Source organism: Kitasatospora sp. NPDC058406 (genome assembly GCF_042722765.1).
In the GTDB taxonomy this organism is placed as follows: domain Bacteria; phylum Actinomycetota; class Actinomycetes; order Streptomycetales; family Streptomycetaceae; genus Kitasatospora.
Genome location: NZ_JBHXKE010000037.1, coordinates 1 through 46,993 on the forward strand (window position 1 = coordinate 1; position 46,993 = coordinate 46,993).

The 46,993-nt window shown below is 71.4% G+C and carries 37 protein-coding genes and 1 pseudogene; 8 read left to right on the forward strand and 30 right to left on the reverse strand.

Going from position 1 to position 46,993, the window contains the following annotated elements:
* The first annotated feature begins 93 nt into the window (after nucleotides 1-93).
* Nucleotides 94-1,803, forward strand: coding sequence for an ABC transporter family substrate-binding protein (locus tag ACFWOG_RS10255; protein ID WP_380356680.1), 1,710 nt, complete (start codon nucleotides 94-96; stop codon nucleotides 1,801-1,803).
* 85 nt (nucleotides 1,804-1,888) lie between these two features.
* Here the strand turns inward: ACFWOG_RS10255 and ACFWOG_RS10260 are convergent, their stop codons facing one another.
* From ACFWOG_RS10260 to ACFWOG_RS10380, 25 genes are all read right to left on the reverse strand, one after another.
* The gene (locus tag ACFWOG_RS10260; RefSeq protein ID WP_380356684.1) at nucleotides 1,889-2,908 is read right to left on the reverse strand and encodes an ABC transporter ATP-binding protein; all 1,020 of its coding nucleotides are present in this window, start codon (nucleotides 2,906-2,908) and stop codon (nucleotides 1,889-1,891) included.
* Nucleotides 2,901-3,995, reverse strand: a complete 1,095-nt coding sequence (locus tag ACFWOG_RS10265; RefSeq protein WP_329874621.1) for an ABC transporter ATP-binding protein — start codon at nucleotides 3,993-3,995, stop codon at nucleotides 2,901-2,903. Before ACFWOG_RS10265 ends, ACFWOG_RS10260 begins: the two co-directional genes overlap by 8 nt.
* A 15-nt stretch (nucleotides 3,996-4,010) precedes the next feature.
* A complete protein-coding gene (locus ACFWOG_RS10270; RefSeq protein ID WP_329874623.1) occupies nucleotides 4,011-5,039 on the reverse strand; it encodes an ABC transporter permease in 1,029 nt (342 codons plus the stop codon).
* Nucleotides 5,032-5,976: an ABC transporter permease gene (locus ACFWOG_RS10275; RefSeq protein WP_329874625.1), complete on the reverse strand. Its 945-nt coding sequence runs from the start codon at nucleotides 5,974-5,976 to the stop codon at nucleotides 5,032-5,034. Before ACFWOG_RS10275 ends, ACFWOG_RS10270 begins: the two co-directional genes overlap by 8 nt.
* A gap of 92 nt (nucleotides 5,977-6,068) precedes the next feature.
* Nucleotides 6,069-7,715, reverse strand: a complete 1,647-nt coding sequence (locus ACFWOG_RS10280; RefSeq protein WP_329874627.1) for an ABC transporter substrate-binding protein — start codon at nucleotides 7,713-7,715, stop codon at nucleotides 6,069-6,071.
* Nucleotides 7,716-8,147: 432 nt separating this feature from the next.
* Entirely contained in the window at nucleotides 8,148-9,281 is a 1,134-nt protein-coding gene (locus ACFWOG_RS10285; protein WP_380356729.1) for an ABC transporter ATP-binding protein, read from the reverse strand.
* Nucleotides 9,282-9,366: 85 nt separating this feature from the next.
* Nucleotides 9,367-10,419, reverse strand: coding sequence for an ABC transporter ATP-binding protein (locus tag ACFWOG_RS10290; RefSeq protein ID WP_329949328.1), 1,053 nt, complete (start codon nucleotides 10,417-10,419; stop codon nucleotides 9,367-9,369).
* A 15-nt stretch (nucleotides 10,420-10,434) separates the two neighbouring features.
* Nucleotides 10,435-11,349 (reverse strand): ABC transporter permease, encoded by a 915-nt coding sequence (locus ACFWOG_RS10295; RefSeq protein WP_329874638.1) that lies wholly within the window; start codon nucleotides 11,347-11,349, stop codon nucleotides 10,435-10,437.
* Nucleotides 11,350-11,425: 76 nt separating this feature from the next.
* Nucleotides 11,426-12,352, reverse strand: a complete 927-nt coding sequence (locus ACFWOG_RS10300) for an ABC transporter permease (protein WP_329874632.1) — start codon at nucleotides 12,350-12,352, stop codon at nucleotides 11,426-11,428.
* An 84-nt stretch (nucleotides 12,353-12,436) separates the two neighbouring features.
* A complete protein-coding gene (locus tag ACFWOG_RS10305) occupies nucleotides 12,437-14,059 on the reverse strand; it encodes an ABC transporter substrate-binding protein (protein ID WP_329874634.1) in 1,623 nt (540 codons plus the stop codon).
* 173 nt (nucleotides 14,060-14,232) lie between these two features.
* A complete protein-coding gene (locus ACFWOG_RS10310) occupies nucleotides 14,233-15,249 on the reverse strand; it encodes a dipeptide ABC transporter ATP-binding protein (protein ID WP_329949329.1) in 1,017 nt (338 codons plus the stop codon).
* Nucleotides 15,242-16,291: an ABC transporter ATP-binding protein gene (locus tag ACFWOG_RS10315; protein WP_329876241.1), complete on the reverse strand. Its 1,050-nt coding sequence runs from the start codon at nucleotides 16,289-16,291 to the stop codon at nucleotides 15,242-15,244. The genes ACFWOG_RS10310 and ACFWOG_RS10315 overlap by 8 nt, the downstream gene beginning before the upstream one ends.
* Before the next feature lie 19 nt (nucleotides 16,292-16,310).
* On the reverse strand, nucleotides 16,311-17,252 hold the full coding sequence (locus ACFWOG_RS10320; RefSeq protein WP_329876239.1) for an ABC transporter permease: 942 nt from the start codon (nucleotides 17,250-17,252) through the stop codon (nucleotides 16,311-16,313).
* Complete coding sequence (locus tag ACFWOG_RS10325; RefSeq protein ID WP_329876237.1) at nucleotides 17,245-18,189, reverse strand: ABC transporter permease; 945 nt, start codon at nucleotides 18,187-18,189, stop codon at nucleotides 17,245-17,247. Before ACFWOG_RS10325 ends, ACFWOG_RS10320 begins: the two co-directional genes overlap by 8 nt.
* Before the next feature lie 90 nt (nucleotides 18,190-18,279).
* Nucleotides 18,280-19,914: an ABC transporter substrate-binding protein gene (locus ACFWOG_RS10330; RefSeq protein WP_329876235.1), complete on the reverse strand. Its 1,635-nt coding sequence runs from the start codon at nucleotides 19,912-19,914 to the stop codon at nucleotides 18,280-18,282.
* 442 nt (nucleotides 19,915-20,356) lie between these two features.
* Entirely contained in the window at nucleotides 20,357-22,261 is a 1,905-nt protein-coding gene (gene typA / locus ACFWOG_RS10335) for a translational GTPase TypA (RefSeq protein ID WP_329876233.1), read from the reverse strand.
* A gap of 495 nt (nucleotides 22,262-22,756) precedes the next feature.
* Nucleotides 22,757-24,523 (reverse strand): ABC transporter family substrate-binding protein, encoded by a 1,767-nt coding sequence (locus ACFWOG_RS10340; protein ID WP_380356696.1) that lies wholly within the window; start codon nucleotides 24,521-24,523, stop codon nucleotides 22,757-22,759.
* A 187-nt stretch (nucleotides 24,524-24,710) separates the two neighbouring features.
* Nucleotides 24,711-27,392 carry a SpoIIE family protein phosphatase gene (locus tag ACFWOG_RS10345; RefSeq protein ID WP_380356733.1) on the reverse strand — a complete coding sequence of 894 codons (2,682 nt, stop codon included), beginning with the start codon at nucleotides 27,390-27,392 and terminating at the stop codon, nucleotides 24,711-24,713.
* 185 nt (nucleotides 27,393-27,577) lie between these two features.
* The gene (locus ACFWOG_RS10350) at nucleotides 27,578-30,028 is read right to left on the reverse strand and encodes a SpoIIE family protein phosphatase (RefSeq protein WP_329876229.1); all 2,451 of its coding nucleotides are present in this window, start codon (nucleotides 30,026-30,028) and stop codon (nucleotides 27,578-27,580) included.
* A gap of 828 nt (nucleotides 30,029-30,856) precedes the next feature.
* Nucleotides 30,857-31,288: a (deoxy)nucleoside triphosphate pyrophosphohydrolase gene (locus tag ACFWOG_RS10355; protein ID WP_355403460.1), complete on the reverse strand. Its 432-nt coding sequence runs from the start codon at nucleotides 31,286-31,288 to the stop codon at nucleotides 30,857-30,859.
* A 32-nt stretch (nucleotides 31,289-31,320) separates the two neighbouring features.
* Nucleotides 31,321-31,503 (reverse strand): SPOR domain-containing protein, encoded by a 183-nt coding sequence (locus tag ACFWOG_RS10360; protein ID WP_355403458.1) that lies wholly within the window; start codon nucleotides 31,501-31,503, stop codon nucleotides 31,321-31,323.
* A 184-nt stretch (nucleotides 31,504-31,687) separates the two neighbouring features.
* Entirely contained in the window at nucleotides 31,688-33,028 is a 1,341-nt protein-coding gene (locus ACFWOG_RS10365; protein ID WP_380356700.1) for a DUF4190 domain-containing protein, read from the reverse strand.
* 60 nt (nucleotides 33,029-33,088) lie between these two features.
* The gene (locus ACFWOG_RS10370; RefSeq protein ID WP_380356703.1) at nucleotides 33,089-33,349 is read right to left on the reverse strand and encodes a hypothetical protein; all 261 of its coding nucleotides are present in this window, start codon (nucleotides 33,347-33,349) and stop codon (nucleotides 33,089-33,091) included.
* A gap of 206 nt (nucleotides 33,350-33,555) precedes the next feature.
* Nucleotides 33,556-34,371, reverse strand: a complete 816-nt coding sequence (locus ACFWOG_RS10375) for a methyltransferase domain-containing protein (protein ID WP_380356708.1) — start codon at nucleotides 34,369-34,371, stop codon at nucleotides 33,556-33,558.
* A gap of 161 nt (nucleotides 34,372-34,532) precedes the next feature.
* Nucleotides 34,533-35,864 (reverse strand): hypothetical protein, encoded by a 1,332-nt coding sequence (locus ACFWOG_RS10380; protein WP_380356736.1) that lies wholly within the window; start codon nucleotides 35,862-35,864, stop codon nucleotides 34,533-34,535.
* A 247-nt stretch (nucleotides 35,865-36,111) separates the two neighbouring features.
* On the opposite strand from ACFWOG_RS10380, the pseudogene ACFWOG_RS10385 reads away from it, so the two are divergent.
* Both ACFWOG_RS10385 and ACFWOG_RS10390 read left to right on the forward strand, forming a co-directional pair.
* Nucleotides 36,112-37,256, forward strand: a pseudogene (locus tag ACFWOG_RS10385) (dihydrofolate reductase family protein).
* A gap of 74 nt (nucleotides 37,257-37,330) precedes the next feature.
* Complete coding sequence (locus tag ACFWOG_RS10390; protein WP_380356716.1) at nucleotides 37,331-37,993, forward strand: HAD-IA family hydrolase; 663 nt, start codon at nucleotides 37,331-37,333, stop codon at nucleotides 37,991-37,993.
* Nucleotides 37,994-38,324: 331 nt separating this feature from the next.
* Here ACFWOG_RS10390 and ACFWOG_RS10395 read toward each other — a convergent pair whose 3' ends face one another.
* The 3 genes from ACFWOG_RS10395 to ychF all read right to left on the reverse strand — a co-directional run bounded on the left by ACFWOG_RS10395 (nucleotide 38,325) and on the right by ychF (nucleotide 40,104).
* Entirely contained in the window at nucleotides 38,325-38,579 is a 255-nt protein-coding gene (locus tag ACFWOG_RS10395) for a Txe/YoeB family addiction module toxin (protein ID WP_355403450.1), read from the reverse strand.
* Nucleotides 38,576-38,857, reverse strand: a complete 282-nt coding sequence (locus ACFWOG_RS10400) for a type II toxin-antitoxin system Phd/YefM family antitoxin (protein WP_380356719.1) — start codon at nucleotides 38,855-38,857, stop codon at nucleotides 38,576-38,578. The genes ACFWOG_RS10395 and ACFWOG_RS10400 overlap by 4 nt, the downstream gene beginning before the upstream one ends.
* 173 nt (nucleotides 38,858-39,030) lie before the next feature.
* On the reverse strand, nucleotides 39,031-40,104 hold the full coding sequence (ychF, locus tag ACFWOG_RS10405; RefSeq protein ID WP_329876211.1) for a redox-regulated ATPase YchF: 1,074 nt from the start codon (nucleotides 40,102-40,104) through the stop codon (nucleotides 39,031-39,033).
* Nucleotides 40,105-40,382: 278 nt separating this feature from the next.
* On the opposite strand from ychF, the gene ACFWOG_RS10410 reads away from it, so the two are divergent.
* On the forward strand, nucleotides 40,383-41,033 hold the full coding sequence (locus tag ACFWOG_RS10410) for a DUF6542 domain-containing protein (RefSeq protein WP_380356723.1): 651 nt from the start codon (nucleotides 40,383-40,385) through the stop codon (nucleotides 41,031-41,033).
* 152 nt (nucleotides 41,034-41,185) lie between these two features.
* Here the strand turns inward: ACFWOG_RS10410 and ppgK are convergent, their stop codons facing one another.
* The gene (gene ppgK / locus ACFWOG_RS10415) at nucleotides 41,186-41,932 is read right to left on the reverse strand and encodes a polyphosphate--glucose phosphotransferase (protein ID WP_329876207.1); all 747 of its coding nucleotides are present in this window, start codon (nucleotides 41,930-41,932) and stop codon (nucleotides 41,186-41,188) included.
* A gap of 137 nt (nucleotides 41,933-42,069) precedes the next feature.
* Entirely contained in the window at nucleotides 42,070-43,047 is a 978-nt protein-coding gene (locus tag ACFWOG_RS10420; protein WP_329949337.1) for a 4-hydroxy-3-methylbut-2-enyl diphosphate reductase, read from the reverse strand.
* Between the two features lie 87 nt (nucleotides 43,048-43,134).
* Between ACFWOG_RS10420 and ACFWOG_RS10425 the strand changes: the two genes are divergently transcribed.
* From ACFWOG_RS10425 to ACFWOG_RS10440, 4 genes are all read left to right on the forward strand, one after another.
* On the forward strand, nucleotides 43,135-44,478 hold the full coding sequence (locus ACFWOG_RS10425; protein ID WP_329876203.1) for an APC family permease: 1,344 nt from the start codon (nucleotides 43,135-43,137) through the stop codon (nucleotides 44,476-44,478).
* Nucleotides 44,479-44,608: 130 nt separating this feature from the next.
* A complete protein-coding gene (gene xseA / locus ACFWOG_RS10430) occupies nucleotides 44,609-45,829 on the forward strand; it encodes an exodeoxyribonuclease VII large subunit (protein ID WP_329949339.1) in 1,221 nt (406 codons plus the stop codon).
* A gap of 70 nt (nucleotides 45,830-45,899) precedes the next feature.
* Complete coding sequence (locus ACFWOG_RS10435) at nucleotides 45,900-46,175, forward strand: exodeoxyribonuclease VII small subunit (protein WP_329949340.1); 276 nt, start codon at nucleotides 45,900-45,902, stop codon at nucleotides 46,173-46,175.
* A gap of 122 nt (nucleotides 46,176-46,297) precedes the next feature.
* A complete protein-coding gene (locus ACFWOG_RS10440; RefSeq protein ID WP_329876198.1) occupies nucleotides 46,298-46,900 on the forward strand; it encodes a malonic semialdehyde reductase in 603 nt (200 codons plus the stop codon).
* Nucleotides 46,901-46,993: the final 93 nt, after the last annotated feature.

A 46,993-nucleotide genomic window follows, 5' to 3' on the forward strand; every position in this document is an offset into this window, starting at 1 on the left:
CGGTCCGGTGGGCGGCCCCCTCGACAACTCCGCTCCCGGGTCAGCAAGATGTGACGCCGTACCGTCCGCCGCATCCGCCCCGGGAGAACCACCATGGGCCGCCCTCTGCCCCACCGCACGGCCCTGCTCGCCGGCCTCACCGCCGTCTCGCTCTCGCTGACGCTCTGTTCGTGCAGCTCCGGCTCCGGCGGCGCCCTGGCCGTACCGAGCTCGGTCGAGACCCCCAAGCTCACCGCCGTCGACATCAACCCGCACGAACGCGCCGAACTCCGCCAGGGCGGCACCCTGCACGTCGCGGTGGCCCAGTACTCCACCCAGTGGTCGCCGATCCAGACCGACGGCAGCGAGTCCTCCACCATCACGGTCACCAAGCCCCTGCTGCCGACCTTCTTCCGGTCCGACGCGGCCGGCACCCAGACCCCCAACCCGGCCTACCTCCAGGACGCGCACGCCGAGCAGCGGGACGGCCGCCAGGTCGTCGTCTGGACGCTCAACCCCAAGGCCCGCTGGTCCGACGGCACGCCGATCACCTGGCGCGACATCGAGGCCAACTGGCGGGCGCTGAACGGCCGGGACCAGGCCTACAAGTCCGCCAGCAGCACCGGATTCGAGCTGGTCTCCGCCGTCGAGCGGGGCAAGGACGAGTACCAGGCCGTGATGACCTTCGAGCGGCCGTTCTCCGAGTGGCAGTCGATGTTCAACGGCGCCGCCAACGCACCGCTCCTCCCGGCCAGCCGGACCGGCACGCCCGACCTGTTCAACACCGCCTACCTGGACGCGATCCCGGTCACCGCGGGCCCGTTCAAGGTGGAGAAGCTGGACCGGGCGGCCCAGACCGTCACCGTGGTCGCCGACCCCGCCTGGTGGGGCGAGAAGCCGCTGCTGGACCGGATCGTCTTCCACGCCATGCTCCCCAACACCATGGCCGCCGCCTTCGCCAAGGGCGAGATCGACTTCTTCAGCAACGGCCCGGACGTGGCCGGCTACCAGCTGATCCGGGGCATCCGGGGCGCCGCCGTCCGGCGCGCCGGCGGGCCCGACTTCCGCCAGTTCACGCTGAACAGCAGGAGTCCCGCCCTCTCCGACCCGTCGGTCCGCCAGGCCCTGTTCCAGGCGATCAACCGGGACACCATCGCCCGGACCGACCTCGCCGGCCTCGACTGGCCCACCGTCGTCCTCAACAACCACCTGCTGGTGGCCAACCAGAACGCCTACCGGGACAACTCGCTCGGCCTCAGCCGGTACGACCCGGCCGAGGCGGTCCGCAAGCTCGACGCCGCCGGGTGGAAGCTGGACGGCGACGTCCGCAGGAAGGACGGCAAGGAGCTCAACCTGCGGATGGTCATCCCGGCCGGCGTCACCCAGGCCCAGAACGAGGCCGCGGTCACCACCCGGATGCTCAAGGACGTCGGGGTCAAGGTCACCACCGTCACCGCCAACGCCAACGAGTTCTTCGACAAGTACGTCAACCGGCGGGACTTCGACATCGCCGCCTACTCGCTGCTCGGCACGCCGTTCCCGGCCAGCGGCAACCGGGCCAACTTCGTCCAGAACGGCGGCACCAACCACTCCCAGGCCGGCAGCCAGGCGGTCGACGGCGCGCTCGACCGGGCCGCCGCGGCGGGCGACGCGGCCGTCGCCTTCGAGGCGATCAACCAGGCCGACGCGGAGCTGTGGAAGGTGGCCGGCGTGCTGCCCCTCTACCAGCGCCCGCAGCTGTACGGCGCCCGCGTCGACCTGGCCAACATCGGCGCCCAGGGCCTCTCGGACATCGTCTGGGAGAACGTCGGCTTCCAGAAGTGACGCCCGGGCGCGCCCTCCGGTGGCGCGTCCCGCACGCACGGGGCCCCGGAGTCCGCGCGACTCCGGGGCCCTTCGGCGGCCGTGCTCAGCCCGCGCCGATCACGTCCCGCACCTCCGCGAAGTGGCAGGCCGACTCGTGCGCGGCCGGCCCCTCCAGGGGCGACGGCACCGCCAGCAGCGGGATCTCGGTGGAGCAGCGCTCCTCCGCCTTCCAGCAGCGGGTGCGGAACCGGCAGCCCGACGGCGGGTTGGCCGGTGAGGGGATGTCCCCGCTGAGCAGGATCCGCTCGCGGGACTCGCGCCCGGTCGGATCGGGCACCGGGACGGCGGAGAGCAGCGCCTGGGTGTACGGGTGCGTCGGGTGGGAGTAGATCTGCTCCTCCGTCCCGATCTCGACCATCTTGCCGAGGTACATCACGCCGACGCGGTCGGAGATGTGCCGGACGATCGAGAGGTCGTGCGCGATGAACATGTACGAGAGCTCGAACTCGCTCTGGAGCTGCTCCAGCAGGTTGATCACCTGCGCCTGCACCGAGACGTCCAGCGCGGAGACCGGCTCGTCGCAGATGATGAGCTCCGGCTTGAGCGCCAGCCCCCGGGCGATGCCGATGCGCTGGCGCTGGCCGCCGGAGAACTGGTGCGGGTACCGGTTGATGTACTCCGGGTTCAGGCCCACCACGTCCAGCAGGTCCTGGACGGCCTTGCGGCGGTCGCCCTTCGGGGCCACCTCGGGGTGGATCTCGTAGGGCTCACCGATGATGTCGCCGACCGTCATGCGCGGGTTCAGCGAGGTGTACGGGTCCTGGAACACCATCTGGATGTTCCGCCGCACCGCCTTCAGCGCGGATCCGGAGAGCCGGGTGATGTCCTCGCCCTTGAACAGCACCTGGCCGGAGGTGGCCCGCTCCAGGTTCATCAGCACCTTGGCCAGCGTCGACTTCCCGCAGCCGGACTCGCCGACGATGCCGAGGGTCTCGCCCCTGAGCAGCTGGAAGGAGATGCCGTCCACGGCCCGGACGGCGCCGACCTGCTTCTTGAGGACGATGCCCTGGGTCAGCGGGTAGTGCTTGACCAGGTCCTTGACCTCCAGGATGGGCTCAGCCACGGAGGGTCTCCTTCCAGAAGTGGCAGGCGCTCCGGCGGCCCGGCAGGTCGGCCCCCTCGGCGTCCAGCACCGGGACCAGCCGCGGGGTTTCGGTGCGGCAGACGTCCTGCGCCCGGTCGCAACGCGGGTTGAAGGCGCAGCCGTCCGGGATCCGCAGCAGGCTCGGCGGCAGGCCCTGGATGGCGTAGAGGTTCTGGCCCTTCTGGTCCAGGCGCGGGATCGAGTTGAGGAGGCCCCTGGTGTACGGGTGGGCCGGGCGCGCGTACAGCTCGTGCACCGGCGCCGTCTCGACGATCCGGCCCGCGTACATCACGGCGATCTTGTCCGCGACGTCGGCGACCACGCCGAGGTCGTGGGTGATCAGGATCAGACCCATGTTGAACTCGGCCTGGAGCTCCGCGAGCAGGTCCATCACCTGCGCCTGGACGGTGACGTCCAGCGCCGTGGTGGGCTCGTCCGCGATGATCAGGTCCGGCTCCAGCGCCATGGCCATGGCGATCATGATGCGCTGGCGCATGCCGCCCGAGAACTGGTGCGGGTAGTCGCCGACCCGTTCCCGGGCGGCGGGGATGCGCACCCGCTCCATCAGCTCGATCGCCCGCTCCTTGGCCTCCTTGCGCGAGGCCCCCTGGTGCACCCGGAACATCTCGCCGAGCTGGTAGCCGACGCTCAGGACCGGGTTGAGCGAGGAGAGCGCGTCCTGGAAGATCATCGCGATCTTCCGGCCGCGCACCGCCCGGCGGGCCCTGGGGCTCATGGTGAGCAGGTCCTCGCCGCGGAACCGGATCGAGCCGGAGGTGATCTTCCCCGGTGGCATGTCGAGGATGCCCATGATCGCCTGGGCGGTCACCGACTTGCCCGAACCGGACTCGCCGAGCACCGCCAGGGTCTCCCCCGCCGACACCGAGTAGCTCACGCCGTTGACGGCCTTGGCGACGCCGTCCCGGGTGTGGAACTCGATGTGCAGGTCGTCGACCTCCAGCAGCGGGGTGCCGGGCACCAGGTTCTCCCGGCCGCCGCCGAGCACCTCCACCGCGTCCCGGCGCGCCGCGCCGTCCTTCGTCGTCGGCTTGGTCAGATCAGTCATGGTCCGCGGCCCTCCTCAGCGCAGCTTCGGGTCGAGGGCGTCGCGCACCGCGTCGCCGAGCATGATGAACGCGAGCACCGTGATGCTCAGCACGGCGGCCGGGAAGAGCAGCACGTGCGGGGCGTTCAGGAAGCGGGCCTGGGCGTCGCTGATCATCAGGCCCCAGGAGATCGCCGGGGACTGGATGCCGATGCCGAGGTAGGAGAGCGCGGCCTCGGCCCCGATGTAGACGCCCAGGTTGATGGTCGAGACCACGATCACCGGCGCGACGGCGTTCGGCAGGATGTGCCGGCTGACGATCCGCCCGGTGCCGGCACCGAGGGCCCGGGCCGCCACCACGTAGTCGTTGTGCTTGTTGGCGAGGACCGCCGAGCGCATCAGCCGGTAGATCTGCGGCCAGCCGAGGACGGCCATCACCGCGGAGACCGTCCAGGCGTTGCCCTCGCCCCAGGTCGACATGATCAGCATCCCGCCGAGCAGCAGCGGGATGGCGAAGAAGATCTCGGTGACCCGGGAGAGCACGCTGTCCGCGAAGCCGCCGATCCAGCCGGCCCAGAGGCCCAGCGTGCCGCCGACGGCGACCACCAGCGTGGTGGTCACCAGCCCGACGATGATCGAGTTGCGGGCGCCCCAGACCGTCCGGGTGTAGATGTCGCAGCCCTGGACGTCGAAGCCGAACCAGTGGTCGGCGCTGGGCCGCTGCAGCGAGTCGGCCAGGTTGCAGAAGCCGCCCGCGCGCGGATCGCCGTCGGTGAACAGCCCGGGGACGATCGCCAGCACCACCATGAACAGCACCAGGAACCCGCCGATCAGGAACAGCGGGTTGCGGCGCAGGTCGTACCAGGCGTCGGTCCAGAGGCTGGCGACGCGCTCCGTGCCGTCCTTGCCCTTCCCGGCGGGGCCCTTGCCGGCCGGGTCCTTCTTGTCGAGCGACGCCCCGGCGAGCGGAGCGGCCTCGGCCGCCGGCCCGCTCGCGGCGGTCCCGGCAGCGGGCTGCCCGGGAATCGCCACCGTCGCGTCCTCGCGCTTCGTCGGCTCACTCATAGCGGATCCTCGGGTCCAGGACGGCGTACAGCAGGTCGACCACCAGGTTGGCGAACAGGTAGACCATCACCAGGGCGCTCACGATGCCCACGACGATGGTCCGTTCCCGCAGGTAGACGGACTGGAAGAGCTGGTGTCCGACGCCGGGGATGTTGAAGATGCCCTCGGTGATCACCGCGCCGCCCATCAGCCCGCCGAGGTCCATGCCGAGGAAGGTGACGATCGGGATCAGCGCGTTGCGCAGTCCGTGCCGGATCACCACCCGCAGCGGGCTGAGGCCCTTGGCCACCGCCGTGCGGACGTAGTCGGCCCGCATGACCTCGATCAGGCTGGTGCGGGTGAGCCGGGCGACGTACGCCAGCGAGGTCGAGGCGAGCACGTAGGCGGGCAGCAGGTAGGACCGGAAGCCCGCCTCCTCGTTGAAGGAGACCGGGAAGAAGTCGATGCCCAGATCGGTGTTGAGCTTCACCCCGAGGAGCAGCTGGAGCACGAAGCCGATCACGAAGACCGGGATCGAGATGACCATCAGGGTGGAGATCAGCACCACGTTGTCGATGAACCGGCCGCGCCGGAGGGCCGCGACCACACCGGCGGTGATGCCCACGACCATCTCGATCACGATCGCGGTGAGCGCCAGGTTGATGGTGTAGGGAAAGGCCGTCTTCATCACGTCCACGACCTGGTTGCCGCGGTAGTCCTCACCGAAGTCGCCCTGGAAGAGGCCGACCAGGTAGTTCCAGTACTGGATGAAGAACGGGTCGTCGAGGTTGTACCGGTCCCGCAGGACCGCCACGACGGCGGGGTCCTGTCGCTTCTCACCGGCCAGTGCCGTGATGGGATCCCCAGGCAGCAGGAAGACCAGTGCGTAGATAAGGAACGTCGCGCCGAGGATCACAGGTATGGCCTGGATGATCCGGCGGACCACATAGCGGCCCATGCGGTCTCCTCATGGTCGGGGGCACGCCTGAGCCGGGCGGCGCGGGGGTTTCCCGCGCCGCCCGCCGTGGCGTACCGGTCAGCTGGGGGGCGTCAGGCCAGTTCGACGTTGGCCAGGTCCATCTGCCCCTGGGCGTTGACGTTCACGTTCTTGACGGTCTTCGTGTAGGCCGCGGAGGACATGTAGGTGTACACCGGGATGTACGGCAGGTCCTTGATGAGGATGTCGTCGGCGGCCTGGTAGAGCTTGAGGCCCTCGGCCTCGCCCTTGGCGGCGTCGGCCTTGGCCAGCGTGGCCTCGAACTCCTCGTTGACGTAGCCGCCGTAGTTGGAGCCGTTCTCGATGGCGACCTTGGAGAAGATCGGGCGCAGGTAGTTCTCGATCGACGGGTAGTCCATCGACCAGGCCATGCGGAAGGCCCCGGAGTACTTCTTGTCGCCCAGCGCGGTGAGGATGGCGCCGAACTTCTCGAACGGCTTGAAGGTGACCTCCAGACCGAGGTTCTTCTTCAGCTGGTTGCCGACCGCCTCGATCCACTCCTTGTGGCCGCCGTCGGCGTTGTACCCGATCTCGATCGTGTTGCCGGGCAGGCCGCCGGCCAGGGTGAAGAGCTCCTTGGCCTTCGCCGGGTCGTACTTGGCGGCGTCGCCGAGCGCGCCCGCGCGGTAGCCCGGGATGATCGGGCTGATGAAGTCGTCGGCCGGCTTGCGGGTGCCCGAGAAAATCGTCTTGGTGATCGCCTCGCGGTCGATCGCCATCGAGATCGCCTTGCGCAGCTCCGGCTTCTGGAACGCCGGGTTCGTGGCGATCGGGAATCCGAGGTAACCGACGCCGGATTCCGGCTTGTAGATGTAGCGGTCGCCGAACTCCTGGGCGACGGTCGCCATCGCCGAGATCGGCAGCTTGTCGGTGATCTGGATGTTGTTCGCGCGCAGGTCGTTGTACGCGGTTTCCAGCTTGTCGTAAACCTTGAACGTGACGGAATCCAGCTTGGCCTTTCCGTCCGACGCCGGGAAGTTCTCGTACCGCTTGACCTTGATCTGCTTGTTGTGCTCCCACTTGCCGTCCATCTGGAAGGCGCCGTTGCCGATCGGCGCCTCCTCGAAGGCCTTGGTGTCGGTGAAGAAGGCCTTCGGGAGCGGGAAGAAGGCGTTGTAGCCGAGCATGGTCTTGAACTGCGAGAACGGCACCTTGAGGGTGACGGTGAAGGTCTTGTCGTCGACGACCGCCAGGCCCTTGAGCTTGTCCGCGGTGGGCGTCTTGTCCTTGCCCGGGGCCAGCTCCTCGGAGCCGAGGATCTTGTCGTAGAACGGCATGGCCTCCTGCGCGTTGGCCTGGTTCGCGCCGTAGTTCCAGGCGTCGACGAACGACTGCGCGGTGACCTTCTCGCCGTTGTGGAAGGTGTAGCCGTCCTTGAGCTTGATCGTCCAGACGGTCGCGTCCGGGCTCTCGATCGACTCGGCGACCCGCAGCCGCGGCGAGTTGTCCTTGATGTCGTAGTCGACCAGGCCGGCGAAGATCGCGTTGAGCACCTCGGAGCCCTCGGACTCCGCGGTGTTCTGCGGCACCAGACCGTGCTGCGGCTCACCCAGCTCGACGCTGATCGAGCCGCCCTTCTTGCCCGACCCCGAGGTGCCCCCGTCCGAGGACTTCTTGTCGCTGCTGGTGCTGCAGGCCGAGATCGCGAGCGCGGTGCAGGCCGCGAGCGCGGTCCAACGCATCGTCTTGGTGAGCCTCATTCAACTGCTCCTCGATTTAAGGGCTTACGAACGAACGGCGCCTCGCCAGTCGGTGTGCCGGGCATGGCGAAGGTCGACATCTCAGGGCCGATCCGCACAGGTGACGAGGTGACCACTGATACGCGCAGAGCAACTATCGATCACCCGACCCCTTCGGTGGAATCGCCGTCACATCTCTTTTCAATTACATGCTCAGACCAACCCGTGACAATACTCGGCAAATTCCTCCATATCGCGCGCGGAGCCGTCAATTCCACTTTCCGAATAACGAACATATATCACCGGTATTCGGCGCATTACGAAGCGTAATGATCATTTCCGAGTGCCCCGGACACCGTTCGGACGGGAATTCCCGCAGGTCGGCGGGCCGCAACGCGAGAGCGCGCCCTCCGAACGGAGGACGCGCTCTGTGAGTGGGGCGTACGCCCGGTGTCAAACGGTTTCCGGGCCGCCCCCTGGCTCTCCCCCGGGCCCCTTCCCGGACTCCCCCGCCGGCGCCCACTCCCCCGGTCCGCGCTCGGCCGCGAAGTGGCACGCCGAGTCGTGCGCCGCGAGCCCGTCCAGCCAGGCCGGGACGGCCAGCAGCGGGGTCTCCAGTGCGCACTTCTCCTGCGCCTTCCAGCAGCGGGTGCGGAACCGGCAGCCGGACGGCGGGTTCGCCGGCGAGGGCACGTCCCCGGTGAGGACGATCCGGTCCCGCGACTCGCGCGCCGTCGGATCCGGTACCGGCACCGCGGAGAGCAGCGCCTGGGTGTACGGGTGCGTGGCGTGGTCGTAGATCTCCCGGTCGCTGCCGATCTCGACCATCCTGCCGAGGTACATCACGCCGACCCGGTCGGAGATGTGCCGGACGATCGAGAGGTCGTGCGCGATGAACATGTACGAGAGGTTGAACTCGCTCTGGAGCTGCTCCAGCAGGTTGATCACCTGCGCCTGCACCGAGACGTCCAGCGCGGAGACCGGCTCGTCGCAGATGATGACCTCCGGCTTGAGCGCCAGCCCCCGGGCGATGCCGATGCGCTGGCGCTGGCCGCCGGAGAACTGGTGCGGGTACCGGTTGATGTACTCCGGGTTCAGGCCCACCACGTCCAGCAGGTCCTGGACGGCCTTGCGGCGGTCGCCCTTCGGGGCCACCTCCGGGTGGATCTCGTAGGGCTCACCGATGATGTCGCCGACCGTCATGCGCGGGTTCAGCGAGGTGTACGGGTCCTGGAACACCATCTGGATGTTCCGCCGCACCGCCTTCAGCCCGGCCCCGGAGAGCCGGGAGATCTCCTCGCCCTTGAACCGGACCGACCCCGCGGTGGCGGGCTCCAGGTTCATCAGCACCTTGGCCAGCGTGGACTTGCCGCAGCCCGACTCGCCGACGATGCCCAGTGTCTCGCCCTGCCGCAGGTCGAAGGAGACCCCGTCGACCGCCTTCACCGCGCCGACCTGCTTCTTGAACAGCACCCCCCTGGTCAGCGGGAAGTGCTTGACCAGGTCGCGGACCTCCAGGATCGGCTCGCCGCGCGCCACCTTCTGGGCGAAGGCGGCCTCCACGGGCGCAGCGCTCACCCCGGTCACCCTCGTCGCCCCGGCCCCCGTCCCACCGGCGCCCGTCGCCCCGGCCCCCGTCGCCCCGGCGCCCGTCCCACCGGCGCCCGTCCCGTCAGCGGTCATGGAGGGTCTCCTTCCAGAAGAAGCAGGCACTGCCCCGCCCGGCCAGCTCGGTGCCGTCGTCCTCGGTGACCGGGAACAGCTCCGGCACCTCCCGCCGGCAGATGTCCTGCGCCCGCGGACAGCGCGGGTTGAACGCGCAACCCGGCGGGATCCGCAGGAGGTTGGGCGGCAGGCCCTTGATCGCGTAGAGCTCCTGGCCCTTCTGGTCCAGGCGCGGGATCGAGTCCAGCAGACCCCTGGTGTACGGGTGGGCCGGGCGCGCGTACAGGTCGTGCACCGGCGCCGTCTCGACGATCCGGCCCGCGTACATCACGGCGATCTTGTCGGCCACGTCGGCGACCACGCCGAGGTCGTGGGTGATCAGGATCAGACCCATGTGGTACTCGGCCTGGAGCTCCGCGAGCAGGTCCATCACCTGCGCCTGGACGGTGACGTCCAGGGCCGTGGTGGGCTCGTCCGCGATGATCAGGTCGGGCTCCAGCGCCAGCGCCATGGCGATCATGATGCGCTGGCGCATGCCGCCCGAGAACTGGTGCGGGTAGTCGCCGACCCGGTCCCTGGCGGCGGGGATGCGCACCCGGTCCATCAGCTCGATGGCCTTCTCCTTGGCCTCCTTGCGCGAGGCGCCGTGGTGGGCGCGGAACATCTCGCCGAGCTGGAAGCCCACCGTGAGCACCGGGTTCAGCGAGGAGAGCGCGTCCTGGAAGATCATCGCGATCTTCTGCCCGCGGATCTTCCGCCGTTCCTCCCTGCCCATGGTCAGCATGTCCTGTCCGCGGAACCGGATCTCGCCGCGGGGGATGCGGGCCGGCGGCATGTCGAGGATGCCCATGATCGCCTGCGCGGTCACCGACTTGCCCGAACCGGACTCGCCGAGCACCGCCAGGGTCTCCCCCGCCCGCACGCTGTAGTTGACCCCGTTGACCGCCTTGGCCACCCCGTCCCGGGTGACGAACTCGACGTGCAGGTCGCGGACGTCGAGCAGCGGCCCCTCGTAGGGCTTCTCGTGCTGGGATTTGCCGGTATCGACTGCTGTGGTCACGATGCGTCCCCTCGCTCAGCGAAGCTTCGGGTCGAGGGCGTCGCGCACCGCGTCGCCCAGCATGATGAAGGCCAGCACGGTGACGGAGAGTGCCGCGGCCGGGAAGAACATCACGTACGGGGCGGTCCGGATCACCTTCTGGGCGGAGGAGATGTCGATGCCCCAGGAGATGGTCGGATCCTGCAGGCCGATGCCGAGGAAGCTCAGCGTCGCCTCGGTGGCGATGTACCCGCCCAGGGCGATGGTGGCCACCACGATCACCGGGGCGACCGCGTTCGGCAGGATGTGCCGGAGCATCAGCCGGCCGGTGCCGGCGCCGAGCGCCCGGCCGGCCACCACGAAGTCGGACTGCTTGACCGTCAGCACCGCACCGCGCATGACGCGCGCGATCTGCGTCCAGCCGAGGAAGGCGAGCGCGATCACCACGCTCCACACCGTGCGGTGGGAGAAGGAGTTCAGCAGGACCAGCGCGCCGAGCAGCAGCGGGATGCCGAAGAAGATGTCGATGATCCGGGAGATCACCGCGTCCACGCCGCCGCCGAAGTAGCCGGCCACCATCCCGGCCAGTCCGCCGAGCACGGTCACCGCGGCGGTCACGCAGATGCCGACGGTGATCGACGCCCGGGCGCCGTACACCACCCGGGCGTAGATGGACCGGCCCTGGCCGTCGTAGCCGAACCAGCCGGCGCCGAAGAAGTCCGTCCAGTCCGGCCGCTTGAGGTAGTCGTTGACCAGGTCGGCCTTGCGCGGGTCGGCGTCGGTGAACGCCCAGGGGAAGATCGCCATCACGACCAGCAGCAGGATCAGCACCGCCGAGATCAGGAAGATCGGCCGCCGCCGGAGGTCCCGCCAGGCATCGCCCCAGAGGCTGCGGGCCTCCTCCCGCTTGACCGGGTCGGGCTCCACCAGGGTCTCCAGCTCGACTGCCATGCCCTGCTCACCGGCGTAGTCCAGGTGGTCCATCCCCGGCTTGGGGTGCGGTTCGTACGAGCTCTCGTCGTGGATGTCAGGCATAGCGGATCCTCGGGTCCAGGACCGCGTAGAGCAGGTCGACGATGAGGGAGGCGACCAGGTAGACGATCACCAGGACGGTCACGATGCCGACCACGGTGGGTCCCTCCTTCTGGTTGATCGCCCGGTACAGGACGTTGCCGATGCCCTGGACGTTGAAGATGCCCTCCGTGACGATCGCGCCGCCCATCAGCGCGCCCAGGTCGGTGCCGAGGAAGGTGACCACCGGGATGAGCGAGTTGCGCAGCAGGTGACGGGAGATGATGGTGCGCCGGGGCAGGCCCTTGGCGACCGCCGTGCGGAGGTAGTCGGCCCGCAGGTTCTCGCCGATCGAGGTCCGGGTGAGCCGCGCGACGAAGGCCAGTGAGAGCGAGCCCAGGACGATCGCCGGCAGGATCAGTTGGGAGAGGTCCGTCGAGTCCTGCACCGTCGGGGTGACCCAGCCCAGATTGGTCGCGAAGATCGTCTGGGCGATGTAGGCCAGCACGAAGACCGGGATCGAGATCACCAGCAGGGTGAGGACCAGCACCAGGGTGTCCTGGAGGCTGCCGCGCTTCAGACCGGAGACCAGGCCCAGGCAGAGGCCGAGGATCATCTCGAAGAGGAAGGCCATCACGGCCAGCCGGATGGTGACCGGGAAGGCGTCCGCCATGATCTCGGTGACCGGCCGGCCGGTGAAACTGGTGCCGAAGTCCCCCTGGAAGAGGTTCCCCATGTAGTGCAGGTACTGCTTCCAGAGCGGCTGGTCCAGGTAGTACTTGTGCTTGAGGTTGGCCACCACGGCGGGGTCGGCGGCCTTGTCGCCGAACAGCGCCGAGACCGGGTCGCCCGGCAGGGTGTAGACCATCAGGAAGATCAGCAGCGTGGTGCCGAAGAACACCGGGATCATCTGCAGTACCCGACGCAGCACATAACTGCCCATCCGAGCCTCCTTCCTAGCTATCTGACCGAGTGCCCGGGCCCCGCCCTCCGTGCGGGGAGGGCGGGGCCGGCGCAGGGGGGCTGATCAGCCCTTGACCTCGACCTGGGTCCAGGCGGGGTTGCCGAAGGAGTCGAACTCGACGTTCTGCACCTTGGTGGAGTAGCCCGAGTTGGTGCGGTAGTACCAGAGCGGGACCGCCGGCATGTCGCCCGCCAGCACGGCCTCGGCCTGCTGGTAGCCGGTCACCGTGTCGGCCACGCTGGGAGCCTGGTCGGCCTGGTTCGCCAACTGGTCGAACTGCGGGCTGCTGTAGCCGAAGTCGTTGGAGGCGGCGCCGGTGCGGTAGACGTCCGCGAGGAAGTTGGCGTTCAGCGGGTAGTCCTGCACCCAGCCGGTACGGAACGCACCGTTGATCTGGTGGCCGGTGATCGCCGCGCGGGCGGTCTTGAAGTCGGGCTTCGGGTCGCCCACGCAGTCCACGCCGGTGCTCTGCCGGATCGAGTTGCAGACCGCGTCGACCCACTCCTTGTGGCCGCCGTCCGCGTTGTAGGTGATCGTCAGCCTGTTGCCGGGCACGCCGCCGCCCTCGGCGATCAGCTGCTTCGCCTTGGCCGGGTCGAACGTGCAGTTGGCACCGCACTGGCCGTCCTTGTAGCCCTCGACGCCCTCGGCGACCCAGGCGGTGGCCGCCTTGCGCGAGCCCTGCAGCACCGTCTTGGTGATGGTCTCGCGGTCGATCGCCATCGACAGGCCCTGGCGGACCTTGGCCTTCTCCGGCGGGGCCCAGTCCGGCTGGTACAGGGTGAAGCCGATGTTCTGGATGGCGCCCTGCGGCGCGTCGATCGCCCGGTCGCCGAGGTCGCTCTTGTAGGTGGCCAGCGCCGACGGGGGCACCTGGTCGATCACGTCCAGGTTGTTGGACTGGAGGTCCGCGTAGGCGGCCTCCGCGGTGCTGTACATCTTGAAGACGATGCCGCCGTTCTTCGGCTTGTCGACGCCCTGGTAGTCCGGGAACGCCTTGGTGACCACCTGCTGGTTGTGGTCCCAGCTGACGAACTGGTAGGCGCCGTTGCCGACCGGCTTCTGGCCGTACCCGGCCGGGTCGTTGAAGAAGGCGTCGGGCAGCGGGGAGAAGGCGATGTAGCCGAGCTTGTACTCGAAGTAGGAGACCTTGCCGTTGAGCTTCACGGTGAAGTGCAGGTCGTCCACGACGGTCAGCCCGGACATCTTGTTCGTGGCGGGCTGGCCGCTCGTCGGGTGGACGTCCTGGTAGCCCTCGATGTCGGAGAACCAGGAGCTGTTGATCTGGTTGTTGCTGGTGGTCGCGGCCCAGTTCCACGCGTCGACGAAGTTCTTGGCGTGGACCGGGGTCCCGTCGTGGAACTTCCAGCCGTCCTTCAGGGTGATGGTGAAGGTCTGGGAGTCGCTCGTCTCGATGGTGTCGGCGACCTGCATCCGGATCTTCGCGTTGGTGGGGTCGTAGTCGACCAGGCCCTTGAACAGGTTCTGCAGGATGCGCCCACCACCCGTCTCGTTGGCGTTCGCCGGCTGCAACGGGTTCTGCGGTTCACTGCTCTGGTAGCTGAAGGTCTTGGTGCTGTCCGACGAACCGCTGCTGCTGCCGCCGCCGCTGCTGCACCCGCTGGCCACCAGGGCCACGGATGTCGCTGCGGCGAGGACCCATCGAGCACGGGTGGCTGCGGGCATGGAGGTCCCTCCTCAAGGTGTGTGACGCATCACACCCCATGAGAAGCGCGCCCGTGCGGCGGCGCGAGTCGGGTACCCCCGGACGGGTGCACCGGGGGCCGGAGGAGTTGACGGAACGCCGGAAGGGCCCGCAGCACGGGGCTGCGGGCCCTTCCGGGCGGAGTGAAGCGGGATCAGGCCGCAGCCGGCTCCCGGACCTCGGCGAAGTGGCACGCCGACTGGTGCTTGGCCGCACCGGTCAGCACCTCGGGGACCGCCAGCAGCGGGACCTCGGTGGAGCAGCGCTCCTCGGCCTTCCAGCAGCGGGTGCGGAACCGGCAGCCCGACGGCGGGTTGGCCGGCGAGGGGATGTCACCGGTCAGGATGATCCGGTCGCGGGACTCGCGCGCCGTCGGGTCCGGTACCGGCACCGCGGAGAGCAGCGCCTGGGTGTACGGGTGCGTGGCGTTCTCGTAGATCTCCTCGTCCGAGCCGATCTCGACCATCTTGCCCAGGTACATCACGCCGACGCGGTCGGAGATGTGCCGGACGATCGAGAGGTCGTGCGCGATGAACATGTACGAGAGCTCGAACTCGCTCTGGAGCTGCTCCAGCAGGTTGATCACCTGCGCCTGGACGGAGACGTCCAGGGCGGAGACCGGCTCGTCGCAGATGATGATCTCGGGCTTGAGCGCGAGGCCGCGGGCGATGCCGATGCGCTGGCGCTGGCCGCCGGAGAACTGGTGCGGGTACCGGTTGATGTACTCCGGGTTCAGGCCCACCACGTCCAGCAGGTCCTGGACGGCCTTGCGGCGGTCGCCCTTCGGGGCCACCTCGGGGTGGATCTCGAACGGCTCACCGATGATGTCGCCGACCGTCATGCGCGGGTTCAGCGAGGTGTACGGGTCCTGGAACACCATCTGGATGTTCCGGCGGACGGCCTTGAGGCCCGCGCCGGACAGCTTGGAGATGTCCTCGCCCTTGAACAGCACCTGACCGGAGGTGGCCCGCTCCAGGTTCATCAGCACCTTGGCCAGCGTGGACTTGCCACAGCCGGACTCGCCGACGATGCCGAGGGTCTCGCCCCTCGCCAGCTCGAAGGAGACGCCGTCGACGGCCTTGACCGCGCCGACCTGCTTCTTGAAGAGGATGCCCTGGGTCAGCGGGTAGTGCTTGACCAGGTCCTTGACCTCCAGGATGGGCTCAGCCATGGAGGGTCTCCTTCCAGAGGTGGCACGCGCTGCGGCGGCCGGTGAGCTCCTTGCCGTCCTTGTCGGTCACCTGGTGCAGCTTCGGGATCTCCGAGCGGCACAGGTCGGTGGCGACGTCACAGCGGGGGTTGAACGCGCAGCCGGCCGGGACCTTGAGCAGGTTCGGGGGCAGGCCCTTGATCGCGTACAGCTCCTGGCCCTTCTGGTCCAGGCGCGGGATGGAGCGGAGTAGGCCCTTGGTGTACGGGTGCGCCGGGTTGGCGTACAGCTCGTGCACCGGCGCCGTCTCGACGATCCGGCCCGCGTACATCACGGCGATCTTGTCCGCGACGTCGGCGACCACGCCGAGGTCGTGGGTGATCAGGATCAGGCCCATGTTGTACTCGGCCTGGAGCTCCGCGAGCAGGTCCATCACCTGGGCCTGGACGGTGACGTCCAGGGCGGTGGTGGGCTCGTCCGCGATGATCAGGTCGGGCTCCATGGAGAGCGCCATGGCGATCATGATGCGCTGGCGCATACCGCCGGAGAACTGGTGCGGGTAGTCGCCGACGCGCTGCCGGGCGGCGGGGATGCGCACCCGCTCCATCAGCTCGATGGCCTTCTCCCGGGCCTCCTTCTTGGAGGAGCCGCGGTGCACCCGGAACATCTCGCCGAGCTGGGCGCCGACGGTCATCACGGGGTTCAGCGAGGAGAGCGCGTCCTGGAAGATCATCGCGATCTTCTGGCCGCGGATCTGCCGGCGGTCCTCCTCCTTCATGGCGAGCATGTCCTGCCCGCGGAAGAGGATCTGGCCCTGGCTGATCTTGCCGGGCGGCATGTCGAGGATGCCCATGATGGTCTGGGCGGTCACGGACTTGCCGGAGCCGGACTCGCCGAGCACCGCCAGGGTCTCACCGGCGGCCACGGAGTAGTTGACGCCGTTCACGGCCTTGGCGACGCCGTCCCGGGTGTGGAACTCCACGTGGAGGTCCTTGACCTCCAGCAGCGGGGTGCCAACCTCCAGGCGGCCGGTCTTCTGGTTCTTCTCGATCACGGTGGTCATCGGGTCGTCACCTCTTCTCTCAGCGGAGCTTCGGGTCGAGGGCGTCGCGGACCGCGTCGCCGAGCATGATGAAGGCCAGGACGGTGACGCTCAGTACCGCGGACGGGAAGAGCAGCACGTGGGGCGCGTCGAGGAAGCGGACCGACGCGTCGCTGATCATCAGGCCCCAGGAGATCTCCGGCGGCTGGACGCCGATGCCCAGGTAGGACAGGGCCGCCTCGGCGCCGATGTAGACACCCAGGCTGATCGCGGAGACGACGATGACCGGCGCGATGGCGTTCGGCACGATGTGCCGGAAGGTGATCCGGCCGGAGCCGGCGCCGAGGGCGCGGGCCGCCATCACGTAGTCGTTGTTCTTGTTCGACAGCACCGAGGCACGCATGATGCGGAAGATCTGCGGCCAGCCGAGCACGGTCATCACGACCGAGACCGTCCAGGCGTTGCCCTTGCCGAGCATCGACATGATCAGCATGCCGCCGAGCAGCAGCGGGATCGAGAAGAAGATCTCGGTGAAGCGCGAGAGGATGCTGTCGACGATCCCGCCCTTCCACCCGGCCAGCAGGCCGAGGAGGGCGCCCACCAGGGTGACCATGGTGGTGGTCAGGACGCCGACGATGATCGAGTTGCGCGCGCCCCACACCGTGCGGGTGTAGATGTCGCAGCCCTGGACGTCGAAGCCGAACCAGTGGTCGCCGCTCGGACGCTTCAGCGAGTCGGCCAGGTCGCAGGCCCCCGAGTCGAACGGGCTGCCGTCCGTGAACCACTGCGGCACGACGGCCAGCAGGAGCAGGAACGACACCAGCACGGCGCCGATGATGAAGACCGGGTTGCGACGCAGGTCGCTCATCGCGTCCGACCAGAGACTGGCGACGCGCTCCGGCTTCTGCTTCTTCTCCGGGGAGGACTTCGGGGAGTTGTCCTCGGAGGGGGCCTCGGCGCCCTTGGTGATGGTCTCACTCATAGCGGATCCTCGGGTCGAGCACGGCGTACAGCAGGTCCACGAGCAGGGTGGTGACGAGGTAGATCATCACCAGCAGCGTGACGACGCCGACGATGATCGTGCCCTGCTTCTGGTACACGGCCTGGGCGAGCAGACCGCCGATGCCGTGGATGTTGAAGATCTTCTCCGTGATGACCGCGCCGCCCATCAGACCACCGAGGTCGGCACCGAGGAAGGTGACGATCGGGATGAGCGCGTTGCGCAGGGCGTGCCGGCCGATCACCCGACGCCGCTTCAGACCCTTGGCGACCGCGGTGCGCACGTAGTCGGCGCGCATGGTCTCCATGAGGCTGGTGCGGGTCAGTCGGGCCACGTAGGCGAGCGAGGTCGACGCCAGCACGAAGGCCGGCAGCAGGTACGCCCGCAGACCGTCCTCCTCGTTGAAGGAGACGGAGAAGATCTCGAGACCGTAGTCGTTCTTGAGCTTGACGCCGAGCACGAGCTGGAGCACGAAACCGGTGACGAAGACCGGGATCGAAATCACGAACAGCGTGCTGATCAGGACCAGTTGGTCCAGGAACTTGCCCTTGCGCAGGGCCGCCATGACGCCCGCCAGCACACCGATGATCGCCTCGATGACGAAAGCCACGATGGCGAGGTTGACGGTGAAGGGGAACGCCTCGCTGATCATGTCGCTCACCGAACGACCGGTCAGGCTCTCACCCAGGTTGCCCTGGAACACGCCGGAGATGTAGTTCCAGTACTGGAGCAGGAACGGGTCGTTCAGGTGGTACTTCTGGCGGATCATCTCCGCCACGAGCGGGTCGGCCTTCTTCTCGCCGGCCAGCGCCTGCACCGGGTCACCGGGCAGGCTGAAGCACAGCCAGTAGATCAGGAACGTCGCACCGATCAGGACAGGGATTGCCTGTATAAGTCGGCGGATGACATAGCGGCCCATCAGACCTCCATACTTTCGGACAAGGAAGGGAGGCGGGAGGACCCGGACTGTAGTCCGGTCCGCCCGCCCCCGTTCGTCTGATTAACCGGATCAGCCGGCGAGCTCGACCTCGTCCAGGTTCATGCGACCCTGGGCGTCGGTGTCGAAGTTCTTGATCTTCTTGCTGTACGCGGCGGAGGACATGTAGGTGTACACCGGGATGTACGGCAGGTCCTGGACCAGGATGTCGTCAGCCTGCTGGTACAGCTTCTGACCCTCCTCCGGGCTCTTCGCCTGGTCGGCCTGGTCCAGCAGCGCCTCGAACTTCTCGTTGACGTAGCCGCCGTAGTTCGAGCCGTTGTCGATCGCGACCTTGGAGAAGATCGGACGGAGGTAGTTCTCGATCGACGGGTAGTCCATCGACCACGCCATGCGGAAGCCGCCGGAGTACTGCTTGTCGCCCAGCGCGTCCAGGATCTTGCCGAACTTCTCGAACGGCTTGAGGGTGACCTCGACGCCCAGGTTCTTCTTCAGCTGGTTGGCGACGGCCTCGATCCACTCCTTGTGGCCACCGTCGGCGTTGTAGCCGAGCTCCAGGGTGTTGTTCGGGACACCGTTGGCCGCGGTGAAGATCTCCTTGGCCTTGGCCGGGTCGTACTTCGCCGCGTCGCCCATGGCGCCCTTGCGGTAGCCCGGGATCAGCGGGTTGACGAAGTCGTCGGCCGGGACGCGGGTGCCCGAGAAGATCGTCTTGGTGATCGCCTCGCGGTCGATCGCCATCGAGATCGCCTTGCGGATCTCCGGCTTGCCGTAGGTCTCCGGGTTGGTGGCGATCGGGAAGCCGATGTAGCCGACGCCGGACTCCGGCTTGTAGATGTAGCGGTCGCCGAACTCGCCCTTGACCGTGCCCATGGCCGAGATCGGGAGCTTGTCGGTGGCCTGGATGTTGTCGGCGCGCAGGTCGTTGTACGCCGTCTCCAGCTTGTCGTAGATCTTGAAGGTGACGCCCTGGAGCTTCGCCTTGCCGTCAGCGGCCGGGAAGCCCTCGAAGCGCTTGACCTTGATCTGCTGGTTGTGCTCCCACTTGCCGTCCATCTGGAACGGGCCGTTGCCGATGGGGGCCTCTTCGAAGGTCTTCTTGTCAGCGAAGAAGGCCTTCGGCAGCGGGTAGAACGCGTTGTAGCCCAGCATGGTCTTGAACTGGGAGAACGGCGCGGTCAGGGAGACCGTGAAGGTCTTGTCGTCGACGACCGTCAGGCCCTTGAGCTTGTCGGTGGCCGGCTTCTTGTCCTTGCCCGGGGCCAGGTCGGCGGAGCCGTCGATCTTGGCGAAGAACGGGAGGCCCTCGGCCGCGTTGTCCTGGTTGGCGCCCCAGTTCCAGGCGTCCACGAAGGACTGCGCGGTGACCTTCTCACCGTTGTGGAAGGTGTAGCCGTCCTTCAGCTTGATCGTCCAGACCTTGCTGTCGGGGGACTCGATCGACTCCGCGACGCGCAGCTTCGGCTCGTTGGTCTTGTTGTCGTACTCGACCAGGCCGGCGAAGAGGGCGTTCAGGACCTCGGCACCCTCGGACTCCGCGGTGTTCTGCGGAATCAGGCCGTGCTGCGGCTCACCGAGCTGAACGGCGATCGTGCCGCCGCCCGAGGCAGCCTTGTCGCTGCTCTTCGAGCTGGTGCTGCAAGCGGTCGCCGCAAGGGCGATCGCGGTCGCCGCGACGAGCCACTTGGTCTGGGTTGCACCACGCATGGGGGGATGCCTCCTGAATTCGACTTTCCAACGAGGAGAGCACCGCGGTTGGTCGGGACCGGATCCGCTGTGCCGTCCGCGCTCGTGGTTTCGGCGCGCACCCCTGCGCGTTAACCCTTGACCCGAGCCTGACTGCACCCACTATGTGTCACGCACGGACACGAAAGTGACCACTACCGATCTCAATTAGGTCACATGAACGGTCGGTAAGTTTCGAAAATCGGACATATGAGACATACTCAGACAGGCATTAAACGGACAGTCGTCATGAATGACGGACTGTCACGTTCGCTCAGCGGACACCTTGCCGTGGTAAGCGCTATTCCGTTTATACGCGCGTCGACAGCATGGAGTAGTTGAAAAAGTTCGCCCCCCTCTCCATCGGAAAGGGGGGCGACGGTTTCCGGCCAAAGCACGGCCGGAAGGCCTCAGAAGGCGGTGATCAGACCTTCTTGGCGCGCGAGGCGGTACGACCACGGTCCTTCTGGTCCAGCACGACCTTACGGATGCGAACAGTCTCCGGGGTCACCTCGATGCACTCGTCCTCGCGGCAGAACTCCAGCGACTGCTCCAGGGAGAGCTTCCGCGGCGGGACGATCGACTCGGCAACATCGGCGTTCGACGACCGCATGTTGGTGAGCTTCTTCTCCTTGGTGATGTTGACGTCCATGTCGTCGGCGCGCGAGTTCTCGCCGACGATCATGCCCTCGTACACCTCGGTGCCCGGGTCGCAGAAGAGCACGCCGCGCTCCTGCAGGTTGGTCATCGCGAAGGCGGTCACCACACCGGCCCGGTCGGCGACCAGCGAACCGTTGTTGCGGGTCGTCAGGGTGCCGAACCACGGCTCGTGGCCCTCGTGGATCGAGTGCGCGATACCGGTGCCGCGGGTGTTGGTGAGGAACTCGGTCCGGAAGCCGATCAGGCCGCGGGACGGCACCACGAACTCCATCCGGACCCAGCCCGAACCGTGGTTGGACATGTTGTCCATCCGGCCCTTGCGGATGCCCATGAGCTGGGTGACGGCACCCATGTGCTCCTCGGGGACGTCCACGGTGAGGCGCTCGACCGGCTCGTGCGTCTTGCCGTTGACCTGCTTGGTGACCACCTGCGGCTTGCCGACGGTCAGCTCGAAGCCCTCGCGACGCATGGTCTCGATCAGGATGGCCAGCGCCAGCTCACCACGGCCCTGCACCTCCCAGGCGTCCGGGCGCTCGGTCTCCAGGACGCGCAGCGAGACGTTACCGATCAGCTCGCGGTCCAGGCGGTCCTTGACCTGGCGGGCGGTGACCTTGCGGTCGACCCGGCCGCTGGACTTGGCGTCCGCGCCCTTGCCGCTGCCGCCACGGCCGACCAGCGGCGAGGTGTTGGTGCCGATGGTCATCGAGATGGCCGGCTCGTCCACCGTGATCAGCGGCAGCGCGATCGGGTTCTCCGGGTCGGCGAGGGTCTCGCCGATCATGATGTCGGAGATGCCGGCGACGGCACAGATGTCGCCCGGGCCGGCCACCTCGGCCGGCTTGCGGGTGAGCGCCTCGGTCATCAGCAGCTCGGAGATGCGGACGCTCGAAATGGTGCCGTCGCGCTTGATCCAGGCCACGGTCTGGCCCTTGCGCAGCTCACCCTGCTCGACGCGGAGCAGGGCGATACGGCCGAGGAAGTTGTCCGCGTCGAGGTTGGTGACGTGGGCCTGGAGCGGCGCGTCCTCCTCGAACGTCGGAGCCGGGACGTGCTCCAGGATGGTGGAGAAGAACGGCTCCAGGCTGTCGCTGTCCGCGGGGACGGTCCCGTTGTCCGGCTTGGTCAGCGAGGCCACGCCGTCACGCGCACAGGCGTAGACGATCGGGAACTCGATCTGGTCCTCGTCGGCGTCCAGGTCCAGGAACAGGTCGTAGGTCTCGTTGATGACCTCGTCGATCCGGGCGTCCGGGCGGTCCGTCTTGTTGATGCAGAGGATGACGGGGAGCCGCGCGGTGAGCGCCTTGCGGAGCACGAAGCGGGTCTGCGGAAGCGGACCCTCGGAGGCGTCGACCAGGAGGACGACCGCGTCCACCATCGAGAGACCTCGCTCGACCTCGCCACCGAAGTCGGCGTGGCCCGGGGTGTCGATGATGTTGATGGTGATCGGAGCGCCACCATCCTTCGGGTGGTACTTGACCGCGGTGTTCTTCGCGAGAATGGTGATGCCCTTCTCGCGCTCCAGGTCGTTGGAGTCCATCATGCGGTCGTCCAACTGCTGGTGGGCAGCGAAGGCGCCGGCCTGCTTGAGCATGGCATCGACCAGGGTGGTCTTGCCGTGGTCGACGTGGGCGACGATGGCGACGTTACGGATGTCGTTGCGCGTGGGCATGCCTAGCAGATTCTCCCGGAATCGTGGGTTTCGGCGCCCGGCTGCGTGACGCGCACTTGCGACCACTGTTGGTCGCCGCCGCCCGTTCCGCCTGCTACTACCGGTCCACCCGCCGGGCAGGACATGCCACGGCTTCCTCCTATGGTACGGGGAACCGCCCAGCTCGGCCGAAACGAGCAGGTCGGGCGGGATCAAGATCACAACTCGGACACCGGCTCTTCACCCTGTGGACGTCCGGCGGCACGTTCCGGACCCGTCCGCCGACCCGTCCACCGACCCCTCCGGCGGTCCCTCCGGCAGTCCCTCCGGCAGTCCCTTCCGCCGCGCCCGGCGACGGTCCACGGACCGGTCCGGTCCGGTCGCACGGCGATCGGGTGACCGCGTCCGCCTGCCCTGCCCGCCGGGACCCGGCCCCTGTCTCATGGCTCCTGCCGGACGCACGAGACCCGGGAGAGAGGGCCTGACGGAGGCCCTGACGGAGGCCCTGACCGCGACCTAGCCGGCCGACCACCCCACGTCCTGGAAGCGCGGCCGGCCGAAGCCCCACACCCCCGCACCCGCGAGCCCCGTCCGGACGGCCGTCAGCTCGGGGCGCTGGAACAGCGGCACCGAGTGGCCCAGCTGCCAGATCCGGACGTCCGCCTCCTGGAGGAGGGCCTGGCGGGCGGCGGGGTCCGGTTCGGCGCCGGCACGCTCGAAGAGGCGGTCGATCTCCTCGGTGCCCGCGCGGGCGAAGTTGGTGCCGGCCCGGAGGGCTCCGTCGGGGCCCGGCCGGGGCTTGGCGTAGACGGGCTGCTGCTCGCCGGCCGGGTCCGGCCCGGCCGGCCAGGAGAAGAGGGCGAGGTCGTAGTCCCCGGCGGCCAGGTGGTCGCGGACGAAGGTGTCCGCCGGCGCCTCCGTCACCCGGACCGCGATCCCGGCCGCGCCGAGGTCCGCCACCACCGCGTCCGCGGTGCGCCGGGCGGTGGCGGAGCCGGCCGGGGCCAGGAGGGTGAGGGCGAGCTCGCGGCCGTTCCGGGCCCGGGTGGCGCCGGCGGCGGGGCGCTTCCACCCGGCCGTGTCCAGCATCCGCCCGGCGTCGGTGGCGCCGAGCGCGTCGGCGTTGTCGCGGTAGCCGTCCTGGTCGCCGGTGAGCAGGTGGTGGCCGTGCGGGGCGGCCGGCAGCCCGAGCGGGGTGAGTGCGGCGTCGGCGGTGTGCCGGCGGTCGACCGCACGGGCGACCGCACGCCGCAGGACCGGGTCGGTGAGGAGGTCGCGGGCCGCGTTGAGGGTGAGCTGGGTGAGGGCGGCGCCGGCGGCGCGGTGCAGGGTGACGCCGGGCAGGGTCTCCGCCCGGTGGAGCGCCTGGGCGGCCCCGCCCCCGGCCGGGGCGCCTGCCCCGCCGGCCGCGTGGTCGACGGCGGCCGTCAACGGGGCGATGTCCACCCGGTTCTGTTCGAGCGCGTCGGCGCGTTGTTCGGCCGGGACGGCGAGGAAGTCGATCCGGTCGGCCTTGGCCGGCGCGCCCCACCAGTACGGGTTGCGGACGAGGGCGGCCCGTCCGCCGGCCGGGTCGTACCCGGAGACCAGGAACGGCCCGGCGGTCGGGTGGGCGGTGCCACCGGGCAGCGGGCGGCCGAAGGCGGCGGCGGTGGCGGTCTCGGCGGCCGGGTAGAGCGGGCCGAACAGGGCGCGCCACTGCGCGCAGGGCTGCCGGAAGGTGACCTTGACCTCCTGCGGGCCGGCGCCCTGGACGATCGAGTCGATCGTGCCGTAGCCGGCGGGGCGGGCGGAGGTGTAGGCCGGGTCGAGGCCGGAGAGCGCGGCCCGCTGGGCGATGAAGTCGGCGGCGGAGAGCGGGGTGCCGTCGCTCCAGACCGCCCGCGGGTTGAGGCGGTAGGTCACCACCTGCGGCAGCTGCCCGGGCGGCGTGGACTCGGCGGCGGCCAGGTAGTCGGGGTCGGCCTCCCAGCCGCCGCGCGCACCGGGCCGGAACAGCGCGGGGTAGAGGGCGTGCGCGAGCAGCGCGGAGTCGGCGGTGGCGGCCGGCTGGTAGACGTTCAGGGTGGCGGGGACGGCGTCCACCGCCCAGCGCAGGGTGCCGCCGTCCCGCACGGTGGAGCGGTCGACCGGGAGGACGTCCCCGGTCACGGTGGCCGGCGCGGGCGGTGCGGGGACGGGCGTCGGGGCGGTGCCGGCCGGGAACGGGCCGCCGGAGCAGCCGGCCGAGGCGGCGAGGGCGAGCAGCAGCGCGGCGGCTGCGGCGGGGAGGCGGGCGCGCATGGCGGCCATGGAACGCCGCCGCTCCGGGCCGGGCCGCGCCGACACGGCGGCTGCCCGGGGACTGCACCCGGTCGGCCGAGCCTCCGCCGCCCGTGCCGCGACGACGCGCGGGGGCGGCGTGCCGCGACGACGCGCGGGGGCGGCGTGCGGGGGCGGCGGCCCCGGTGGGCCCGCGGCCCGGGCCCGTCTACAGCCCGAGCTCGAACCAGACGATCTTGCCCTTGGGCGTCCGCCGGCTGCCCCAGCGTTCGGCGAGCAGGCTGACCAGCTGGAGCCCCCGCCCGCCCTCGTCGGTCTCCTGGGCGCGCCGCTGCCTGGGCTGGGCGTAGCCGTCGTCCCAGACCTCGCACACCATGGTCCGGTCGCGCAGCAGACGGAGCCTGATCTCGCCCCGGCCGTGCCGCAGGGCGTTGGTGACCAGCTCGCTGACCAGCAGCTCGGTGGTGTCGACCAGCTCGTCGAGGCCGCGGGCGAGCAACCAGCTGCAGGCGAGTTCGCGGGCCTTGGCGACGGAGGTCGGCTCGGGCGGCAGGAACCAGTTGCCTACGGCGTCCTCGGGGAAGGCGTGCACCCTGGCCATGAGCAGGGCGATGTCGTCCTCCCCGTGGTGCGGGTTGAGCTCGCCGAGGACGTGGTCGCAGAGGTCCTCCAGGCCCTTGCCCTCGGCGGAGAGCGCGACGCGGAAGGCGCGGAGCCCCTCGTCGAGCTGGTGCTTGCGGCTCTCCACCAGGCCGTCGGTGTAGAGGCCGAGCACGGCGCCGTCCGGGAGGGTCAGCTCGACCTCCTCGAAGGGCTCGCCGCCGACGCCGAGCGGCAGGCCGGGCGGGACGTCCAGCATCCGGGCCGGTTCGCCGGGGCCGAGCAGGACGGGCGGCAGGTGGCCGGCGTTGGCGAAGGTGCAGCGCCGGGTGACGGCGTCGTACACCGCGTAGACGCAGGTCGCCAGGTAGACCTCGCGGGCCTCCTCGTCGGCGGTCGAGGTGAGTCGCCCGTACGGGGCGGGCACGACGGCCGGCGCGGTGTCGTCGCCGAGGCCGCGGGCGATCTCGTCGAGGGCGGTGAGCACCTCGGCGGGGTCGAGGTCGAGCATGGCCAGGGTGCGGACGGCGGTGCGCAGCTGCCCCATCGCGACGGCGGCCCGCAGGCCGCGGCCCATCACGTCGCCGATGACCAGCGCGGTGCGGTTGCCGGGCAGCGGGATGACGTCGAACCAGTCGCCGCCGACCTCGGTGTTGTTGTTGCTGGGCAGGTAGCGGCAGGCGATCTCCAGGCCACTGGCGGCCGGGTTGCCCGGGGGCAGCAGGCTGCGCTGGAGGATCAGCGCGCGCTCGTGCTCGCGGCGGTAGAGCCGCGCGTTGTCGATGCAGACCGCGGCCCGGGCGACCAGTTCCTCGGCGATGGCGACGTCGCGGGCGTCGAACGGCTCGCTGCCGATCGCGCGGGAGAGCTGGACGAGGCCGAGCACCTGGTCGCGGGCGACCAGCGGGACGATCAGGGTGGAGCGGAGCAGCGGGTCGGGCCCGGGCTCGGGGACGACGCTGCGGCCGGTGCGCAGGGCACGGGCGTGCGGGGAGCGGCGCGGGTAGCAGAGGGTGCCGCCGGCCTCCGCGATGGGCAGGCCGGTGACCGAGCCGAGCACCGAGGAGGCGCCGCCGACCACGCTGGAGACGGCGACCCGGCGCAGTTCGCCGCTGCCGTCGGTGAGCACGCCGTCGCCGTACCGGCCGGCGCTGGGGACGGTCTCGCCGGAGAGCAGCGCGGTGTAGAGGTCCACGGTGGCGAGGTCGCAGAACGGCGGGACGACGACGTCCAGCAGCTCCTTGGCGGTGGTCTCCAGGTCGAGGGTGGAGCCGATGTGGGCGCTGGCCTCGTTGAGCAGGGCGAGGTTGCGGCGGACGCCGTCGGCCTCGCGCTCGGCGACGTGCCGGCTGGTGACGTCGGAGACCTGTCCGGCGACGCCGGTCGGCTGGCCGGCCGCGCCGTTGAGGCGGTAGAGCGAGACGGCCCAGAGCCGGTTGCCCTCGCGGGTCGGGACGGTGGAGTGGAAGCGCAGGTCGAAGACGGGCTCGCCGCTGGCGAGGACCTTGCGCAGGGCGGCGGTGAGCCGGTCGGCCTCGGAGCCGGGGAAGAGGTCGTGCGGGGTGAGCCCCTCCAGGTCGGTGGGGGCGAGGCCCATCCCGGAGGCGAAGGCGTCGTTGACCCGCTGGAGCCGGAGCCGGTCGTCGAAGAGGATGAACCCGGTCGGAGTCTGGCCGAAAACCGCCTCGGAGGCGGCGAGGTCGGTCTCGATCCGGCGGAGCCGGCCGAGGTCGACGGCGAGACAGGTGGCGCCGGCGGTGGGCAGCGCGCTGTCGGGCATCAGGTAGAGCTCGGCGAGGCCCTCGCCGCCGTTGGCGTCGCGGTACGGGGTGGTGCCGACCCACTCCTCGCCGGCCAGGGTCCGTTCGAGCCGGGCCCGGCCGCGCTGCCAGAGCTCGCGCGGGACGAAGGTGGTGACCGGGTCGGCGCCGACCGCCTCGGAGGCGGGGACCCCGAAGAACTCGGCGGCGCGCTCGCTCCACTGGCTGATCCGGCCGTCGGGGCCGATCGCGAAGGTGGCGACCCGGATGTAGTCGTAGATCGATCCCGGGTCCCCGGCGCCCCAGCGGTGTGCCTCGGCCACCCGGTGGGCGGCGGGACCGACGGTCGGGGCCGCCGCGCGCGCGACCGAGCGGGGCACGGCGGGCGCGGACACGTGTTGGGCACCGGCCTGCCCGGGTACAGCGGCATGACCGCTGCTGCTCGGCGCGTTACGCGCCGGGGTGCTGTTCAACGGACCGACCCCTCCAAACCCGCGACCGTCCGGATGTCGAGAAGACCGAGTATTCATCATCGAGGGGTACGTTCACACGCCCTCAACATCACAACATCAGATCGGGCGAAGGTTTTTGTCCTACCGCCCGCGCAACCACAATGCCACGCTCGCGCCCCCTGCCGGAGCGCGCGCTCCCCCTGGCCGCCTCCCGGCATATGCAGCACCGTTCTCCTCGCCGTCCGCTCGTCCGCCCGTCGGGCCTACTCGGCCGCCGACTCGTGGGGCTCACTACCCGGCAGCGCCTGCTCGAACCAGACCACCTTGCCCATCCCCTCGGCCCGGGCCCCCCAGCGCAGCGCCAGCCGGCGGACCAGCTCCAGCCCCCGGCCGCCCTCGTCGGCCTCGGCCGCGTGCCGCTCGCGCGGCGGATCGGGCAACGGGTCGGAGATTTCCACCAGCAGCGTCTCCCCGAGCGTCAGCCGCACGCCGATCGGTGCGCTCGCGTACCGGACCGCGTTCGTGACCAGCTCGCTGACCAGGAGCTCGGCCGTGTCGGTGAGCTCCTCGACGCTCCACTCGACCAGCGTCGCGCGGACCAGCCGGCGGGCCCGGGAGACGGCGGTCGGCTCGGCGGGCAGCGTCCAGCCCGCCGTCGGGGTGCCGGCCTGCCCGTGGCCGAGCCGGGCCAGCAGCAGCGCCACGTCGTCCGGCTCGCGGCCCTGCTCCATGGTGTCCAGCACCGCCTCACAGGCGGCCTGGATCGACGCGTACGGCGCCTCCAGGACGGTGAGCAGCCGGCCCAGGCCCACGTCCAGGTCCTTGTCCCGGGACTCCACCAGCCCGTCGGTGCAGAGCGCCAGCAGGCTCCCCTCCGGGATCTTCAGTTCGACCGACTCGAACGGGACTCCGCCGACCCCGAGCGGGGCTCCGGACGGCAGCTCCAGGATCCGCCCGACGCCGCCGAGCAGCGGGCCGCCCGTCCGGGTCGGTTCGTCGGTCCCCTCCGCCGGCACCACCAGCACCGGCGGGATGTGGCCGGCCTTGGCGACGGTCATGGTGGCGGTCGCCGGGTCGAACACCGCGTACACGCAGGTGGCCAGCAGCGCCTCGTCCGGCCCTTGGGCCAGGTCGTCGGCCAGCTCGTGGACGTGCCGCAGCAGCACGTCCGGCGGCAGGTCCAGGGCGGCCAGCACGCGGACGGCGGTACGCAGCCGCCCCATCGTCGCGGCCGCCCGGAGTCCGTGGCCCATCACGTCCCCGACCACCAGCGCGGTGCGGTCGCCGGGCAGCGGGATGACGTCGAACCAGTCGCCGCCGACCTCGGTGCCGCTGCTGCCCGGCACGTAGCGGTAGGCGACCTCGACGCCGGTCGGCTGGGGGACCTGCTGCGGGAGCAGCGTGCGCTGCAGGGTCAGCGCGGCGGTGCGCTCACGGGCGTAGAGCCGGGCGTTGTCCAGCGAGGAGCCGGCCCGGTCGGCCAGCTCCACGGTGAACGCCAGGTCGTCCCGGTCGAAGCCCTCCCGGTAGCCGGCCCGGCTGACGAGCAGCAGGCCGATCACGATGCCCCGGGCGCGCAACGGCACCACCAGCATCGAGTGCACGCCCAGGTCGTGCGCCGCCTGCATCTTCGGGTCGCCCGGGTACGTGACGTCGCTCAGCTGGTCGGCGCCGGAGAGCAGCTCGGGAACGCCGGTGCGCAGCACCCGGCCGCAGGCCGAGTCCTCGGCGAAGGTGATCCGGGCACCGCGCCGGAGCATCGTCTCCACCTCCGGACCGTCCTGGACGGAGGCGGTGCCCAGCTGGAGGAGCGAGGTGCGGCGGTCGTGCCCGTGCCGGGGCAGGTCGTCACCGTGCGCGACCGCCTGGAGCAGGATCACCGCGGCGTGGTCGGTCAGCCGGGGGACGACCGCGCCGGCCAGCTCCTGGGCGATCCGGGAGGCGTCCAGCAGGTCACCGACCCGGGAGCCGAACTCGTTGAGCAGTGAGAGCCGGCGGCGGGCGTGCTCGACCTTGGCCACCGCACGGTAACGCTCCGTCACGTCCATCACCGTGCCGGAGATGCCGAGCACCCGGCCGGCCCGGTCGGTCATCCGGCTGTAGGAGATCGAGCGGTAGCCGGAGCGTGCGGTGATCGGGGAGGCGAGGGTGACGTCGATGACCGGCTCGCCGGTGGCCAGCACCTGGCGCTGGATCGCGGTGATCTCGTCGGCCGCCCGCTCGGGGAGGGTCTCCCCCGTGGTCCGGCCGACGTGGTCCTCCGGCACGACGCCGTTCATCTCGGCGAGGGTCTGGTTGACGGCGGTGTAGCGCAGGTCGGTGTCGAGGATCGCGATGCCCAGCGGGGACTGCTCGAACAGCGCGTCACGGACGGCGAGGTCGCGCTCCACCGCCCGGACGGCGGCCGCCTCGGCCAGGTTGACCTGGAGGAACGGGGTGCCGTCGCCGTCGACGAGCAGCGAGATCCGGGCGTCGACCAGCACCGGATCGCCCTCCCGGTCGCGCAGCTCGGCCAGACCGGACCAGCGGCCGTGGCGCAGGGTGTCCTGGATCGCGGCCCGGATCCGGACCACCTGGTCGGCGTCCGGGATCAGCTCGTCGATCCGGCGGCCGACCAGCAGCTCGTTCGGCCAGCCGAGCAGTTCCTCGGCGGCCGGACTCCAGAGCACCACGCGGCCGGCGGTGTCGAGGATCGCGATGGCGACCTTGACCACGTCGAAGAGGGTGCCCTCGGGATGCCCGGCCGTACCGGGACCGGGGCGCCCCCCGAGTGCCGTCCGGGGGCCTGCGGTGCCGCTTCCCGGCCCGCCCGGGGCGTCTCCCCGGCCGCCTCCCCCGGCACCTGCCGGAGGCTGCGCCTGGGTGTTCCGCGGTCCGCCGGGGAACGGCCGGCCGGGTCTGCTCCGGACGCCGCCCGGCGGCGCCGCGTCGGGCACCACCAGGGACGGTGCGGGCTGCGTCGGCACCGGCCCCTCGGGCGGACCGCCGCCCTCGCTCCGGCCACGACCGGCCGGCGGGTACGCGGCCCGGTTCTCGCCGCGCACGTCCGCCCGGCTCGCGCCACGGCGCAGCCGGGCCCGGGCGGCGGCGCTCCCCCCGGCGCCCGCCCGTCGCGCTCCCCCGCCACCGTTACCGGTATTCGACACCGACGGGGCCTCCGGCTCTGGTCGGGATCGGCGTCGCCGGCTGGGGGCGGCTCACCGATGGTGACGAATAGTGCCGAAAAGTGACATACCCAGCAGAACCAAGGCTATCCCGGTCAGCGCGTCGACTTTTCCGATTGCCCGGCCCACCGCCCCACGCGTCGCGCGGGAGCCGCCCCCGCGCGTCCCCGCTCCGGGGCAGGGACGCGGACGGGGGACGGCCTGCCGGGACGGCAGGGGCGGCCCGGGGGGCGGTGCCGGCGAGGCGGTCCGCAGCTCGTCCGGAGGCGGTGAGGGCGGGCGGGAGCACGGGCGGGCACGCGTCCGGACGGGGCGCCGGGGTTCAGGTCACCGGCTTCGGGGCGCGCGGTTCAGGGCGCGCGGTTCAGGGCGCGCGGTTCAGGGCGCCAGGCGGCGGGCGACGTCCGGGAGCACGGCGCGGTCGTGATCGAGCCAGTCGACGTCCGACAGCTCGGCCGGTCCGAGCCAGCGGAGCTCGTCGTGGTCCTCCAGCGGGCGCGGATCCCCGGAGAGCAGCTCGGCGGCCCAGAACCGCAGCTCCAGGCCCGGCCGGACCAGCCACGAGCCCGGCAGCCGGGTGACCGCCCGGGCGCGTACGCCCAGTTCCTCCATCAGCTCGCGTTCGAGCGCCTGGCTCTCGGTCTCACCGGGCTCGGCCTTGCCGCCGGGGAACTCCCAGCGGCCGGCCACCTCGGCGGGCGCGCTCCGGCGGGCGGCGAGCACCCGGCCCCGGTGGATCAGCGCGCCGCCGACGACGATCCGGTTCTCTGCCGTGCCGCCCGCGGCCGGCCGGTCGTTGGGCTTGTCCATGGCCGAAGACCCTAGTCGCCCGCCCGGCCGTGCTACTCGTCCGGTCCCCGCGTCCGCGACGCACCGGCGGGCTCGGCCTCGACCCAGTACAGCTGCTTGTGACCACGCGCCTCGAACTCGGCCGCCAGGCGATCGGCCGCCTCCCGCCCGACGCCCCCGGCGACCACGAAGCGGTTGCCGTTGTCGTCCTGCCGCATCACCCGAAAGGTGTCCATGGCGGCCAGCGTAGGCCGGGCCCCGGCCCGCGTGGGGGTCGGGCCGGGGCGGGCCTCCTCGGGACGCTACGCCCGGTTCGCTTCCGGCAGGTACGGGCGCGGTTAACGGCCGGTAAGCCGGGCGCCGCCGGGGCCGCGGCGACCGGCGGACCACCCCCGCGACCGGTCGCCGGGGCCCGCGGCGTCAGACCTGGTACTTGGCGACGTGCTCACCGGTCTGCAGGCCCAGCTCGCGCCGGATCTCCACGGTGCCCTTGTCGCTCCTCGCGAGCAGCGCCTCGGCGCGCCGCACCTCGCGCTGCAGCGTGGCGTCGTCGACGGACCTGCCCGCCGCGTCCCAGATGTTGGCGGCCTCCAGCTGTACCGCCGCCAGCTCGGCCAGCTTCGGCTTCGCGCCCGCCGGCCAGACCGCCGTGGGGCTGACGACGTCCGCGGCCTCCTTGCGCGACGCCGCGGCCATCTGCACGGCCCACGCCCGGTAGGCGGCCGGCTGGAGGGAGACCTCCGCGGGCGGCCGCTTCGCGTACACCCGCTCGTAGGCCCGGGCAGCTTCGAGGTAGGCGAGCTGGGCCGGGTTCAGACTGGCCCGGTCGGTGCGGACGGTGCCGAGGTGCTCGGCGCGGGCGTCCTCCAGGACGCAGATGACCTCGTGGTCGCCCGCCTGCCAGTTGTCCCGGCCCGGGTAGTACTCGGACGGGTTCATGCCCTCGGGCACCGCCCAGAAGTCGAGGGCGTACGCGTCGCGGACCGGCCGGCAGAGCTCGATCGCGCGGTCGCGCACGGCGGTCTCGCCCGGGTACTCGGAGCTCCCCTCGTCGGGCATCGGGACGATCCCGGCCACCTCGCCCTGGTGCGGGGCCGAGCAGGGCTTCTTGAGCACCCAGTAGACGACGCCCGGGGAGCCCTCCGCCGCGTCGGACCCGGGATCCGCCCGGGTGAAGCAGTCACCGGTACGCAGCGACCCCCAGGACACCGCGCCGGCCGGCCGTGGCGGCTGGTCCCTCTCGCGTTCCTCGGCCTGGATCCCGAGGACGGCGAACCCGATGAACGCGACCAGGGTGACGACCACACCGAACACGCCGAGGACCAGGCCGGTGACCGCCATGCCCCGGCCGCGCTGGTTCCGCTTCGATATCCGGACCAGCGCGACGATCGCGAGGACGAGGGCGGGCGGCCAGAGGCAGAACAGGCCGGTGACCAGGGCGGCGACGGCGAAACCGCTGGTGCCCGTGGGGGCCGGCGTATAGGCGAACCCGGGCTGGTACCCGGAGATCGCGCCGGGCGGGACGGCCCCCCAGCCGGACGGCTGCGGGGCGGCGGGCGGCAGGTCCGTACCGGGGGCGGCCGGCGCGGCCGGCGTGGTCGCGCGGGCGCCGCTTCCCGGGGCGGCCCACGGGTCGGCGGGGGCGACCGGAGCCGCCCAGGGGTCGGCGGAGGCGGCGGGGGCGGCAGCGGCCGGAGCCGCCCACGGGTCGGCGGGGACCGTCTCCTGCGCCGGCGGGCCGGCGGCGGCCAGGGGCTTCATCAGTTCGACCCGCGGGTCCGCGGGCCGAGCCGCGGGCGGGGCCACCGGTTCGGCCACCGGTTAGGCCACCGCGCCATCCACCGCCTCGGCCGGGAGCCCGGCCGCAGGCGAGACCGCGGTCTCGGGCCCGGCTGCGACCGCACTCTCGGGCCCGACCGCGGGCTCGGGCTCGACCGCGGGCTCGGGCTCGACCGCGGGCTCGGGCTCGGGCTCGGGCTCAGGCTCGACCGTCGGTCCGGCAGCCGCGCCGGCCGTCGGCTTGGTCAGCTCAACCCGCAGGTCCGCGGGCGGCGGAACGTCGTCGGGCTCGGGCTTGGACACGTACGACTCCCCCGGCCCGCAGGTCACGGGCCCTACTCGGCAGTTCGGTCGGAAGGGCCCACGGGGCGAACCGCCGCGATCGGAGAATCGCCGCAGTCACGGCGGATCCGTGGGAACAGGCGCGCGACTCTACCCGATCTTGAGGAACGGCCACCCGTGCGCGTCCCGCCCGCCGCCCCTGCCCCTCGGGCCGGCCGCCCGGGGGCTCACCCCCGGGCCAGGACCTCGCCGTGCAGCATCGCGAACCAGCCGTCCTCGGCGGCCACCCACGCCCGCCACCCGGCCGAGATCCGCTCCAGCTCGGCCTGCTCCGCGTACCCGTCGGCCACCGCCGTCCGCGCGATGCCGGAGGACACGACCCGGTCGGCCCACAGCCCGCCCCACCACTCGCGCTGCTCGGGCGTCGCGTACGTCCAGGTGCCGGACGTGGCGGCGACGTCGGTGAACCCCGCCTGCCTCGCCCAGGACAGCAGCCGCCGACCGGCGTCCGGCTCGCCGCCGTTGGCGCGGGCGATCCGCCGGTACAGGTCCAGCCAGCGGTCCAGTTCGGGCGACTCCGGGTACCAGGTCATGGTCGCGTAGTCGACGTCCCGGACCGCGACCACGCCGTCCTCGGCGACGACCCGGCGCATCTCCCGCAGCGCTCCCACCGGATCGGTGACGTGCTGCAGCACCTGGTGCGCGTGGACGACGTCGAACTCCCCGTCCGCGTAGGGCAGTCGGTGAACGTCTGCGACCTCGAAGACGACGTTGGCCAACCCGCGTCCGGCGACGTGCCGGGCGGCCTCCTCCAGCACCTCGGCGGAGGTGTCCACGGCCACCACCCGGCCACCGGGGCCGACCAGTTCGGCCAGGTCGGCGGTGATCGTGCCGGGCCCGCAGCCGACGTCCAGCACGGCCTGACCGGACCGCAGTTCGGGCTGCAGGTAGGCGGCGGAGTTGGCGACGGTCCGGGAGCGGTGCGAGCGCAGCACGGGCTCCTGGTGGCCATGGGTGTAGACGGCGGGCTTCGGTGCGGTCATGGTGACGTCCCCTTCGGGTGCGGTCGGCTCCTCGACGCCTCCGACGCTACTCCTCGTCCCGCATGACGAGAAGAATCGTCTCACATCGCGAACGCCTCACGGCACGCGGAGGCCCCCGCCCGCACGCGGCGAACGGGGGCCAGACCGGGCTGCGGAGCAGGTCAGTTGAGGGCGAACCAGGTGGTCCGGGACTTCTTCCACTCCGGGTGGGAGAGGTCCTTCGCCTCGGTGCCGTCGCCGTACAGGTCGGCCGAGCCGTCGTCGGTGATCAGCTGCGCCCGGGCGCCGGGGAGGGTGAGGTCCGGGACGTCCACCACGGCCTCCCAGCCGCCCGCGTCGGTGGTCGGCAGGTCGAGCAGCTTGACCGGCTGCGAACCGGGCTGCCCGTCCCAGCGGTAGAGCGCGTACGGGTCGGAGTCGTCGTCCGCCGCCCAGGATCCGGCCACGATCAGGTACTGGCCCAGGGCGTTGCGCCGCAGGTCTCGGACGGCCAGCCCGCCGAGGTTCAGCTCGATCGGCTCGCCGAACGTCGCGTGCACCGAACCCCCGGGCAGCGAGGAGAAGTTGGTGACCGGCACGATCAGCGCCCGGCCGCCGGTGACCGCCGGGGTGAGCGGCGCGCGGAAGCCCACGTAGGCCGTGGTGCTGCTGCCCGGCGCGAACTCCAGCCCCTCCACGTTGAACCCGTCGATCTGCTTGGGCACCTCGCCGGACGCCGCGCCCGCCGCGAAGCCGTAGCGGTCGCCGTGGGCACGGTCCCAGGCGATCAGGTCGGCCCGCAGGCCCTTGTACGAACCGGCGAGCGCCAGCTGGGTGCCGGCACCCGAGCCGGTGACGGTGGTGGCGAAGACGGTGTGCCGGTCAGCCTTGATCTCGCCGTCCTTGTTGTTGCCCAGCGAGCCGGTCCAGTAGATCGTGTTGCCGACCCGGGTGGCGCCCTCGATGTCGATCTCCTTGGAGACGCCGAGCGCCGAGCCGAAGTCCCAGGTGCGGACCGGCGCACCGGAGGCGTTCCGGTCGTACAGCCGCAGCACGTTCGACTCGTCGTCGGCCACCACCACGTACCCGCCGCCCGCGTCCACCGCCGCCGAGGCGTCGCTGGAGCCGGTCAGGTAACGGCTCCCGGCCGCGAACTGCACCGCCGGCGAGGCCGCGTAGTGCAGCGTCTTCGACGCGGTCTTGCCGCCCAGGCCGGTCACCTTCACGGTCAGGTCGGTGTAGCCGACGCCCCGCGCGGCGACCGCGAGAGTACGGGCCGCGCCGGTGCCGGCGACGGTGACGTCGCCGGTCCGGGCCACGGTGCTGCGGGTGCTCGCGGTGGCGGCCACGGTCAGGGCGGAGACCGCGGCACCGCTCTGGGCCACCGTCACGGTGACGGTCGGGTCGCCGGCGGCTCCGACCGCGCCGGACAGGTAGGCGGCGGAGAGCGTGATCGTCGGCGTGCCGTAGGACGCGGCGGAGACGGGCCCGGCCGGCAGGGCGAGCAGCGGCAGCCCGGCCGCGGCGACGGCGAGCGGCAGCAGGCGGCGGGAGGAACCGGACGGACGGCTGGAGCGGGACGGACGGGACACGGTGACAGCCCTTCGACGTGGGGCGGTGCGAGGTCCGGACCAGGGTGGGGCCCTTCGGCGAACGGCGCCCCGACAGCAGCGGGCCACCGGGCGAACACCGCCCCTCGCGCGGACCCTCCCGCCCGCCGGGGCCGTACCGTGGACGGGCACCCGACAGAACGGTTCCACGATGCCCGCCCCGCGCCCCTTCGTCCTGCTGAGCGCCGCGATGTCACTCGACGGGTACCTCGACGACGCCTCCCCCGAGCGGCTGCTGCTCTCCGGCCCGGCCGACTTCGACCGGGTCGACGCGGAGCGCGCCGCGTGCGACGCGATCCTCGTCGGCGGCAACACCCTGCGGGCGGACAATCCCCGGCTGCTGGTCAACGACCCGGACCGGCGGGCCGCCCGGCGCGCGGGCGGCCGCCCCGAGTACCCGCTGAAGGTGACGCTCAGCGCGAGCGGGCGGCTGGACCGGTCGCTCCGGTTCTGGCACACCGGCGGCGAGCGGCTCGCCTACACCACGGACCGGGGCGCCACCGCCCTGCGCCCGGAGCTGGCCGGGCTGGCCGAGGTCGTGGCACTCGGTCCGACGGTGGAGCTGGGCGCGGTGCTGGACGACCTCGGCGCGCGCGGGGTCCGCCGGCTGATGGTCGAGGGCGGCAGCGGGGTGCACACCCAGTTCCTGGCCCAGGGCCTGGCCGACGAGCTCCACCTGGTGGTCGCCCCCCTGCTGGTCGGCGACACGGACGCCCCGCGGTTCGTCGGCCCGGCGGCGTTCCCCGGCGGATCGGCGCACCGGATGCGACTGCTGGAGGCCCGTACGGTGGGCGACGTCGTCCTGCTCAGGTACGCCCCGAAGGAGCCCGCCCCGTGACCGACCCCCGCCCGTCCGCCGACCTCGTCTTCCTCCGCCGGGCGGTCGAGCTCTCCCGCCGCTGCCCGCCCTCCGCCACCGCGTTCTCGGTCGGCGCGGTGGTCGTCGGAGCCGACGGCACGGTGCTGGCCGAGGGCTGGAGCCGCGAGACGGACCCGCACGACCACGCCGAGGAGGCCGCGCTCGGCAAGCTCCCGGCCGGCGACCCCCGGCTCCGCGGCGCGACCGTCTACAGCTCGCTGGAGCCCTGCGGGCAGCGCGCCTCCCGCCCCGTGCCGTGCGCCCGACGGCTGATCGCGGCCGGGGTCCCGCGAGTGGTGGTGGCCTGGCGCGAGCCGTCCACCTTCGTCGCCGACACCCGGGGCGCGGCGCTGCTGGAGGCCGCGGGGATCGAGGTCGTGGAGCTGTCCGAGCTGGCCGAAGAGGCACGGGCGGTCAACGCCCACCTGGTGAGCTAAGCTTTTGTATCCTTATTAAACAATCAGCTCACCTTTCTCGGTCCCGACCGATCCGTCCCGCGAGGAGCCGCCCCATGCCCGCCGCCCCCGTCTCCTTCACCACCCGCGCCCTCCTGCTCGACATGGACGGCACCCTGGTCAACTCCGACGCCGTGGTCGAACGCTGCTGGCACCGCTGGGCCGACGGGCAGGGTCTCGACCCGGCCGAGGTCCTCGCCGTCGCCCACGGCCGCCAGGGCCACGCCACCATGGCGGCCCTGCTGCCCGACCGCCCGGCCGAGCTCAACCTCGCCGACAACAACCGGATGCTCGCCGAGGAGAAGGCCGACACCGACGGCGTCGTCGCGATCCCCGGCGCCCCCGCATTCCTCGCCGCCCTGGCCGGCCTCCCGCACGCCCTCGTCACCTCGGCCGACGAACCGCTCGCCGCCGTCCGGATGGCCGCCGCCGGCCTGCCGCTCCCGGCCGTCCGGGTCACCGCCGAATCGGTCGGCGCCAGCAAGCCCGACCCGGAGGGCTTCCTCAAGGGCGCCGCCGCCCTGGGCTTCGCCCCCGCCGACTGCCTCGCCTTCGAGGACTCCGGGGCCGGCATCGCCGCCGCCCGGGCCGCCGGCGTCCCCGTCGTCGGCATCGGCCCGCGCGCCGGCGCCCACGGCCCCGCCGCCCACGCGGCCACCCTGGAGACGGTCACCGTCACCCCCGGCCCGGACGGCACGATCACCGTCACCGTCGGCTGACGAGGGCACCCACCCGGGCCCCGTCCGGGAGGGGCGAGGGGCCGGCCCCCGAGGCCGGCCCCTCGCGACCTCGACGGCCGCCACGCCGCAGACACGCCGCCACCCGGGGAAATCGACACCGGGTCGGCGCGGGAACCAGCCAGGGGCACGCCCCCGAGAGGGCGGACCCCGTCCGACCTGCGCAGTCGACAGGTCACGCAACGCACGGCACGCGGAACATCACCCGTTGAAGCGGAGCTTCCACCACAACGCTGTGACCTGTGAAAACGTTGATCCTGGCGGCCCGAGTCAGCACGGAATCAGCACGGTGGATCGAACTCGCAGCCAGCCGTCAGTAGTGGTAGCGGGCGGCCAGAACGATGATCTCCCGGTCCGTCACCAGGTAGACGAGGCGGTGCTCATCGTCGATCCGCCGCGACCAGGCCCCCGGCAGGTGGTACTTCAGCGGCTCGGGCTTGCCGATCCCGGCGAACGGGTCGCGCAGGACGTCCTCGATGAGCTTGTTGATCCGGGCGAGCATCTTGCGGTCGTTCTTGAGCCAGGACGTGTAGTCCTCCCAGCCGCCCTCTTCGAAGACGAGCCTCACGCGGCACCCTTCCCGCCATCCGCCGCATCAGGGTCGATGAGCTCCCGCTCGGAAAGCCCTGTGCCGCCAAGGGCGTTCTCGTACGCCTTGAGCAAGCGGCGGGCGTTCACCGGCGAGCGCAACAGGTAGGAGCCTTCACGCAGGGCGGCATAGTCCTCGGCCGAGACGAGTACGGCATTTCCGTGCTTGGAGACGATCTCGATGGCCTCGTGATCATCGTTGACCTTCTTGATCAACGGGAAGAGAGCCTTGCGCGCCTCGCTGGCAGTGATCGACATCGACTGAACTCCCTCCACGACTGGTACCACATAACGTACCACTCAAGCAGGCGCGACGGGCCGAAGAAGTCAGCACCAAGTCAGCACGGAAAAGAGATCGGGGCCCGCCTCAAGGAGGCGGGCCCCGTCCGACCTGCGCATTCGACAGATCAAGCTAGCTCAAAGCAGTGCGCTCACACGTTGAAGCGGAACTCCACGACGTCGCCGTCCTGCATGAGGTATTCCTTGCCCTCGATGCGGGCCTTGCCCTTGGCGCGGGCCTCGGCGATGGAGCCGGTCTCGACCAGGTCGGCGAAGGAGATGATCTCCGCCTTGATGAAGCCCTTCTGGAAGTCGGTGTGGATCACACCGGCCGCCTCGGGGGCGGTGGCGCCCTTCTTGATGGTCCAGGCGCGGGCTTCCTTGGGACCGGCGGTGAGGTAGGTCTGCAGGCCGAGGGTGTCGAAGCCGACCCGGGCGAGGGTGGCCAGGCCGGGCTCCTCCTGACCCATGGACTGGAGGAGCTCCAGGGCCTCGGCGTCGTCCAGCTCGATCAGCTCGGACTCGATCTTGGCGCTGAGGAAGATGGCCTCGGCCGGGGCGACCAGCGCGCGCTGGGCGTTCTTGAAGTCCTCGTCGGCCAGCTCGTCCTCGTCCACGTTGAAGACGTAGAGGAAGGGCTTGGCCGTCAGCAGGTGCAGCTCGCGGATCGGGGTGGTGTCGAAGCCGGCCTCGAAGAGGGTCTTGCCGGTCTCCAGGATCGCCTGGGCGGCCTCGGCGGCGGCCAGGACGGGGGCGGTCTCCTTCTTGAGGCGCGCCTCCTTCTGGAGCCGGGGCAGGACCTTCTCGACGGTCTGGAGGTCGGCCAGGATCAGCTCGGTGTGGATGGTCTCGATGTCGTCCTTGGGCGACACCTTGCCGTCCACGTGCACGACGTCCGGGTCGGTGAAGGCGCGCACGACCTGGCAGATCGCGTCGGACTCACGGATGTTCGCGAGGAACTTGTTGCCGAGGCCCTCGCCCTCGCTGGCGCCGCGGACGATGCCCGCGATGTCGACGAAGTCGACGGTGGCCGGGAGGATGCGCTGCGAGCCGAAGATCTCGGCGAGCTTGGTCAGCCGCTCGTCCGGGACGCCGACGACGCCGACGTTCGGCTCGATGGTGGCGAACGGGTAGTTGGCCGCCAGCACGTCGTTCTTGGTCAGGGCGTTGAACAGGGTCGACTTGCCGACGTTCGGCAGGCCGACGATTCCGATCGTGAGCGACATGAAGCGCAGTCCCGTGGGCTTGGAGGAGTTGGGCCGGCCCCGGACGGGCCGATCCCCCAGTCTACGGGCAGCGGGTCAGGCGTCGGCCGCCGCCGGCGAGGGCCCCGGCGGGGACGTCGAGCCGCACGTGGTGGAGCCGTTCGAAGCCGAATCCGCCGCTCGCACGAACCCCCGGTGAAGTTGAGCGACGATCACATCAGTACTCCGTCCGGAGACACGGAACAAGGCCCGGAGACCCATTACACAGTGTGGCGATGATCGGACCGTACGTTGGGTGGGTGGAGCAGCGCATCCGTACCCAGCCGCCAGGGCCCAGACGCCGACCGCCGAACGGCGCGGCCGGGGCCGCCGTCCCCGGGCCCGGGCGGGCCCCCGAGACCGCCGACGGGCCCGCCGGGAAGCCGGACGGGAGGGGCGGCGGGAAGCCCTCGGCGAAGGGCACCGGGAGGGCCGCCGGGAAGGCCGCGCTCTCCTCCCGGCTACGCCGCGTGTCCGGCCCCCCGGGGCGCGCCCGGATCGCCGGCCGGCTCTACGGACGGCGGCGGACCGGCCGGCCGACCCGGCTGACGGCCGTCGGCACCGGGGTGGCCGCGCTGGTGACGACCGTCGCGGTCGCCGGCCTGGACCGGCTGGCCTTCGGCGGTCTCGGCGTCCTGTTCGGCCTCGGCTACCTGGCGATCTGCTTCCAGCTGGCCGTCCGGGTCCGGTTCGCCGACCTGCTGGCCGCCCCGATCAGCGGCCCGATCGCCTTCGCCGTCGCGATGCTGCTGTTCGGTCCCGTCACCTCGTCCGGCGTGACGGCCCAGGTGGTGGCGCTGGCGACCAACCTGGCCACCCGGGCCGGCTGGCTGTTCTCCGGCACCGGCCTGGCCGCGGTGATCGTGCTCGCCCGGTTCGTGGCCCAGCACCGGATCCACCGCGCGCGCTGAGGAGTGGGAAGCCGATTCCCCCGGTTTCCCACTCCTCGGCCCGCCTCCCGCACGGTCCCCGGCACGAGCTCCCGGCCCGCCTTCACGGCCCGCCTTCACGGGCCGCCTTCACGGCGCGGGCGGCCGGTTCGCGCGGCGGCCGGTCCGGACGGTCAGGCGGAGGCCCGCGCCGCCGCCATGGCCGCGCCGACGATCCCGGCGTCGTTGCGCAGCTCCGCCGGGACGACCCGCGCCTCGCGCCCGCGCAGCAGCGGCAGGAACTTCTCGTGCTTGCGGCTCACCCCGCCGCCGATCACGATCAGCTGCGGCGAGAACAGCATCTCCACCACGTCCAGGTACTCGTCGACCCGTCCGGCCCACTGCTCCCAGTTCAGCCCGTGCCGCTCCTTGGCGGCCGAGGAGGCGCGCCGCTCGGCGTCCTTGCCGCGCACCTCCAGGTGGCCGAGTTCGGTGTTGGGCACCAGGGCGCCGTCCACGAAGAGGGCGCTGCCGATGCCGGTGCCGAAGGTCAGGACCAGCACCACGCCCTCCTGGTCGCGGCCGGCGCCGTGCGTGGTCTCGGCGAGACCGGCCGCGTCGGCGTCGTTGAGCACCACCGCGGGCAGGTCGAGCGCCTCGCGGAAGAGGCCGGCGGCGTCCACGCCGATCCAGCCCTTGTCGACGTTGGCGGCGGTCCTGGTCTGTCCGTTGACGACCACCCCGGGGAAGGTCAGGCCGACCGGTCCCCGGTGGTCGAAGTGTCTGACCACCTCGCGGACGGCGGCGACCACCGCCTCGGGCGCCGAGGGCTGCGGGGTGAGGACCTTGTGCCGCTCCTCGGTGAGCACCCCCCGGCCGAGGTCGACCGGGGCCCCCTTGATGCCCGATCCGCCGATGTCCACACCGAATACCGCCGTCATGTCCGACTGCCCTCCGCCGAAGTTGTCCACAGACCTGTGCATGGTTGTGCACAAAACTACGAGAGGCCCACCCGCCCCGCACAGCAAAGACCCGGTACCCGTCCGGGTACCGGGTCTCCCGGGCGTGCTGCGGTCGGTCAGAGCTTGCCCGCGGCCTCCGCGCGCAGGTCGCGGCGGAGCTCCTTGGGCAGCGAGAAGATCAGGTGCTCCTCGGCGGTCTTGACGGTGGAGACGTCGTCGTAACCGCGCGCGGCCAGGTACTCCAGGACGCCGTCGACCAGGATCTCCGGCACCGAGGCGCCGCTGGTCAGGCCGACCGTGGTGACGCCGTCCAGCCAGGACTCCTGGATCTCCTCGGCGAAGTCCACCAGGTGGGCGGCCTTGGCGCCGTACTCCAGCCCGACCTCCACCAGACGGACGGAGTTGGAGGAGTTCTTGGAGCCGACCACGATCAGCAGGTCGGTCTCGGGGGCCATCTGCTTGACGGCCACCTGGCGGTTCTGGGTGGCGTAGCAGATGTCGTCGCTGGGCGGGCTGACCAGCAGCGGGAAGCGCCGCTTCAGCTCGCCGACGGTGGCCATGGTCTCGTCCACCGAGAGCGTGGTCTGGGAGAGCCAGACGACCTTGGACTCGTCGCGGACCTGGACCTGGGCGACGTCCTCGGCGCCGTCCACCAGGTGGATCCGGTCCGGGGCCTCCCCCATGGTGCCGACGACCTCCTCGTGACCCTCGTGGCCCACCAGCAGGATGTCGTAGCCCTCGTCGGCGAAGCGCACGGCCTCCTTGTGCACCTTGGTGACCAGCGGGCAGGTCGCGTCGACGGTGGCGAGCTTGCCGGCCCGGGCCTCGTCGTGGACGGAGGGTGCGACGCCGTGTGCCGAGAACACCACGATCGAGCCCTCGGGCACCTCCTCCGTCTCATCGACGAAGATCGCGCCCTTCTTCTCCAGGGTCTGCACCACGTACTTGTTGTGGACGATCTGCTTGCGCACGTAGATGGGTGCCCCGTACTGCTCCAGGGCCTTCTCGACGGCGATCACGGCGCGGTCGACGCCCGCGCAGTAGCCCCGGGGGGCGGCGAGCAGGACACGGCGCTGCGCGGTGTTGGACGACATGGCTCCATCGTACGGGCGGAGCCGTGCCGCGCCGACGTGAGCCGCCTTCCGGCCGGAATCGGTCACGGGTGCTCAAATGTGGAAGCTATGAGCGAGCGAGTCGAGTCCGGCGGGCTGCGGCGCAGCCTGAGCGTCCGCGATCTGATGGTCTACGGGCTGCTGTTCATCGCCCCGATGGCCCCGGTCGGCGTGTTCGGGGTGCTGGACGCCAAGAGTCACGGCGCGGTCGCCGCCGTCTACCTGGTGGCGACCGTCGCGATGGGTTTCACCGCCTTCTCGTACGCCCAGATGGTGCGGGCGGTGCCGCAGACCGGGTCGGTGTTCGCCTACGCACGGGCCGGGCTCGGCGAGGGGCCGGGGTTCATCGCCGGCTGGATGGCGATGCTCGACTACCTGCTGATCCCCGCGGTCGCGTACCTCTTCTCCGGCATCGCGCTGAACTCGCTGGTCCCGGACGTCTCGCGCTGGGTGTGGACGGCGCTGGCGGTGGTGGTGACCACCGCGCTGAACCTCGCCGGGGTGCGGACCGCGGCGGTGGTCGGCTTCGCGGTGCTGGCCATGGAGATCGCCGTGCTGGCGGTCTTCGTGGTCGCGGCGGTGGTGGTCCTCGTCCGGGACGGCGCGCAGCGCGGCTGGGCGACGCCGTTCACCGCGGTCGGCGACTTCTCGGCGGCGGCCGTGCTCTCGGCCGTCTCGGTGGCCGTCCTCTCGTACCTCGGCTTCGACGCGATCGCGACCTTCGTGGAGGAGGCGGTCGGCGCCTCGGCGGCGGTGGCCAGAGCGGTGCTGTGGTGCCTGGTGGTGTCCGGGGTGCTGTTCGTGACGCAGACCTACCTGGCGGCGCTGCTGGAGCCGCTCGCCCCGCAGCAGTTGGCGGCGGACCCCGCGGCCCAGGGGTCGGCGTTCTACGACACGGTGGAGAGCGGGGTCGGGCACTGGCTGCACGTCCTGGTCGCGGCGAGCAAGGCGATCGGCGCGGCCTTCGCGGCGCTCGCCGGGCAGGCCGCGGCCGCCCGGCTGGTCTACGCGATGGGCCGGGGCGGGCGGCTGCCGCGCTTCCTGGGCGTCGTCGACCCGAAGACCGCGGTGCCGCGCCGGGCGCTGCTGGTGGCGGCGGCGATCACCCTGGCGGCGGCGGTCTGGGCGGCCGGGCGCGACGACGGGCTGGACCGGCTGACCTCGGTGGTGGACATCGGGGCGCTCACCGCGTTCGCGCTGCTGCACGCCTCGGTGGTGGGCTGGTACGCGGTCAAGCACCACTCGCGGGACTGGCTGCGGCACGTCGTGGTGCCGGTGCTGGGCGTGGTGGTGATCGGGGCGGTGGTGTTCGAGGCTTCGGGGACGGCCCAGGTGGTGGGGCTGGTCTGGCTGGCCGTGGGATTCATGGTCCTCGTCGTCCAGGGCGCCTCCGGCGCGGGCATCCGCCGCTGAGTCCCGCGCCCGGCCGGGGGCGCGGCGTCCCGGCGCGGTGTCCCGGCGGGGGCGCGGTGTCGGCGGCGGTCCGGGCGGCCGGACGCGACGACGGGGTGCGGTGTCGCCGGGCGCCGCTAGCCTCGTACGCATGGCCAACCCCAGTTCCCCCGAAGCACCGATCCCGGTCGGCAAGGTCTCCGCGCTGATCGGGAGCTGGATCGACCGGCTCGGCGCGGTCTGGGTGGAGGGGCAGATCACCCAGCTCAGCCGGCGCCCGGGCGCGGGCGTGGTGTTCCTGACGCTGCGCGACCCGCAGGCGGACGTCTCGCTCACCGTGACGTGCTTCCGCTCCGTCTTCGACCAGGTCGCGGACGCCGTGCAGGAGGGGTCGCGGGTGATCGTGCACGCCAAGCCGGAGTGGTACGCCGCGCGCGGACAGCTCTCGCTGCGGGCGGCGGAGATCCGGTTGGTCGGGCTGGGCGAGCTGCTGGCCCGGTTGGAGCAGCTGAAGCGACGGCTGGCCGGCGAGGGCCTGTTCGCGGCGGACCGGAAGAAGCCGCTGCCGTTCCTCCCGCAGTGCGTCGGGCTGGTCACCGGCCGGGGCTCGGCGGCCGAGCGGGACGTCCTGGAGAACGCCCGGCGACGCTGGCCGGCCGTCCGCTTCGAGGTCCGCAACGTGCCGGTGCAGGGCGTCAGCGCGGTCGAGCGGGTGAGCGCGGCGGTGCGCGAGCTGGACGAGCACCCCGAGGTCGACGTGATCGTCGTGGCCCGGGGCGGCGGCAGCGTGGAGGACCTGCTGCCCTTCTCGGACGAGGGACTGGTCCGGCTGGTCGCCGCGGCCCGGACACCGGTGGTCAGCGCGATCGGGCACGAGCCGGACCAGCCGCTGCTGGACTTCGTCGCCGACCTGCGCGCGTCCACGCCGACCGATGCGGCCAAACGGGTGGTCCCCGACGTCGGCGAGGAGCTGGCCAGGATCCGGCAGCTGCGCGACCGGGCGCGGCGGCACGTGGTCGGCCGGGTGGACCGGGAGCAGCACGGGCTGGACGGCGTGCGCAGCCGCCCGGTGCTGGCCGCGCCGCACCGGATGCTGGACGGCCGCGGCCAGGAGGTGGCCGGTCTGCTGGAGCGGGCCCGGCGCACGCTCGGGCACCGGCTCGACCACGCGCAGACCGACCTCGGGCACACCCTGGCCCGGGTGGTCGCGCTCTCCCCGTCGGCCACCCTGGAGCGCGGTTACGCGGTGCTGCAGCGCGGCGACGGCACGGTGGTGACGGATCCGGCGCAGGTCGCCGCCGGGGAGGGACTGCACGCGCGGGTCGCGGGCGGCGGGTTCGACGTCACGGCGGCGGGCGGCGCCGGGGGGTAGCGGCGCGGCGGGCGGGGGACGCGGCGGGCGGGTCCCCGCGCTGTCGGCCCGGCCCCCTACGCTGGCTCCCATGGCAGATCAGGAGCAGGACGCGACGACGTCTCCGGCCGCGGCCCCCGTCGCGGACGACGCGCTGGGGTACGAGCACGCGCGGGACGCGCTGCTGGAGGTGGTCCGGCAGCTGGAGAACGGCGGCACCTCGCTGGAGGAGTCGCTGGCGCTGTGGGAGCGCGGCGAGCAGCTGGCGAAGGTCTGCCAGCGCTGGCTGGACGGCGCCCGGGCCCGGTTGGACGCCGCCCTGGCGGCCGGGGAGGACGCCCCGGAGGGCCCGCCGTCCGGGGAGTGACACAGGTCACCTGGAACCCGGGGAACAGTTGAATCTTCACTCATGTTGGGACCGAATGACCGGCGGGAGCCGGTCACGCGACACGGACCCCGTTCCTTCCTCCCCATGAGGTGCAGAAGCACATGACCACCGACGCCCTGGTTCTCGACGCCGCCGCTCAGGACCTCCTGTTCCGCGAGGCCCGCACCGCCAACACCTTCACCGACGAGCCGGTCTCCGACGAGCAGATCCAGGCCATCTACGAGCTGGTCAAGTTCGGCCCGACCGCGCTGAACCAGCAGCCGCTGCGCGTCGTCCTGGTCCGCTCCACCGAGGGTCGCGAGCGCCTGGTCCAGCACCTGTCGGACGGCAACAAGGCCAAGACCGCCGCCGCGCCGCTGACCGCGATCCTGGCCGTGGACAACGAGTTCCACGAGGAGCTGCCGACCCTGTTCCCGCACTTCCCGCAGGCGAAGGACGCCTTCTTCGGCGAGCGCCCGGTCCGCGAGGCCTCCGCCCTGATGAACGGCGCCCTGCAGGCCGGCTACTTCATCGTCGGCGTCCGCGCCGCCGGCCTGGCCGCGGGCCCGATGACCGGCTACGACGCCGAGGGCATCAACAAGGAGTTCTTCTCCGACGGCGAGCACTCGGTGCTGGCCGTGGTGAACATCGGCAAGCCGGGCGAGGACGCCTGGTACCCGCGCTCCCCGCGCCTCTCCTTCGAGCAGGTCGTCACCACCGTCTGAGCCTGATGGAGACGACGAGAAGGGCCCCGCACACCCGGGCGGGGGCCATCTACTCGTACGGGGCGGCCCAGCGGGCCGCGGCCCCACCCCACC

Bases quoted from the DNA above. Each gene is read 5' to 3' on its own strand.
- ACFWOG_RS10320 (WP_329876239.1), bottom strand. From the start codon at position 17,252: ATGAGTGAGACCATCACCAAGGGCGCCGAGGCCCCCTCCGAGGACAAC.
- ACFWOG_RS10360 (WP_355403458.1), bottom strand. From the start codon at position 31,503: ATGGACACCTTTCGGGTGATGCGGCAGGACGACAACGGCAACCGCTTC.
- ACFWOG_RS10300 (WP_329874632.1), bottom strand. From the start codon at position 12,352: ATGGGCAGTTATGTGCTGCGTCGGGTACTGCAGATGATCCCGGTGTTC.
- ACFWOG_RS10305 (WP_329874634.1), bottom strand. From the start codon at position 14,059: ATGCCCGCAGCCACCCGTGCTCGATGGGTCCTCGCCGCAGCGACATCC.
- ACFWOG_RS10325 (WP_329876237.1), bottom strand. From the start codon at position 18,189: ATGGGCCGCTATGTCATCCGCCGACTTATACAGGCAATCCCTGTCCTG.
- ACFWOG_RS10310 (WP_329949329.1), bottom strand. From the start codon at position 15,249: ATGGCTGAGCCCATCCTGGAGGTCAAGGACCTGGTCAAGCACTACCCG.
- xseA (WP_329949339.1), top strand. From the start codon at position 44,609: ATGGCCAACCCCAGTTCCCCCGAAGCACCGATCCCGGTCGGCAAGGTC.
- ACFWOG_RS10330 (WP_329876235.1), bottom strand. From the start codon at position 19,914: ATGCGTGGTGCAACCCAGACCAAGTGGCTCGTCGCGGCGACCGCGATC.
- ACFWOG_RS10375 (WP_380356708.1), bottom strand. From the start codon at position 34,371: ATGACCGCACCGAAGCCCGCCGTCTACACCCATGGCCACCAGGAGCCC.
- ACFWOG_RS10425 (WP_329876203.1), top strand. From the start codon at position 43,135: ATGAGCGAGCGAGTCGAGTCCGGCGGGCTGCGGCGCAGCCTGAGCGTC.
- ppgK (WP_329876207.1), bottom strand. From the start codon at position 41,932: ATGACGGCGGTATTCGGTGTGGACATCGGCGGATCGGGCATCAAGGGG.
- ACFWOG_RS10340 (WP_380356696.1), bottom strand. From the start codon at position 24,523: ATGCGCGCCCGCCTCCCCGCCGCAGCCGCCGCGCTGCTGCTCGCCCTC.
- ACFWOG_RS10435 (WP_329949340.1), top strand. From the start codon at position 45,900: ATGGCAGATCAGGAGCAGGACGCGACGACGTCTCCGGCCGCGGCCCCC.
- ACFWOG_RS10400 (WP_380356719.1), bottom strand. From the start codon at position 38,857: ATGTCGATCACTGCCAGCGAGGCGCGCAAGGCTCTCTTCCCGTTGATC.
- ychF (WP_329876211.1), bottom strand. From the start codon at position 40,104: ATGTCGCTCACGATCGGAATCGTCGGCCTGCCGAACGTCGGCAAGTCG.
- ACFWOG_RS10420 (WP_329949337.1), bottom strand. From the start codon at position 43,047: ATGTCGTCCAACACCGCGCAGCGCCGTGTCCTGCTCGCCGCCCCCCGG.
- ACFWOG_RS10355 (WP_355403460.1), bottom strand. From the start codon at position 31,288: ATGGACAAGCCCAACGACCGGCCGGCCGCGGGCGGCACGGCAGAGAAC.
- ACFWOG_RS10270 (WP_329874623.1), bottom strand. From the start codon at position 5,039: ATGAGTGAGCCGACGAAGCGCGAGGACGCGACGGTGGCGATTCCCGGG.
- ACFWOG_RS10365 (WP_380356700.1), bottom strand. From the start codon at position 33,028: ATGAAGCCCCTGGCCGCCGCCGGCCCGCCGGCGCAGGAGACGGTCCCC.
- typA (WP_329876233.1), bottom strand. From the start codon at position 22,261: ATGCCCACGCGCAACGACATCCGTAACGTCGCCATCGTCGCCCACGTC.
- ACFWOG_RS10295 (WP_329874638.1), bottom strand. From the start codon at position 11,349: ATGGCAGTCGAGCTGGAGACCCTGGTGGAGCCCGACCCGGTCAAGCGG.
- ACFWOG_RS10265 (WP_329874621.1), bottom strand. From the start codon at position 3,995: ATGACTGATCTGACCAAGCCGACGACGAAGGACGGCGCGGCGCGCCGG.
- ACFWOG_RS10275 (WP_329874625.1), bottom strand. From the start codon at position 5,976: ATGGGCCGCTATGTGGTCCGCCGGATCATCCAGGCCATACCTGTGATC.
- ACFWOG_RS10440 (WP_329876198.1), top strand. From the start codon at position 46,298: ATGACCACCGACGCCCTGGTTCTCGACGCCGCCGCTCAGGACCTCCTG.
- ACFWOG_RS10280 (WP_329874627.1), bottom strand. From the start codon at position 7,715: ATGAGGCTCACCAAGACGATGCGTTGGACCGCGCTCGCGGCCTGCACC.
- ACFWOG_RS10345 (WP_380356733.1), bottom strand. From the start codon at position 27,392: ATGAATACTCGGTCTTCTCGACATCCGGACGGTCGCGGGTTTGGAGGG.
- ACFWOG_RS10315 (WP_329876241.1), bottom strand. From the start codon at position 16,291: ATGACCACCGTGATCGAGAAGAACCAGAAGACCGGCCGCCTGGAGGTT.
- ACFWOG_RS10390 (WP_380356716.1), top strand. From the start codon at position 37,331: ATGCCCGCCGCCCCCGTCTCCTTCACCACCCGCGCCCTCCTGCTCGAC.
- ACFWOG_RS10255 (WP_380356680.1), top strand. From the start codon at position 94: ATGGGCCGCCCTCTGCCCCACCGCACGGCCCTGCTCGCCGGCCTCACC.